Source organism: Micromonospora sp. NPDC048830 (genome assembly GCF_043198215.1).
GTDB lineage: Bacteria > Actinomycetota > Actinomycetes > Mycobacteriales > Micromonosporaceae > Micromonospora.
Map to the genome: position 1 here is coordinate 1 of NZ_JBICUP010000049.1, position 47368 is coordinate 47368.

35 protein-coding genes, 1 tRNA gene and 5 pseudogenes are annotated in these 47368 nt (G+C 74.5%); 21 read left to right on the top strand and 20 right to left on the bottom strand.

All coding sequences use genetic code 11. The features are described 5' to 3' along the window. Positions 1–407: 407 nt before the first annotated feature. On the top strand, positions 408–1451 hold the full coding sequence (locus ACGFIZ_RS28930; protein ID WP_393424695.1) for a DUF4236 domain-containing protein: 1044 nt from the start codon (positions 408–410) through the stop codon (positions 1449–1451). A gap of 280 nt (positions 1452–1731) precedes the next feature. Here the strand turns inward: ACGFIZ_RS28930 and ACGFIZ_RS28935 are convergent, their stop codons facing one another. The 3 genes from ACGFIZ_RS28935 to ACGFIZ_RS28945 form a co-directional block, all read right to left on the bottom strand. Continuing rightward, positions 1732–2790, bottom strand: coding sequence for a tyrosine-type recombinase/integrase (locus ACGFIZ_RS28935; RefSeq protein WP_393424698.1), 1059 nt, complete (start codon positions 2788–2790; stop codon positions 1732–1734). Continuing rightward, positions 2765–3256, bottom strand: coding sequence for a hypothetical protein (locus ACGFIZ_RS28940; protein WP_393424701.1), 492 nt, complete (start codon positions 3254–3256; stop codon positions 2765–2767). Before ACGFIZ_RS28940 ends, ACGFIZ_RS28935 begins: the two co-directional genes overlap by 26 nt. Positions 3257–3372: 116 nt before the next feature. Next, positions 3373–3459: transfer RNA gene (locus ACGFIZ_RS28945), tRNA-Leu, on the bottom strand. A gap of 235 nt (positions 3460–3694) precedes the next feature. Between ACGFIZ_RS28945 and ACGFIZ_RS28950 the strand changes: the two are divergent. Further along, positions 3695–3877: pseudogene (locus ACGFIZ_RS28950) on the top strand (hypothetical protein); the annotation flags it as partial. Positions 3878–5025: 1148 nt separating this feature from the next. Here ACGFIZ_RS28950 and ACGFIZ_RS28955 read toward each other — a convergent pair. Together ACGFIZ_RS28955 and ACGFIZ_RS28960 are read right to left on the bottom strand one after the other, a co-directional pair. After that, positions 5026–5385, bottom strand: a complete 360-nt coding sequence (locus ACGFIZ_RS28955) for a hypothetical protein (RefSeq protein WP_393424788.1) — start codon at positions 5383–5385, stop codon at positions 5026–5028. Next, positions 5386–5619 (bottom strand): hypothetical protein, encoded by a 234-nt coding sequence (locus tag ACGFIZ_RS28960; RefSeq protein ID WP_393424790.1) that lies wholly within the window; start codon positions 5617–5619, stop codon positions 5386–5388. A 43-nt stretch (positions 5620–5662) separates the two neighbouring features. Between ACGFIZ_RS28960 and ACGFIZ_RS28965 the strand changes: the two genes are divergently transcribed. From ACGFIZ_RS28965 to ACGFIZ_RS28990, 6 genes are all read left to right on the top strand, one after another. Beyond that, entirely contained in the window at positions 5663–6601 is a 939-nt protein-coding gene (locus tag ACGFIZ_RS28965) for a fibronectin type III domain-containing protein (protein ID WP_393424793.1), read from the top strand. 255 nt (positions 6602–6856) lie between these two features. Beyond that, positions 6857–9496: a fibronectin type III domain-containing protein gene (locus ACGFIZ_RS28970; RefSeq protein ID WP_393424704.1), complete on the top strand. Its 2640-nt coding sequence runs from the start codon at positions 6857–6859 to the stop codon at positions 9494–9496. 30 nt (positions 9497–9526) lie between these two features. Beyond that, positions 9527–10519 (top strand): MoxR family ATPase, encoded by a 993-nt coding sequence (locus tag ACGFIZ_RS28975; protein ID WP_347667994.1) that lies wholly within the window; start codon positions 9527–9529, stop codon positions 10517–10519. Between the two features lie 18 nt (positions 10520–10537). Continuing rightward, positions 10538–11767, top strand: a complete 1230-nt coding sequence (locus ACGFIZ_RS28980; RefSeq protein ID WP_393424708.1) for a DUF58 domain-containing protein — start codon at positions 10538–10540, stop codon at positions 11765–11767. After that, positions 11761–14115 carry a DUF3488 and transglutaminase-like domain-containing protein gene (locus ACGFIZ_RS28985; protein WP_393424711.1) on the top strand — a complete coding sequence of 785 codons (2355 nt, stop codon included), beginning with the start codon at positions 11761–11763 and terminating at the stop codon, positions 14113–14115. Before ACGFIZ_RS28980 ends, ACGFIZ_RS28985 begins: the two co-directional genes overlap by 7 nt. Positions 14116–14521: 406 nt before the next feature. Then, entirely contained in the window at positions 14522–17344 is a 2823-nt protein-coding gene (locus ACGFIZ_RS28990; protein ID WP_393424714.1) for a M48 family metalloprotease, read from the top strand. A gap of 28 nt (positions 17345–17372) precedes the next feature. Here the strand turns inward: ACGFIZ_RS28990 and ACGFIZ_RS28995 are convergent. Next, positions 17373–17522 (bottom strand): annotated as a pseudogene (locus tag ACGFIZ_RS28995) (dehydrogenase); the annotation flags it as partial. 111 nt (positions 17523–17633) lie between these two features. Between ACGFIZ_RS28995 and ACGFIZ_RS29000 the strand changes: the two are divergent. The 3 genes from ACGFIZ_RS29000 (at position 17634) to ACGFIZ_RS29010 (ending at position 20883) form a co-directional block, all read left to right on the top strand. Then, on the top strand, positions 17634–17789 hold the full coding sequence (locus tag ACGFIZ_RS29000; protein WP_393424782.1) for a hypothetical protein: 156 nt from the start codon (positions 17634–17636) through the stop codon (positions 17787–17789). A gap of 105 nt (positions 17790–17894) precedes the next feature. Beyond that, on the top strand, positions 17895–18899 hold the full coding sequence (gene mtnA, locus ACGFIZ_RS29005) for an S-methyl-5-thioribose-1-phosphate isomerase (RefSeq protein WP_393424717.1): 1005 nt from the start codon (positions 17895–17897) through the stop codon (positions 18897–18899). A 25-nt stretch (positions 18900–18924) separates the two neighbouring features. Then, complete coding sequence (locus ACGFIZ_RS29010) at positions 18925–20883, top strand: bifunctional aldolase/short-chain dehydrogenase (protein WP_393424720.1); 1959 nt, start codon at positions 18925–18927, stop codon at positions 20881–20883. Between the two features lie 140 nt (positions 20884–21023). On the opposite strand, the gene ACGFIZ_RS29015 is transcribed toward ACGFIZ_RS29010, so the two are convergent. Together ACGFIZ_RS29015 and ACGFIZ_RS29020 are read right to left on the bottom strand one after the other, a co-directional pair. Beyond that, complete coding sequence (locus tag ACGFIZ_RS29015) at positions 21024–22670, bottom strand: hypothetical protein (protein WP_393424723.1); 1647 nt, start codon at positions 22668–22670, stop codon at positions 21024–21026. A gap of 215 nt (positions 22671–22885) precedes the next feature. Continuing rightward, positions 22886–23403: pseudogene (locus ACGFIZ_RS29020) on the bottom strand (maleylpyruvate isomerase N-terminal domain-containing protein); the annotation flags it as partial. Between the two features lie 109 nt (positions 23404–23512). On the opposite strand from ACGFIZ_RS29020, the gene ACGFIZ_RS29025 reads away from it, so the two are divergent. Continuing rightward, complete coding sequence (locus ACGFIZ_RS29025) at positions 23513–23968, top strand: YbhB/YbcL family Raf kinase inhibitor-like protein (protein ID WP_393424726.1); 456 nt, start codon at positions 23513–23515, stop codon at positions 23966–23968. Positions 23969–24070: 102 nt separating this feature from the next. Here ACGFIZ_RS29025 and ACGFIZ_RS29030 read toward each other — a convergent pair whose 3' ends face one another. Beyond that, positions 24071–24958 carry a phosphatase PAP2 family protein gene (locus ACGFIZ_RS29030; RefSeq protein WP_393424729.1) on the bottom strand — a complete coding sequence of 296 codons (888 nt, stop codon included), beginning with the start codon at positions 24956–24958 and terminating at the stop codon, positions 24071–24073. Between the two features lie 91 nt (positions 24959–25049). Here ACGFIZ_RS29030 and ACGFIZ_RS29035 point away from each other — a divergent pair, with 91 nt between their 5' ends. Continuing rightward, positions 25050–25814 (top strand): DUF3159 domain-containing protein, encoded by a 765-nt coding sequence (locus tag ACGFIZ_RS29035; protein ID WP_393424785.1) that lies wholly within the window; start codon positions 25050–25052, stop codon positions 25812–25814. Positions 25815–26041: 227 nt separating this feature from the next. Here ACGFIZ_RS29035 and ACGFIZ_RS29040 read toward each other — a convergent pair whose 3' ends face one another. The 3 genes from ACGFIZ_RS29040 to ACGFIZ_RS29050 form a co-directional block, all read right to left on the bottom strand. Continuing rightward, a complete protein-coding gene (locus ACGFIZ_RS29040; RefSeq protein ID WP_393424732.1) occupies positions 26042–26464 on the bottom strand; it encodes a roadblock/LC7 domain-containing protein in 423 nt (140 codons plus the stop codon). Next, a complete protein-coding gene (locus ACGFIZ_RS29045) occupies positions 26461–28971 on the bottom strand; it encodes a nitrate- and nitrite sensing domain-containing protein (RefSeq protein WP_393424734.1) in 2511 nt (836 codons plus the stop codon). The genes ACGFIZ_RS29040 and ACGFIZ_RS29045 overlap by 4 nt, the downstream gene beginning before the upstream one ends. An 82-nt stretch (positions 28972–29053) precedes the next feature. Beyond that, a complete protein-coding gene (locus ACGFIZ_RS29050) occupies positions 29054–30478 on the bottom strand; it encodes an FGGY family carbohydrate kinase (protein ID WP_393424737.1) in 1425 nt (474 codons plus the stop codon). A 280-nt stretch (positions 30479–30758) separates the two neighbouring features. Here ACGFIZ_RS29050 and ACGFIZ_RS29055 point away from each other — a divergent pair, with 280 nt between their 5' ends. Further along, on the top strand, positions 30759–32717 hold the full coding sequence (locus ACGFIZ_RS29055) for an anthranilate synthase family protein (protein ID WP_393424740.1): 1959 nt from the start codon (positions 30759–30761) through the stop codon (positions 32715–32717). A 59-nt stretch (positions 32718–32776) separates the two neighbouring features. Here ACGFIZ_RS29055 and wrbA read toward each other — a convergent pair whose 3' ends face one another. After that, positions 32777–33397, bottom strand: a complete 621-nt coding sequence (gene wrbA / locus ACGFIZ_RS29060) for an NAD(P)H:quinone oxidoreductase (protein ID WP_393424743.1) — start codon at positions 33395–33397, stop codon at positions 32777–32779. Between the two features lie 148 nt (positions 33398–33545). Here wrbA and ACGFIZ_RS29065 point away from each other — a divergent pair, with 148 nt between their 5' ends. Beyond that, positions 33546–34136 carry an HAD family hydrolase gene (locus tag ACGFIZ_RS29065; RefSeq protein ID WP_393424746.1) on the top strand — a complete coding sequence of 197 codons (591 nt, stop codon included), beginning with the start codon at positions 33546–33548 and terminating at the stop codon, positions 34134–34136. A 208-nt stretch (positions 34137–34344) separates the two neighbouring features. On the opposite strand, the gene ACGFIZ_RS29070 is transcribed toward ACGFIZ_RS29065, so the two are convergent. Beyond that, a complete protein-coding gene (locus tag ACGFIZ_RS29070) occupies positions 34345–34713 on the bottom strand; it encodes an HD domain-containing protein (protein ID WP_393424749.1) in 369 nt (122 codons plus the stop codon). A gap of 126 nt (positions 34714–34839) precedes the next feature. On the opposite strand from ACGFIZ_RS29070, the gene ACGFIZ_RS29075 reads away from it, so the two are divergent. After that, complete coding sequence (locus tag ACGFIZ_RS29075; protein WP_393424752.1) at positions 34840–35955, top strand: winged helix DNA-binding domain-containing protein; 1116 nt, start codon at positions 34840–34842, stop codon at positions 35953–35955. A gap of 97 nt (positions 35956–36052) precedes the next feature. Here ACGFIZ_RS29075 and ACGFIZ_RS29080 read toward each other — a convergent pair. Then, positions 36053–36193: pseudogene (locus ACGFIZ_RS29080) on the bottom strand (ABC transporter ATP-binding protein); the annotation flags it as partial. 10 nt (positions 36194–36203) lie between these two features. After that, a pseudogene (locus tag ACGFIZ_RS29085) lies at positions 36204–36593 on the bottom strand (carbohydrate ABC transporter permease); the annotation flags it as partial. A gap of 54 nt (positions 36594–36647) precedes the next feature. On the opposite strand from ACGFIZ_RS29085, the gene ACGFIZ_RS29090 reads away from it, so the two are divergent. Both ACGFIZ_RS29090 and ACGFIZ_RS29095 read left to right on the top strand, forming a co-directional pair. Beyond that, complete coding sequence (locus tag ACGFIZ_RS29090; RefSeq protein ID WP_393424755.1) at positions 36648–36974, top strand: VOC family protein; 327 nt, start codon at positions 36648–36650, stop codon at positions 36972–36974. A gap of 226 nt (positions 36975–37200) precedes the next feature. Then, entirely contained in the window at positions 37201–37476 is a 276-nt protein-coding gene (locus ACGFIZ_RS29095; protein WP_393424758.1) for a hypothetical protein, read from the top strand. A 383-nt stretch (positions 37477–37859) separates the two neighbouring features. Here ACGFIZ_RS29095 and ACGFIZ_RS29100 read toward each other — a convergent pair whose 3' ends face one another. Then, positions 37860–38570, bottom strand: coding sequence for an HAD family hydrolase (locus ACGFIZ_RS29100; RefSeq protein WP_393424761.1), 711 nt, complete (start codon positions 38568–38570; stop codon positions 37860–37862). Positions 38571–38716: 146 nt separating this feature from the next. Then, the gene (locus ACGFIZ_RS29105) at positions 38717–41443 is read right to left on the bottom strand and encodes a glucosidase (protein ID WP_393424764.1); all 2727 of its coding nucleotides are present in this window, start codon (positions 41441–41443) and stop codon (positions 38717–38719) included. Positions 41444–41485: 42 nt separating this feature from the next. On the opposite strand from ACGFIZ_RS29105, the gene ACGFIZ_RS29110 reads away from it, so the two are divergent. The 3 genes from ACGFIZ_RS29110 to ACGFIZ_RS29120 all read left to right on the top strand — a co-directional run bounded on the left by ACGFIZ_RS29110 (position 41486) and on the right by ACGFIZ_RS29120 (position 45850). Further along, entirely contained in the window at positions 41486–43429 is a 1944-nt protein-coding gene (locus ACGFIZ_RS29110; protein WP_393424767.1) for an amylo-alpha-1,6-glucosidase, read from the top strand. A gap of 130 nt (positions 43430–43559) precedes the next feature. Beyond that, the gene (locus ACGFIZ_RS29115) at positions 43560–44888 is read left to right on the top strand and encodes a glycosyltransferase family 4 protein (protein WP_393424770.1); all 1329 of its coding nucleotides are present in this window, start codon (positions 43560–43562) and stop codon (positions 44886–44888) included. 152 nt (positions 44889–45040) lie between these two features. Further along, positions 45041–45850: a metal-dependent hydrolase gene (locus ACGFIZ_RS29120; RefSeq protein ID WP_393424773.1), complete on the top strand. Its 810-nt coding sequence runs from the start codon at positions 45041–45043 to the stop codon at positions 45848–45850. A 33-nt stretch (positions 45851–45883) separates the two neighbouring features. Here ACGFIZ_RS29120 and ACGFIZ_RS29125 read toward each other — a convergent pair whose 3' ends face one another. Beyond that, positions 45884–46912, bottom strand: a complete 1029-nt coding sequence (locus ACGFIZ_RS29125; RefSeq protein ID WP_393424776.1) for a phosphotransferase — start codon at positions 46910–46912, stop codon at positions 45884–45886. A 202-nt stretch (positions 46913–47114) separates the two neighbouring features. Continuing rightward, positions 47115–47368 (bottom strand): hypothetical protein (locus ACGFIZ_RS29130; protein ID WP_393424779.1); only part of this gene is annotated, 254 nt, incomplete at its 5' end.

Here is a 47368-nt window from a genome sequence, read left to right on the forward strand (position 1 = left end):
ACACCAGCACCCGACCCGCCGGTCACGCCACCACGCCGACCATCCACAAAGACCCAGCCCAACCCCATGATCAAATTAGGCTACGTGGCATTGGGCAGAGCCTCACCCAAGCGAAGGAATAAGCCCAATAGGGCGGCAACGAATGAAGTGGGGACGACCGATACGTCGGCCGCGCCTCGCCGTGCGAGGCGCGGCCGACGGCAAGGCATGGAGATTGTGGCCGTCCAAGCCCCGTCCCTGGGCCCCGGGACAGCGACGGCCTCCGGCGCCGGGAACAACCGGCGTCGCGGTAACATCAATCGAGCATGCGCTGCCGGTTCGTTTCGTCATACCCCGTCGAGTGACCCGTGGACATCTACACGCCGCTCTGTTGCTGCGGCGTTCCACCATGACAGCACGAGGATGCGATGAGCTTCTACTTGCGGACCAGCTTGAAGGCGGGCCCCTTCCGATTCAATCTTTCACCCGCCGGAGTCGGCGTCTCTGTCGGTGTCCCCGGGTTCCGTGTCGGAGCCGGCCCCCGTGGCAACTACATCCGCGTTGCGGGTCTCGGTACGAGCTACTTCGGCAGCCAATTGCCAGTTCCTCCCGCACCCGGCCTCCGGGTCAGCCCGCCCGTACCGCCCAACGACCAGGTTTTCATGCGGGAGTTGGCCGGTGCCCCAGTCCAACACCTCATGGCCGCGCACCCGTCGGACCTGATCAATCAGATCCGGGTAGCGGCTCGACGGCGACCGCTGTGGCCGTGGATTGCCGGCGTCATCGTGGTCTTGGCGTTAATGACAGCTCCGTTCGGGCTGCTCCTGCTCGCGCCAGCCGCGCCCGCCGTATGGTGGCTGCGCCAGCGTGACCTCGCCCGCCGGTCCGTCGTCGTCTTCTACAGCGTCGAGGACGGTCCCGCAGTCAAATACACACACTTCACCACGAGCAACGGCTTCGTCAGCAAGGTTCAAAAGGTATGGCATGTCGAAGCCGAGGGGGCGCTGCATACGCCGTACCAGCGCAAGGTCAACGCGGGGGCAACGGCACTCATCCGTCGCAGCGCTGGCTCTGTGGATCTAGCCGGTCCCCCCGTACTCGTCACCAACATCGCCGTCCCGAGCCTGCACGGCAAAGAGCGGTCTATCTACTTCCTCCCGGACCGGGTCATCGTCCGTCACGGCAACCAGTACGCCGACCTGCCGTACTCGGCCGTCAACGCTCGCATGGACGCGCAGCGGTTCATTGAGTCCGAGACGCCGCCGGCGGACTCTCAATGCGTCGGAACGACATGGCAATACACCAACAAGGCGGGCGGACCGGACCGTCGGTTCAAGAACAACAGACAACTACCCGTCATGCTGTACGGCCGCCTCACCCTGACAACCTCGCAAGGACTGCTGATGGTCTGGGACTTCTCCCGACCCGATGTTGCCGCCTCGCTCGCCGACGCACTTAACCAGATGCGATAACCCTGTAGCTCCATTGATCGGGGGAGGCTCATCCTATGCCGACACAGGTTCTCCGCCGCGCCCGCCATGACCAGGTCCATCACGATGAAAAGGCTTCCCAGTCGATCGCCCTCGCTAGCGAAGATGGACCAGCTGATGGCTGCCACAGAACCCGGCTGAGTCACCGTGCTCGAACTGCCAGCGAGAGCGACTGTCAGCTGTCCTTGCTGGCCCCGCCGAATCACTTTGCCGCGCCGGTGCTCCCTGGCCGACTCGGCAACCCGGGTCTCCTGCACGGCAGCTATGACGAGCGTGACGGCCTCGCTTGTGGGTGTTCGTTGAGGGTGGCCAGTGGGTGTGGTTGGCCGGTCATGGCGGCCAGGGCGGTGGCGACGGCGTGTAGGTCGGCCTTGATGTAGGTGGTGGTGGCTGGGCCGGTGCTGTCCGTGTGGCCGGCGTAGGCCCGGGCTACCCCGTAGCCGAAGTGGCGTTCCACCCAGGTCAGGGTGGTGTGGCGCAGCCAGTGGGTGGAGATGCCCTGCGCGGCGACCCAGGGCAGGCGTCCGCCGATACGCTTCCAAAGGTGGTCGTAGCGGCGGCTGGTGAGCGCACCGCCATGGCGGAATCGCAGCAGGGCGTCGGTGGGTAGGACCGCACCCCGGCATCGGGCATGATCGTCAAGGCTCGCTGCCAGGTCCAAAGTGATGGGTTGCCAGCGAAGGGCGCCGCCCTTTTCTGTAAGCCGGACCAGGCCGCGTTCCCGGTCGAAATCCATGAGGCGTAGGGCGAGTGCGCCACCGCGCCGGCAGGCGGTCTCGGTGTGCAGGCGCAGCAGGATGGCATCGAGGACAACGTCATTGCCGCTGCGGCGGGCCGCCAGGTTGATCTCTTCCAACTCCTCGGGCGCCAACGCGCGTCGAGTACTGGGCAACCGTCGGGGCTTGCTCACCCGGTGAGCCGGGCTGTCGGACACCTCCAGCAGCCCATCGGCGATCGCCCGGTTGTAGATCGCCCGGAGCGCGGCAATGACATGCTCCCCGGCGTGCCTGCCGCCACGACCGTTACGCCGCCGTCGAGCGCCTTCGGCGGCCTCGCGTTGCAGCGCTTCGACGTCGGTCGCAGCGATGCTGTCCAACCGGCGATCCCCCCACCGCGCCGCGATACGGTCCCAGTAGCTGCCGTAGGTGCGGCGGGCGCCGGGACCGGCCGCAGCGATAACGCGGGGCAGGTATTCCGCGATGGTCGGCACCCGTGGCCGCTGCGCCTCCCGCAGGTCCGCTATGCTCACGCCGAGCCGGGCCAGCAACCGCTGCGCGTCCGCAATACGCTGCGCATCAACCATGACCGCCGCCTGCAGCAAGGCGGGTGTGATGTTCGGTCAGCAGCCGCGCCACCGTGTGGACCGGATGGACCACCAGAACCTGCTGGGACGGCGACGCCGCCAGCAACACCGGCACACCAGACAGCAGGCCGCACATCTGCCGGACCGCGGCGGGCAGGCACAGCTCGCCCCGGCCGTGCACAACATGCCGACCGGTGGACGCCGTGGCGGCCACCAGCACGCCCGCTACGACACCGATGTCGACCCGGCTCCCGGGCCGCCAACCCAAAACGCCGAGCAACTCACGGGCGGACAGCCGTCCGGACCGATCCAGGCGAGCCATCCCCAACATCAGACCGTCCGCGTCGGGATCGGCTGGCAGGCTCAGCTGCGGCAACACCGGCAACGGCACCGGAGCCCCGACAACCGGCCTCACAGTCTTGGGCGGCACCAAAGCACCGATGAGCTGTTCACCACCGGACCGCGACAGCCGAGCTGCACTCACGTCCACATCGTCGCGGCTCGCACCGAAGCGAACCCGACTTCCACGGAAAATCCGCCACGAACAAGCGGCGGCAGGTATGGTGACCCGTCACGTAAATGGTGAAGCTTCACCAAAACTGGTGTCCGAGGGGGGACTTGAACCCCCACGCCCTATACGGGCACTAGCACCTCAAGCTAGCGCGTCTGCCATTCCGCCACCCGGACTTACTCGTCCAGCCTACCCTGTCGGCCGACGGCGACCTCATCGCCCCTCGGCCGCCCTGGTGGGCCGCACGGGGCATTACTGTACACGGCCGGGGTGGATCATGCACATCGCCTTTCCCTCAACCCCCGTCTGCCCTGTTTGCCCAGCTCACCACCATTGGGCGCCGAGCCAGAGCAGCTGCGAACCGACCAAGATCGGGACGTGGGTAGCGTCGGGACGCCCTCTTTCGGCAGCATGGCTGGCGTGTCTCAGCCCTCTCCCCTGGCCGCTCTCCAACATCGCGCGCTCGCCATCCGCGCCGCGGGCGATCTCGCCGGCGCGTGTCGGTTCCTGACCGATGCGCTCGGTCCGCTCCGAGTGAGCTACGGCGAGGACCACCCGGAGGTGCTGGGCGGCGCTCACCTGCTGGCCCGGCTGTACCGGGAGGCCGGCGATCCGGTCTCCGCACGGCGGGTGCTGGAGGAGGCGCTCGCGGCCGGCGAACGCCGGTGGCACCCCGGCGACCCCCTGATGCTGACGCTCTCGTTCGATCTGGCTTCGGTTTCCGAGGAGCTGGGCAACCGGCACGAGGCCCGCCGCCACTTCGCTCGGGTCGCCAGTGCCGGGCCCGCCGTGTTCGGCGCGGACCACCCGATGGTACGGGCAGCCCGGCACTACCTGGGCGACGGAGCGCAGGGGTCGGCTGCCGCCGCGCCCGTCCCGCAACCTGTTCCATCCGCGCCGACAAATCCGACGATGCCCTTGGCGGCCGTGCCGGCGCCCCCGCCGCCACCGCACCCTGCGCCCGGCCCGCAGGCCACCGCGCCGCCTCCTCCGGCGCCGCACCTCCCACCGCCGCCCCGGGTCCCTGCACCGCCACAGCAGGCTCCGATGCCGGTGCCGCCGCAACAGGCTGTCGTCTCGCCGCCCCGACGGCCTGCCGCCCCGGCGCCGCAGCAGCAGCTGCCGCCCCCGCCCCGGATCCCGGCTCCGGCCATCCCGTCACCCGCGGTGCCTCCTGCCCCGGCGCCCGCCCAACGCCTGCCCGAACCGCCACCGGCGGCGCCGCACATCCCGCCGCCGCCGCGTATCCCCGCGCCCCCGCCGCAGGTCGCGCCGGCACCACACCGGGAGGCGCCGCCGGTGCAGCCGGTGGCACCCGCCCCGCAGCAGCAGCACGCCGGCCAGGGCAGCGTGCCCGCACACCCGGCAGTTCCGCCGGCGCCGCAGGTGCCGGCTCCGCCGTCCCCGGCCCCACGCCCGAACGATGGGCGGCAGCACCAGGCGTACGGGCGGCCTCCGGCCGTGCCGGCTCCCCGGACCGATCCAGTCACTCCGCCCCCGCCCCAGACCTCACCCGCGCCAGCGATGGTCCCTCCCGCGCCGACGCCACCCGCACCGGTCTCGCCGTGGGCGCCCCAGCCCACGGCGACGGCCAGCCCTCCGGCGCCCGCGCCGCCCCCGCCGGTCACCCCGCGGGCTGCGCCGACGCACGCTGTCCCGGCCCAGGGCAACGCACCCGCCGAGCCGGTCCCGCAGCCGGAGCCCGCGCCCGGGCGGGCGACCGGCTGGGACAAGCCAACGATTCAGGTACGGCAGATCGATCCTCTACTGCGGGAGGAGGCGGAGCGCACTGCCACGGCCGATCCGGCACCGGTCAGCGGCGCCCCGGCCACGCCACCGGTCGGACAGCCGGTGAGCGGCCCGCCCGTCAGCGCTCCGCCGGTCAGCAGCCCGCCCATCAGCGCTCCGCCGGTCAGCAGCCCGCCGGTCAGTGGTCCGCCGGTCAGTGGTCCGCCCATCAGCGGACCGCCCACCAGCGCTCCGCCGGTCAGCGGACCAGCGGCCAGCGCGGCCACGCCGGTCAGCGGGTCGCCCGCGAGTCCGCAGCCGCCAGCACCAGCACCAGCACCAGCACCAGCACCAGTGAGCGGACCACCGGTCACTCAGGCGCCCGTGGCCGTGCCGCCGCCCCGAGCCCCGTTCATCGCCTCGCCGCCCAGCACTCCACCGGTCAGTGGCCCGCCCGTCAGTAGTCCGCCCCTGACGGGAGCACCCGTCAGCGCAACGCCCGTCAGCGGAGCACCCGTCAGCGCAACGCCCGTCAGCGGAGCACCCGTCAGCGCAACGCCCATCAGCGCAACGCCCATCAGCGCGACGCCCATCAGCGCGACGCCCATCAGCGGATCGCCCGTCAGCGGATCGCCGGTGCCACCGTGGGGGATGACGGCGCCGCCGTGGAGCAGCCTCGGCCCGCCGCAGCCTCTGGCCGCCACGCCGAACGCGCCCCAAGGGAACGCGGACGACGAGGAGCGCACCGACGGGCCGGGCCCGGCCGGACCTGAGGCAGCGCCCCCGCCGGTCCTGGCCGGGCTGGATGACATCCCGGAGCCGCCACGCATCCCGCCGCCGGGCCCGCAGCACTGCCACCCGGACGGGGGCCACGCGGACGGGGGCCACGCGGACGGGGGCCACGCGGACGGGGGCCACGCGGCTCGGCAGCCGGACCAGGGCAACCAGCCGCCCCAGGCCCAGGCCGCGCACGGACACGCCGCGCAGGGACAGGCCGCGCACGGACAGGTCACGCAGGGGCAGACCGCGCAGGGACATCCGCAGCAGGGCTGGCCCGACCAGGGTGGCTGGCCGGCCGAGCAGGCACACGCGTCGGCGCGGGCCTGGCCGGCGTACCCGGAGGACGAGCGACCCGAGGCGGCGCGGCGCGGGCGGACGGTGCTCGTCGTCGCGGTGGCCGCCGTCCTGGTGGTCCTCGCCGTCGTTGCCGCGGTCCTGGTGTTCGGCGTGTTCGGCCGCGCCTCGGAGGTGCCCCCGGCCACGTCGGCGCCGCCTCTGGCGTCGGCCGCGCCGAAGGTGAGCGGTCCGCCTCCGGGTGACCTGCGGCTGCGCGACGAGAGCAGCACCATCACACTCACCTGGACCGACCCGTCCCGTGGGGCGGTGCCGTTCATGGTGGCCGGCGGTCGGGCGGGGCAGAAGCTGGGCGTGCTGGCCGACGTGGACCCGGGCGAGACGAGCTACACGGTCAACGGGCTGAACAGCCGGGTCGACTACTGTTTCACGGTGCTCGCGGTCTACTCGACCAACACGTTCGCCACCTCCGGCCAGGTCTGCACCGACCGGCAGCCGGGCTCCACGCCGAGCTGACCTGCCACCCGCGCACGCTGGACTCCACGCCGAGCTGACACGCCGCCCGCGCACGTCCGGGCTGCACGCCGAGCTGACACCCCGCCCGCCCGCGCACCCCGGGGCGCATGTCGGCAGCCGGCCTGGGCGGGCTGCGTCAGCGGGTGGCGCGGGTTTCCGTGGTCGGGGCCGGACCATATGATGGCAGCCGGCTCGGGGCGGGTCGCCGGTGCACGGCGCGTCACCTGGCACGACGACACGGGGAGGCAGCCGGTTGTGGCCACCATCGACGACGCCGTGAGTACGGGGGCGCAGCCTCCTCGCCGCCGTTCCCGCCGCCTGCGCGGCGGCCTGGTCACGATCGGCACGGTCGCCGCGCTGCTGGCCGCGATGGGGCTCACCGTCCTCGGGCTGGGCGCGGCGGACAACGCGGTGGCCAACTACGACGCCAGCAGTTGGCTGTGGAGCGCGGCCCGCAGCGAGATGTCCCGGGTCAACGGTGTGACGGCGCGGGTGGACACGCGGGTGGAGGTTCCGGGCGCCCGCCGGCATCCGATGCAGGTCGTCCAGACCGACCGGCTGCTGATCCTGCGTGACCTCAACACCGGGCAGGTCAGCTCGCTGGACCTGGCGACCCTCCAGATCACCGCGACCACCCGGACCACGCCGGGGTTGGGCGTGAACGTGGCGCTGCACGAGGACGCGGCGTTCGTGGTGGACGCCGTGCAGGGCATCGTCCGGCAGCTCGACCCGCGTTCGCTGGTGCCGGTCGGTGAGCCGGTGCGCTACCTGCCGGGCATCACCGGCGGGTCCTTCGACGGCGAGGGTCGGCTGTGGATCGCCGTGCCCGCCGAGGGCACGGTGTCGGCCGTGACGGCGGCGGAGCTGCCGGACGAGCCCGGGGCGGCGGCGCCGGCCGGCGGTGGGCTCAGCCCGAAGAAGATCGAGTCGTACGACGTCGCGGAGCCCAGCCACGAGCTGGTGGTGTCCACCCTGGACGACGGCGTCGCGGTGCTGGACCGCACGGCCGGCGAGCTGGTGCGGGTGCGGCGCGGCGAGGTCCTGCGCACGCCGCTGCGGATGACCGGGCCGGGGGCCCTGCCGGCGCGGACCAGCGGGCCGCGGGTGCCGGTGACGGTGCCCGGCGAGCGGAAGGTGCTGGTGATCGGCGACGGCGGTGAGGAGCGGCAGTTCACCGTCCCGGGCCGGGGTGACCGGCTCAGCCCGGCCGTGGCCTGGGCGGACCGCTTCTACGTCGCCGACGAGACCACGGGCACCGTCTACTCCTTCGACTCGGGTGGTCAGCTCGTCGACACGATCGGCGGGAAGGGCTGGACGGGGCCGCTGGAGCTGGAGGTGCGGGAGAACCACCTGTTCATCAACGCGCCGGACTCGGCGACCGCGCGGGTGGTCGACGACAAGCATCAGGTGCGCGACGTCGACAAGTACGCCAACGACGTGCTCGGCGGCGACCCGCCGCCGGCGCCCCCGCCGCCGCCTCCGCCGAAGAAGCCGAAGGTGGGCAAGCCGAGCGCGCCGCGCAGCGTCACCGCGTCGGCGGGTGACGCCCGGGCGCGGGTGAGCTGGCGGCCCGCGGCGGCGAACGGCGCCGAGATCATCCGGTACGTGGTGGAGGGCGCCGGCCAGCGCCTCGAGGTGGGCGCCAACCAGCGGTCGGTGGAGGTCAAGGGCCTGTCCAACGGCGAGACGTACCGGTTCTCGGTGCACGCGGTCAATGCCAAGGGCGACGGGCCGGCGCGTACCAGCAACCCGGTCACGCCGACGGCGGAGGTGCCGGACCCGCCGGCCGGCGTCACCGCCGAGGCCCGGCCCGACGGCACGGTCCTGGTAAAGTGGCCGGCCGCCGACGGGCAGGGCAACACGATCGCGAAGTACGCCGTGACCGCCACCTCGGCCGGCGCGAACGCCCCCGTGGGCGAGTCGACGAAGACGGAGCTGGTGGTCCCGGCAGGTGAGCTGGAGTACGGCAACCAGTACGCGTTCACGGTGGTGTCGGTCAGCGACCGGGGCGCCGGTTCGGCGGCCTCCCCGGTGAGCAACACGGTCGTGCCGTTCGCCCCGCCGGGCCAGCCGCTCGGCCTGCGGGCGACGACCGTGGCCGACCAGCCGGGCACCGTGGCGGTGCAGTGGTCCCCGGCGGCACCCAACGGCCGGCCGGTGACGAAGTACCTGGTCGAGGCGGGCGGCCGGACCAGCGAGGTGACCGACACCCGGGCCACCGTCGGCGGTCTCGGCGACGGGCAGAACGTCGCGGTCAAGGTCCGGGCGGTCAACGAGGCCGGGCCGGGCGCGGAGGCCACCGACACCGCGCGGACGGTCACGCCGCCGCGCATCACGGTCACCGGCTCGTCGGCGACGGCCACCTCGGTCACGGTCACCTTCACGGTGGACGCCGGCGGCGGGAAGCCCACGTGCACCGTCGGCGTGCCGGGCCGGGCGCCGATCGCCGCGTCCGACTGCGCCCGCGCCACCGTGGCGAACCTGACGCCGGGCACCGCGTACACGGTCACGGTGACGGCGCGCAACGCGGCCGGCCAGGACACGGCGACCCGGGCGCAGAGCACCGCCGCCCTGTACGGGATCGCCACCTGCAACAACGGGCCGTCCGGGGACCAGCGGATGTACTGCAACTCCGACGTCGCCGGCCGCAACGGCAACGAGATCTTCCGGGTGCCCCGGCAGGACAACGCCCAGCAGGTCGGCTGGGCCGAGCCCGGCACCCGGCTGAAGGCGTACTGCAAGAAGCGGGGCGACAACGTCGACTCCTGGATCTACAACAACCAGAAGCAGAGCACCTGGTGGGTGCAGGTCGAGTACAGCGGGCGGAACTACATCCCGTGGGCCTGGCTCAACCTCGAGGGCGGCGACGACATCAACGTCCTGCCCACCTGCTGACCGCGCGCCACCCACGCTAGGAGCACCACCGTGAACACCCGTGAACCGCTCACCCAGCCGGAGGTGCAGGGCTTCGCCGCCCTGGCCGCCCGGCTGGCCGAGAACGTCAACTCGGTGGTGCTCGGCAAGCCGCAGGTGGTCCGGCTGGCGCTGACGGCGCTGTTCGCCCAGGGGCACGTCCTGCTGGAGGACGTGCCCGGGGTCGGCAAGACCACCCTGGCGCGGGCGATCGCCGCCACGGTGAAGGGCCAGTGGCGGCGCATCCAGTTCACCCCGGACCTGCTCCCCTCGGACGTGTCCGGGGTGACGATCTTCAACCAGGCCACCCGGGCCTTCGAGTTCCACCCGGGGCCGGTGTTCGCCAACATCGTCATCGCCGACGAGATCAACCGGGCGTCGCCGAAGACCCAGTCGGCGCTGCTGGAGGTGATGGAGGAACGCACCGTCACCGTCGACGGGGTGCGCCACCCCGTGCCGCAGCCGTTCCTGGTGGTGGCGACGCAGAACCCGGTGGAGATGGACGGCACGTACCGGCTGCCGGAGGCGCAGCTGGACCGGTTCCTGGTCAAGCTGTCCGTCGGCTACCCGGACGAGGCGGTCGAGGTCGAGGTGCTGCGCGGGGCGACGGTCCGCTCCCCCGAGGCGCTGCCCGCCGTCACCGACACCGCCACGGTCGGGGAGATGGTGCAGATGGCCCGGCGGGTGCACATCGCCGAGCCGCTGTACGCGTACGCGGTGCGGCTGGCCGCGGCGACCCGCAACCACCCGCAGGTGCGGGTCGGGGTGAGCCCGCGCGGGGTGATCGCGCTGACCCGCGCGGCGTGCGCGTACGCGCTGATCGACGGGCGGGGCTGGATCATGCCGGAGGACCTCAAGGCCCTCGCCGAGCCGGTGTTCGCCCACCGGCTGCTGCTCAGCCCGGACGCGCAGGTGCGCGGGGTGACGCCTGCTGAGGTGCTGCGCCAGGCGCTGGCCTCGGTGCCGGTGCCGCTGCCGTCGGGCCAGCTCGCCCCGGCCCGCTGACGGCTGGCCGCAAAGGACGTGGGGATCACCGCCCGGGGCGCCGGGCTGCTCGTGGCCGCCGTGGTGCTGCTCGGCGCCGGTTTCCGGTTCGCGTACCCGGAGCTGACCCTGCTCGGGGTGGCGGCCGGCGGCGCGGTCGGATACGCCCTGCTGGTGGCGCTGTGGCGGCCCCGGCTGGAGGTGCGCCGGCACGCCGACCCGGACCGGGTGTCCCGGGGCGAGCCGGCCCGGATGGTGCTGACGGTGCGTAACACGGGGCGGCTGCGGGCGGCGAACCTGCTGGCCGAGGACCGCTGCGGCGACCGCTCGGTGCCGGTGCCGGTGCTGCGGCTGCGCCCCGGCCGGGACGTCGCGGTCGCCTACGACGTGCCGACCGATCGGCGGGGTGTGGTGCGGGTGGGGCCGCTGCGGGTGACGCGGCGGGACCCGCTGGGGCTGGTGGCGCTGGCCCGCGCGTACCCGGGGACGGTGCCGGTGTGGGTGCATCCGCGGGTGCATCCGCTGACGGCGGTGCCGACGGGCGCGGGGCGCAGCCTCGACGGCCGGGTGGACGGGGTGCCGCACGGGTCGATCACGTTCGACTCGCTGCGCGAGTACGTGGTCGGTGACGAGTTGCGCCGGGTGCACTGGCGCACCAGCGCCCGGGTCGGCGAGCTGATGGTGCGGGAGAACGTGGACACCAGCCTGCCGCGGGTCGTGGTGCTGCTGGACAACCGGGCTGCCGCCCACCGCGACCCGCAGTCGTTCGAGTCCGCCTGTGAGGCGGCGGCGTCGGTGGTCGTGGCGGCGCTGCGCGCCGACCTGCCGGTGGTGCTGCTGCTGGTCGCGCCGGAGCGGCCCACCGGCGGCGACGGGCCGGCGCCGGCCGGGCCGCCACGCCGGCGGCGGTGGGTCCCGGCACGGCGGGCGGCGGTGCCCCCGGCGGGGGCGGTCGAGGACGCGGCCGGGCCGCTGGACCGGCTCGCCGCCGTACGCCTCGGCGGCGGCGACGCGGTGGAGGCGCTGCGCGTCGCGACGGGCCGGCTGCGGCGGGAGCGGCTCGGCGACACCCTGGTCTTCCTCACCGGGCCGGACGGCCGGGGCGACCTGGGGCACGTCGGCGCGCTGCGCGGGGCGTACCCGTCGCTGCTGGTGGGGGTGTTCGGGGCGGCGGATCCGACGCCGGCCGCCGCGTCCGGGATGGTGGTCGTCGACGCGGCCGACGGCGCCGCGTTCGCGGCCGAGTGGGACGGGGTCCGCCGGTGGTGAGGGTGCTCGGGGCGGTGCGGGCGGCGGTGGCGCCGCTGGCGCTCGCGACGCTGGTCGCGCTCGCCGGGGTGGTGCTCGGCCGGGTGTACGCGGGCGGGCTGCTGGCCTGGCTGGTGGTCGGCGCCGGGGTCGGCGCGGTGCTGGTCAGCGTCGCGGCCCGGCGGTTGCCGTCGTGGCTGGTCGCCCCGCTGTCGGTGGCCGCCCTGGCCGGTTGGACGGCGTGGTCGCTGCGGGTGTCCGCGGACGCGGCCGGGCTGACGGCCCCGCTGGTCGAGGTGGCGGCGGACGCGGCCCGCAACGGCATCCCCCGGCTGCTGACCGCGATGATCCCCGTCGAGCCGGCCCCGGACACGGTGCTGGTGCCGCTGGTCGCCGCGTGGCTGGCCGGCCTGGCCGGCGCGGAGGTCGGGCTGCGGGCCGGCCGGTTGCTGCTGGGCTACCTGCCGCCCGCGCTGCTGTACGCCGGGGCGCTGTACGTGGTCGGGCCGAACGCGGACCCGGCGATCTGGCCGACGGTGGCGTTCGCGGCGGTCGCCGCCGTGGGGCTGGCCGTCCCCGGCGGGCGGGCGGCGCGGTCGGGCCCGGACCCGACCGCCGGGCTCGCGCCGGGGGTGCGGGCGGCGGTGCGGGTACGGCTGGCCGCCACGACGGCGGCCGGGGTGGCCGTGGTCGTCGGGCTGGCCGCCCTGCTCGGCCCGGCGGTGGCCGGCCGGGTGGAGGGCCGGCCGGTGGATCCGCGCCGGTACGTGGAGCCGCCGCAGGTGGAGTCGCTGGACGAGAACCCGCTGATCCGGATCTCCGGTTGGGCGCTGAACCCGCAGCAGAGGCTGCTGGAGGTGAGCACGCGACGCGACGGCGCCGCCCCGGCTCCCGGCCCGTCGGCCGGCCCGGACGGCGACGGCCCGGAAGGCGACCCGGCGGCCGGCGGGGGCGACCCGGGCCGGTCGCCGCGGATCAGGCTCGCCGTGCTCAGCGACTACGACGGGGTGACCTGGCGGGTCGGGGCGACGTACCGCAACGCGGGCCGCATCCTCCCGGAGACCCCGACCGCGCCCGGGGCGACGGTCGAGACGGTCCGGCAGGAGATCACCGTGGCCGACCTGACCGGGCGGCTGCTGCCCGCCGTCGCCACCCCACGCGAGGTCAGCGGCGCCCGGGTGGCGTACGACCCGCGGACCGGGACGCTGATCCGGCCGGAGGGGCTGACGCCGGGGCTGCGGTACACGGTCACCTCGGCGGCGGAGCGGCCCGACAACAATCTGCTGGCCGCGGCGGACGTACCGGCCGGGGACGCGGTGGCGCGGGTGCTGCGGGTGGCCGACGGGGTGCCGGAACCGCTGCGCCGCCTCGCCGCACAGCTCGCCGAGGACAACGGCGCCCCGTACGCCCGGGCGGCGGCGATCGAGCAGTTCCTCGCCGAGCACTACCGGGTGGTGGCGGACGCGCCCAGCGGCCACGCGTACCCGAACCTGGAGTTCTTCCTCTTCGGCCCGCGCAACGGCGGCGGCCAGCGCGGCACCTCCGAGCAGTTCGCGGCGGCGTTCGCGGTGCTCGGCCGGCTGACCGGGCTGCCCACCCGGGTGGTCGTCGGGTTCACCTCCCCCGGGGACGGGCCGGTGCGGGCGGCGGACGCGTACGCCTGGCCGGAGGTGCTGTTCTCCGGGGTCGGCTGGGTGCCGTTCGACCCGCTGCCCCGCCCGGACGAGCAGCCCCGCCCCGTCGAGGAGGACTTCCGGCCGCCCCAGGAGGAGCCGCCGCCGTCGGAGGCGCCCGAGCCCACCCCGGAGCCGACGGAGTCCGCGCCGCCGGTGGCCGCCCCGGCCCGACCGGCGGAGCCGGCCGGCGTGGCGACGCCCGTACTGGTGGGCGGCGGCGTGGCTGGCCTGCTGTTGCTGGCCGGGGCGGCGTTCGTGGCGCTGGCGTGGTTGCGGCGGTCCCGCTCCCGGGCCCGGCTGTTCGCCGGCGACCCGGGTTCGCGGGTGTCCGGGGCCTGGCGGGAGGTGACCGACGCGCTGCGGCTGGCCGGCCGCCCGGTGGGCGGGGACCTCGCCGCCACCGAGGTCGCCGCCCGGGCCCGCGCCGCCCTGGCCGAGGCCCGCGCCGAGGCATCGCCGCCCGGGAACCGGCGCGACCTGCTGGCCGGCCCCGGGGCGCCGGAACCGGACGTGGCCGAGCTGGCGGCGCTGCTGAACCAGCTCGCCTTCGCCCCCGGCACCACCACCGCCGACCAGGCGGAGCGGGCCGCCGCCGTGGCCGCCGGGTACACGGCCGCCCTGCGCGCGGCCCGCCCCTGGTGGCGCCGGCTGCTGTGGTCCGCGCACCCCGGCCCGCTGCGCTGGCCCCGCTGACCGTCCGCTGAGGGCGCGGGCGGCCATCCGGGCCCAATCAGGATGAGGCGGAAACACCCAGCCGTCCATGGACAGCCCGGCCCAAGCAGGGGTATGAAGTCCAATGTGGGCGGCCGCTCTCCTGCGGTGTCTCACACTCGCGGCCCGGCGTTCCCCTTGGGCGTGGTGGATGTCGTGGTGCGCAAGCAGCTCCGGGGGGACAGATGGGCGCAGAGACAGCCTCGTCGCAGGGGCGCAGGGGCCCCGGGCAGGCACGGGCGTGCAGAGTGCCGTGCGTCATGTGGTGGGCGCAGAGGGCCCTTCGGGTCAGCGCGACACCGGTGAGCCCGAAGGCGGCGGGGGCACGGACCAGAACCGGACGAGGGCCTGACAGGTGACGGGAGCCGGACGCCCCACTCCGCAGCAGTTGGACGAGCGTGTCCTGGTCTCCGGGACCACCTTGCGGTTCGTCGTACTCGCGGTGTTGATCATGGTGAGCAGCGCCACGATGATCATGTTGGCCCTTGGCGCAGGCCCCACCTCGTCCCCGACCATGGGCGGTTCCGCCGGATGTGAACTGGCCGCCGGGGGAGATCCCAGCCAGATCGGCCACCCCGTCCCGCGGCAGAACAGCGGCGCCTACCGCGCCTGCATCGACCGTTTCTCGTCATCGCCAAGGCTGCCCTGGTGGCCGTCGCGAGTCTGGCCGGCCCTCGTCGTGGTGGTGTCCGCCGCGCTGATGTGGGCGATACCTGCCTGGAAGGCGCGGCGGAGCCGGGTCGTCCCCCTGGAGGCGGTCGACGTCGATGGCGAGATCCGGAGGACGATGAGTGAACTGGCCGCGGTGGCCGGGCTCGACCGCCTGCCGCGCATCGTCATCGACCCGGCGGCGGCCTCGGGCGACGCGGTGGTGTTCGGCAGCAACCGTCGGCCGATCGTCTGCCTGCGTGGCGGGCTCCTCGCTGGCCGCGGCACCGACCCCGAGGGCTTCCGGGCGGTAGTGCTCCATGAGTACGCCCACATTCGCAACGGGGACGTCACCCTCACCTACCTCACCGTGGCGCTGTGGCGGGCCTTCCTCGGTACCGTGCTGCTCCCGTACGTCGTACTGCTCCTCACCCTGGCGGGGTGGCAGGCCTTGTTCGCCACAGGAGTGCGTGCGCCCCTGGAGCCCGAAACGATGGAGTCACTGGGCGGCTCACAAATCATTCTGGGGAAGCTGTTCGCCACAGCGGCGGTCCTCGTGGTCCTCGTCCACCTCGCGCGCGCGGACGTGCTGCGCAGCCGGGAGACGTACGCCGACCTCGCGGCGGTGCGCTGGGGAGCCGACCCCCGCAGTTGGTCGGGCATCCCCGTCGCTGCCGAGGGAGCCGGGGACGGGAGCGGACGGCTGCGCCGCCTGCTGAGGACCTTCCTGGAGCTGTGGGCCACGCACCCCAGAGGAGATCTGCGTCGGGCGACCCTGACCGATCCCGCGACGCTGTACGTGGCGAGGGCGCTGCCGATGTTCCTCACCGGTCTCGTCGCCCCGCTGATCCACTCCCAACTGGGTCTGTACGCTGCGGCTAACGACGTGGCGTGGCTGGTGGACGCCTCGTGGGTACTGACGGCGGTGCTGGTCGCCGGAGTGGCCGGAACCGCGCTGTGGCGTGCTTCGGTCCACGCCATCCTCACCAGGCGGCCGGTGCCCTCGGGACTACGGCCCGGGCTGTGGCTGGGGATAGGGATGGCCACCGGCGAACTGACCGGGTATCACGTCGGGCTCGACTCCCTGCTGCCGGCGCATCCTCCCGCTCTGCTGCTGCCCGTCTGCGCCGGAGCGTTCTTCGGCTGGTGGACCACGCGGTGCGCGGAGCTGTGGTCCAGGGCATGGCCGGGGTCCACGTTCCGTCCGGTGACCCTGCTGGGTGCCGGGGTCGGCGGTGTGCTGCTGTCGTCGTGGTTCGCCTGGTGGCAGGTGCATGGCGTGTCGTTCGTGAGGGGCTGGCCGTACTCCGTGGCCGAGATGCGGGCCGACATGACGCGCGGGGTGCCCGCCGTGGACGTGGCACAGCAGGACGGCATCGTGACCGGGTTGTCCACGGTGTGGCCGTCGCTGGTCCCGTTGACCGACTGGCCGCTCACCCTGGCGTCGGTCGCGCTCCTCTGGTTGGTGCCGCTCGCGGCCTGGGCGGTTCGTTCCCCGGAGCGCGAGGCACTGCCACCCCTGCGGCGGGTCCTGCTCCCGGGCCTGCTCGGCGGAGCGCTTGCCACGTGTGCCGTCGCCGGGGCGATGGCGTACATGCACACGTGGCCGCCTCCGACTACCGAGTCGAGGGTCCTCCTGATCTGGACCTACCTGGCCTGGGTGCTCATCGCCGTGGTCGCGGGCGCCGGCGCCGCCGCGACCACGACGGCGGCGCTGGTGGACCGCTACCGGCTGCTGTGCGCGCTGATCGGGGCCCAGACCGCGGTGCTGGTGGGCTTCGCCGGGGCGATCGCGGTGGCATCTCTGGACGGCTGTGTCCCGCAGTTGTCCACGCTGCGGCTGTCCTGCCATCCGTATCCCATCGCGTCGGCCTGGCTGGGCTTCCGCCTCATCAGCGGCCCGGCGCTCGTACTGGCTGTGCTCGTCACCGCCGTCGCCGCCGCGGCCGTCTCGGTGATTCGCCGACTTCGATCAGGCCGACAGGCGGCGCCTGCCCCACGCCTGCGGATGCCCTCCCGGTACGGACTCTCGCACAGGCGGTTGGCCGTGGGAGTGCTGGGCGTCGTGGTCGTGGTGATCACCGTGGCGGACCTGGTGTCGCCCGCCGTCGACCGCTCTCCGCCGACCGCCGAGTCGGGAGCCGAGCGGCGGCAGGGGGAACCGTCTCCCCGGACCAGAGCGCTGCAGGTGTACGCGTGGGAGAAGTACGGCGGCCTGGAACTCCAAACGCGGTTCGCCACCGCCGGGGGCGAACTGAGCGCCCTCATCGAGAAGCCGGAGATGGTCGACAACTCCCTGGCCATCAGGCATTGCAGGAAGTTCCAGGCAATCGCGAGGGATGCCGCCGCCTACTTCCCCGTCCCCGAGGCTCAGGCCCAGTCGTACTGGACGGCGTTCGCCACTGGCGCGGCACAAGGTGGTCGGGACTGCGAGCGAGCCCTCGAGGTATCGAGTGGCCGGATGCTCGCCATGGCCCTGAACGAGCTGACCGAAGCCACGAACGCACTCTCCTTGATGAACGAACGCAACGAGAGCCTGAAGCGAGCGGGAGGTCTCCCGTAGTGGGCTGGCAGCAGGGAGATGGAGGAGGTCAGGAGCGAAGGCGGCGGACGAGCTTGCGCATGCCGGCCTGCCAGCCGTCCGGGTCCTCCGCGCGGCGCCGGGCGTAGTTCGCCACCTCCGGGTGCGGCAGGATGAGGAACCGCTCCTCGGCCAGCCCGGCGATCACCGCGTCGGCCAGGCCCGCCACATCGGCCCGAGCGCCTGCTCGCGCTGGTGCCGGCGCTGGTGCGCGCGCCGGCGCTGCTGTCGTCCGTGGCGGCCGCCGTGGTGCTCCTAGGTCGCCGGGCTGCTGGCCCGCGCCGGGCACCCCGTCGGCGCGGCCGGGCTGGACGACGCGCCGGCCTCCTGGGCCGGGGTGGAGAACCTGGAGGAACGCCTGGTGTCCGGGCGGATCGACCCGGTCGTCCTGGCGCACCTGCGGGGCACCGCCGGCGGGCGGAACTGACCGGGTCCCGGTTCGCCGGAACCACCTTCGCCCGGGGCGCCGCGACACGTTGATCCGGAGCGGGTCGCCCCCGTAGATTGTGGGCCCGGACAGTGAGGGGTGCTGATGCGAACTGTCGACTGGCGGGACGGTCTGATCATCGCGATCGACCAGACCCGGCTGCCGCACGAGGTCGAGTTCCTGGAGATCGGGACCGTCGAGGAGCTGATCGCCGCGATCCGGTCGCTGGCGATCCGGGGCGCGCCCGCGATCGGCGTCGCCGGGGCGCTCGGGGTGGCCCTCGCGGCCCGGCTGTACCCGGACGACCCGGCGGAGCTGCACCGGGCGCTCGACGCGATCCGGGCCGCCCGACCGACCGCGGTGAACCTCGCCTGGGGCGTCGACCGGGTGCGCGCCCGGCTCGAGGCCGACGGCGCGGAGGCGGCCCTGGCCGAGGCCCTGACGGTGCTGGAGGAGGACGTCCGCTGCTGCCGGGAGCTCAGCGAGCGGGGCGCCCGATGGCTGGTCGAGACGGTGGGGCCGCAGGTGGCGGTGCAGACCCACTGCAACGCCGGGGCACTGGCCACCGTCGAGTGGGGCACCGCGCTGGGCGTGGTCCGGTCCCTGCAGGAGCACGGGGCGCTGACCCACGTGTACGCCTCGGAGACCCGGCCGCTGCTGCAGGGCGCGCGGCTGACCGTGTGGGAGCTGGCCCAGATCGGCGCCCCGCACACGCTGGTGGTGGACTCGGCCGCCGCGTCGGTGCTGGCCCAGGGCCTGGTCCACGCGGTCGTGGTCGGCGCGGACCGGATCACCGCCAACGGTGACGTGATCAACAAGGTGGGCACGTACCCGCTGGCGCTGGCGGCGGCGCGCGCCGGGGTGCCGATGGTGGTCGCCGCCCCGGAGTCGACCGTCGACCTGGCCACCCCGTCCGGCCGGGACGTCCACATCGAGGTACGCGCCCCCGAGGAGATCACCGCCCTCGGTGCGGCGGCGCTGGCGCCGAAGGGCACCGGTACGCTCAACTACGCCTTCGACGTGACCCCGGCGGACCTGGTCACCGCCATCGTCACCGAGCGTCGGGTGATCCTGCCGGCCGCCGGTGGCCGCCCCGACGACCCCGCCTGACCCGCCCCCCGAGGAGCCGCCCCCGATGCTCAACCGCTGGTCCGCCGCCGACGCCCCGGACGCCTCCGACCCGGTCGCGCAGCTCGTGTACGCGTCCCGGCTCCTCGGCGCCGACACCGACCTGGTGCTGCACGGCGGGGGGAACACCTCGGTCAAGACGACGGTCACCGACCTGACCGGGGAGCCGGTGGAGGTGCTGCACGTCAAGGGCAGCGGCTCCGACCTGGCGACCATGACCGCGTCCGGCTTCACCGCGCTGCGGCTGGACCGGTTGCGGGCGCTGCTGCGGCTGGAGCGGCTCGGCGACAGCGACATGATGAACGAGCTGCGCTGCGCCCGCCTCGACGCGACCGCGCCGGACCCGAGCGTCGAGACGCTGCTGCACGCGCTGCTGCCGCACCCGGCCGTGCTGCACAGCCACGCCGACGCGCTGCTCGCCCTGACCAACCAGCCCAAGGGTGAGCGGCTGGTCGAGGAGGTCTACGGCGACAGCGTCGTCGTGGTCCCGTACGTGATGCCCGGTTTCGACCTGGCCCGGCTCTGCGCGCAGCTGTACCCGGCGCGCGCCCACGCCGGCACGGTCGGCGTGGTGCTGCTCAACCACGGGCTGTTCACGTTCGGCGCGGACGCCGAGGAGGCGTACCGCCGGCACATCGAGCTGGTCGGCCTGGCCGAGGAACGGATGGCCCTGCCGCGGCCCCGGGTCGCGCCGGCCGCGCCCCGCCCGGTCGACCGGGTGCGGCTGGCCCGGCTGCGCCGCGAGGTGTCGACCGCGGCGGGCGCCCCGATGGTGCTCAGCCGGTACGAGGACCTGGCCGTGCGGGCGTTCCTCGACCGGCCCGACCTGGCGGCGGTCGCCACCCGCGGCCCGCTCACCCCGGACCACGTGCTGCGCACCAAGCGGGTCCCGCTGATCGGCACCGACGTGACCGGGTACGCCGACGACTACCGCCGCTACGTCGAGCAGCACCGCGCCCGGGCCCGCACGGCGCTGACCGTGCTCGACCCCGCGCCCCGGGTGATCCTCGATCCGGAGCTGGGGATGCTCACCGCCGGCCGCCGGGCGGCCGAGGCGCTGATGGCCCGGGACATCTACCGGCACACCGTCGACGTGATCTCCGCGGCCGAGGCGGCCGGCGGCTACCAGGCGCTGCCGGCCCACGACATCTTCGACCTCGAGTACTGGGAGCTGGAGCAGGCGAAGCTGCGCCGGGGCGGCCCGGCGCCGGAGTTCGCCGGCGAGGTGGCGGTGGTGACCGGGGCGGCCTCGGGCATCGGCCGGGCCTGCGCCGAGGCGCTGCTGGCCCGGGGGGCCTGCGTGGTGGCCCTGGACCGGGACCCGTCGGTCGGCGGGTCGGACGGGCCGGCCCGGCTCGGCCTGACCGTCGACGTCACCGACGCCGCGGCCGTCGACGCCGCCCTGGACGCGGCGGTGGACCGGTTCGGCGGCGTGGACGTCGTCGTCGCGGCCGCCGGGATCTTCCCGGCCAGCCGGGAGATCGCCGGGCTGGATCCGGCCGACTGGCAACGCACGATGGCGGTGAACGCCGAGTCGGTGGCGTACCTGTTCTCCCGGACTCATCCGCTGCTGGCGCTCGCGCCCCGGGGTGGCCGGGTGGTCGTGGTCGCCTCGCGCAACGCCCTGGCCCCGGGGCCCGGCGCGGTCGCCTACTCGGCCTCGAAGGCGGCGGTGACGCAGGTGGCCCGGGTGGCGGCCATGGAGTGGGCGGCCGACGGCATCCGGGTCAACGTGCTGCACCCCGACGCGGTCTTCGACACCGGGCTGTGGAGCACGGAGATCCTCGAGGCCCGGGCCCGGCACTACGGGCTGACCGTGGCGGAGTACAAGCGGCGGAACCTGCTCCGTACGGAGATCACCAGCGCCCGGGTCGGCGACCTGGCCGCCACGCTGTGCGGGGAGACCTTCGCGGCCACCACGGGCGCGCAGATCACCGTGGACGGGGGCAACGACCGGGTGATCTGAGCACGGCCCGGAGCGCGGTGGCGCGGGCGGCCACCGCAGGATGGTCCGTCCCCTGGCTCTCCACGGGCCACTGCGCGGCCGGCGGTGCCCGCCCGGTACGCGACCGGACGGGCACCGCCGTCGCCGCCGAGGCGCGCCGCTCAGGCGCCCGCGCCTCGGATCGTGACGTCGTGCCTGGTGTAGGCGTACGCGTAGGTGTCGTCGCCGTCGAAGCGGATGTGGTACGTGTACTGGCCGCCCACCGGGGGCGTGTCGGTGATGGTGAACGAGCCGTCAGCGGCGAGCGGCATCAGCGGCAGATCGGCCCCGACAGAACCATTCTCGTTGGTGTAGACCCGGTACACCACGATCGACCCGGACACCGGCGTGGGCACGTTGCCGGCGGTACTCATCTGACCGGTGAGCGTGAGCGGCTTCTTGGCGTTTCCCGTCGTCGGGCCGGTCACGATCAGCGAAGTGGGGTGCTGGGCCACGTCGACCGTGGTCGTGGTCTGCGACCAGCGGAAGGCGGGGTTGCCGTCCCAGATGGCGGTGTAGCTGACGCTCCCGCCGGCCGGCGGGGTGTCGGTGACGGTGAAGGTGCCGTCCCCGGCGGTGGTCACGCCGGGCAGGGTGGCGGCGGTGCCGTCGGGTAGCGTGCGGGTGATCTCGATCGGCTGTGCGCCCGGCGCCGAACCGTCGGGGAAGGCGAGCCGGCCGGTCATGGTGAACGGGTCCAGCGCGGTCGCCGCAGTGGTGGCCGACAGGCTCAGCGTGGACGCCCGCAGGAGGGCGCCCTCCACGCGCCACAGGTAGAACCGGTTGTACGGCCAGTCGTTGATCAGGGCGTAGACGTCGTCGCCCAGCACCGAGAGGCTGCCGGTGACGAGGTCGCCCTTGTGGCTCATCTGGGCCTGCAGGGTCCTCGTCCCCGTGGCGGCGTCGTACACCCTGGCGTAGGGGCCGTACATCGTGCCGTAGAAGGCGGTGGCGACGTGTGCGCCGTTCGCGCTGAGCGCGACCGCGCCCGGTGCGCCCGGGTAGTCGGCCTTCGAGCCGTAGCTGCGGACCTTGGTCAGGGTCGTGGTATCCCAGACGTCGAAGCCGGATGTGGCGAAGACCGAGATGGCCTGGGTGCCGTCGGGCGTGATGGTGAGGTCGGTCAGGTTGGACAGGCCGTTGTCGGCGCCGTCGATGACGCCCCGCAGCGTCGCCGGGGTGGTGCTGACGTCGTACACCCGGGGGGTGGCGGGGTTGATCCCCGCCTCGGCGGTGAAGACCGTGTTGCCCGCGCCGGCGACCAAGGGCGCGCCGTACATCCGGGTGGCGACCTGGACGGGCGTGGGCGCGGCGATGGACAGGTCGAGGCCGAGAACGCCGCCGACAAAGTTGTTCTTGATTCCGTAGCCCACCCAGAGCTGGTCGCCGTCGAGGGACAGGTTCACCGGGGACGGGTACCCGGCCAGGTTGATCCGTCGGACGACGGCGAGGCTGGCCGCGTCGATCTCGGCGATCTCGTTCGAGCCGGACAGCGCCGCGTAGACCCGGCTGCCGTCGGGCGTGACGGCCAGGCCAGTCGGGTTTGCCAGGCCGGTGACGCTACCGGTGAGTGTGCCGTGGGCGTCGGCGACCAGGATGCGGTCGTTCGCGGAGACGAAGACCCGGCCGCCGGCTGCGGCCGTGTCGACGACGCCGGTTACGCCCTGGATCTGGATCAGGGTGGCGGTGTCCCTGGCGGCGGCGGGTGCGGTGGCGGCGATGAGGCCGGCTGCTGCGGCCATCGTCGATGCCAGGACTGAGCCGATCACTGTGCGGAATCGCACGTGCGGTCCCCTTTCGGTGGTAACCCCGTGATGCCGCGGCGTCCGGCGGAGCCGGTGCCGGGCCTGCGACAAGATCGTCGCGTCATGAGACTAGGCGACCTACCAGTCGGCATCGTTACACAGTGGATGAATACGTTCGCCAATGAGCGGCACTCCCTGTCGAGGCTGTCCACCACGAATCGCAGGTTCGCGGGCACCTTCCGGCCGTGCGCCTTGTTGAAACGGCGGCCTGAGCGTTGGTTTCTCGCTGGAACTACAGGGGGACCGCCAGCAGGGCGCTCGCGCCCGAGGGCGGCGGCCAGGTCCAGGCCGTGCACGCCGACCTCCACCACCCGGGTGGCCAGGAACTCTCGGGGCCCTGCCGGGCAACCGCGGCGTCGGCCGTCCGCCAGGCCCGGTCGAACTCGGCCGCGACGGCCGCCGGGTCGGGCAGCTCGCGGGCCTCCCGGCGGGCGCTGTCGATGCGCGCCCGGTCGACCTGCGGGGTGAACTTCGCCGCGCCGAAGTACCCGGCGGCGTCCACCTCCGCCCGGGGCGGGGCCAGCGCGGCCAGCATGCCGGCGAGCCGGCCGGCGCCGGTGGACACGTGGGCGATCAACTCCCGTACGCGCCACGGCGGGCACCCGGTCGGCCCGTCCAGGTCGGCGGCGCCGAGCCCGCCCAGGACGGCGCCGAGCCGCGCGCACTCGTCCCGGAACGCCGCCCGCACCGTGTCCATCGCCCCTCCCCCGAGATCTCCTGCCGTAGCCTCGCACGCCGGCCGTCGTCGTTTCGTGCCGGCCGGGGCGGGTACGCGCCCGGAGCGACGACGGAGAGGAGGCCCGGAGATGGCCGGCATCATGATGCGCAGTGTCGCGTTCAACGACCACGACCGCCTGCCGGATCGTTTCGCCCGCGAGGGCGAAAACGTCTCGCCGCCACTGGAGTGGGCCGACGTCCCCGACGGGACGCGGGAGCTGGTGCTGTTCGTCGAGGACCGCGACGCCGGCCGGGAGCCGTTCCTGCACTGGCTGGTCACCGGGATCAGCCCGGACTCGGGCGGGGTCGCCGAGGGCCAGGTGCCCACGGGCGGGCGGGAGTGGCCGAACGGGTTCGGGGCGCCCGGCTGGGGCGGGCCGCACCCGCCGCGCGGCGACGACCCGCACCGCTACTTCTTCCGCCTGTACGCCCTCGAACGGCCGCTGGAGTTGCCGGACGCGCCCGACGCCGGCGACGTGCACCGCGCGCTGGTGGACCGGGAGATCGCCAGCGGCAACATGGTGGGCACCTACGTCCGCACCTGACCGGGCGGCGACCGGGGACCCCGGCGGCGCCAGGCCGGCGGGGTCGCGGCCGGCGCGACGCCGGGCCGGCCGGGCCGGCGGGGCCGGCGGGGTCGCGGCCGGTCAGCCCTTGTGGCGGGGCACCAGCCGGTGGACGACGCCGAGCACCAGCGCGGCCACCACGCCGACCGTTCCGGCGATGCCGGCGGCGCTGCCGGCGTACCCGACGAACAGGGGCCGCCGGCCCAGCTCGTGCGGGTCCACCCGGGGCAGGTCGACCAGCCACCAGAGGGCGAGCACCGACGCGGCCACGGCCAGCGCGCCGCCGACGCCGAGCACGACGGCGGCGATCCGGTGCGCGTCGGCAGCTTCCACCTGTGCCCGTTCCCGCTGGGTGACCAGCAGCAGCAGCCCGGCCAGCGCCGCCCAGACGCCGACGACCAGGAACGCCGCGACCGCGTCGCTGGGCCGGTGCCAGCCGGCGGAGAGGGTGGCCACCCCGGCGGTCGCCGCGTACCCGGCGCCGAGGAACGCGCCGACGGCGCGCACCTTGCGCGGGAGCACGAGGATCAGCGCCAGCGCCACCGACGCCGCCACGGCCGTGTGCCCGCTGGGCAGGCTGTTGCCCGCCGCGGCCCGCTCCGGGTCGATGCCGAAGTCCGGGCGGACCAGGACGTACTTGAGCAGTTGCGTGGTCACGTTCGCGCCACCGATCAGCAGGGTGGCCGTGAGGGCCAGCGCGACCCGGCGCCGCATCAGCGCGATGAAGCCGATCACGGCCGTCGCCGCCAGCAGCGACACCGCCGACATCGCGTTGAGGAGCCGGTCCACGGGCCCGTCGATGTGGTCCCGGCCGATCCGGTTGCCGGTCAGCGCGACCGTGTCGAGCCACTGGCCGAGTTCGGTGTGCAGGGCGAAGCGCCACAGCACCCCGAGTGCGGCTGTCTGGGCGAGGGCCAGCACGACCAACCAGACCGCCGTCCAACCCCTCGCCGTCTCCCGCACCCGCACACCGTAACGGCACGCCGGGGACGTCGCCCGCCGGCCCACCGGCGGCCGGCGATACGTTGGGACGGACCCTGGAGGAGATGCCGTGACCGCCATGCCCGAGCCCGATCAGACGACGGCGTCCCCGCAGCCAGCCGGCCGGCCGGAGTCCCTCGCGGACCTGCTGGGCGGGCGGCGCGGGGCGGTGGACGCGACCCTCCCGCCGGTGGCGTTCGCGCTGGGCTGGCTGCTCACCGACCGGTCGCTGCTCGGCGGGGTCGCCGCCGCCGTGGTGGCCGGCACCGCGGTGGCGGGCTGGCGGCTACGGCGTGGCGACCGGCCCCGGTCGGTGCTCATCGGACTGCTGGCGGTGTGCGTGGCCGCGCTGATCGCGTTGCGCACCGGACGGGCGAGCGACTTCTTCCTGATCCAGGTGCTGTCCAATGTCGCCAGCGCACTGGCCTGGGCCGTCAGCGTCGTCGTGCGGTGGCCGCTGCTCGGGGTGCTGGTGGGCATGGCGCTGGCTCAGCGGGGGCGGTGGCGGCGCGACCCCGCGCTGCTGCGGGCGTACGCGCGCGGCAGCTGGGTGTGGGCCGGCACGTACGTGCTGCGGGTGGCGGTGTTCGTGCCGCTGTACCTCGGCGGGCAGGTGCTGGCGCTGGTGGTGGCGCGGGTCGCGCTGACCTGGCCGCTGGTGGCGGCGGCGTTGGCGCTGAGCTGGCTGGTGATCCGCCGGTCGCTGCCGGCCGGGCATCCGGGGCTGCGGCACCCGGTCACCGCGTCCGGCCCGGCCGCCGACGAGGACGCCGGGGCGGCGGAGGCGAGCGGGGCGGGAGAAGAAAGGGAGAGGCCGCCACGGGGGGAGCGGCCTCTCCGGTGACGTACGTTACTCCGTCGAAGACCGTGGTGTGATCCCCCGGCGGTCACTTTTTTCACGGCTTTTTCGCGGCAAGTTCAGCTTCGGGCGGTGGATCGGGCCGGCCGGTCCGCCAGGTGGGCCGGCCGGCCGGTCCCGGCTCGACCATGGGGATCGGTCCCCCGCCGACCGGTTACCCCGGGGGCCGGCGCCGGGCGGGCACGGCGTCTCCGCGCCCGCCCGGGGCGGCCTCAGCGCGGCAGTGCCTGCTGCAGCTCCGCCCGCAGCGCGGGCGTGAGCATCTCGCCGGCCTGCTTGGCCAGCCGGGCCATCTCGTAGCCGACCACGCCGATGTCGGCGTCCCCCGCGGCCAGGGTGGCCAGGATCGAGCCGTCGCGGATCTGCATGACCAGGAAGTACCCCCGGCCCATCTCCACCACGGTCTGCTTGACGACGTCGTCGTCGAACATCTGCGCCGCCCCGGCGGTGATGCTCATCAGCCCCGCGGTCACGGCGGCCAGCTTGTCGGCCTGGTCGCGGGGCAGGTGGTCCGAGATGGCCACCAGCAGCCCGTCGGACGACACCACGATCGCGTGCGCCACCCCGGGCACCCGCTCGGCGAACCCGCTGACCAGCCAGCTGAGGTCCCGCGCCTCCTGGCTCAGGGCCATCATTGTTGTCCTCCTTCGCTGCGCCCGCCGCCCGGCGGCAGGACGATCTCGGTGGTCTCCTCGGCCTCGGCCCGTCGTACCCCGCTGTACAGCCGCGACAGCATGCCGCCCACGGCCTCCGGGTCCGGGTCGTGCCGCCGCTGCTGCGGGCGCGTCGATCCCGTCATCGCGGCCAGTTGAGCCATCGGCACCCGCACGGGCAGCCCGCGGGCGTTGGTCCCGCCGGTGATCGGCGCGGCCGGCGGCGCCGGGACGGGTTTCGCCGCCGGCGCCGGGCCCTTCCGCGTCCACCAGCCGCCGCCCGCGCGTGCCTCCGGGCACGCCGCCGGGGCGAGCACGTCCTCCGCCCGCACCGGCACCGGACGGGGCGGCCGGGGCGCGACCGGAGGGTCCGGACGGCGGCCCGCCACCGGAAGCTCCGCCGTGTCCGCCGACGCGGGGGTCCCGGCCGGCCCGGCCAGCGCGGCGGTCAGCATCCGCCGGGGCGGCGGCGAGTACAGCCCGGCGGGCGGGGCGGGGGTGAGCAGCGCATCCGGGATCACGACCCGCGCCACCAGGCCCTCCTGGCCGGGGTGCAGACGCACCCGCACGGCGTGCCGGGCGGCCAGGTGGCTGACCACGAACAGGCCCATCCGCTCCGACGCCGCGACGTCGGCGGCCGGCGGGGTGGCGAGCACCTCGTTCGCCTCGGTCAACGCCGCCGGGCTCATGCCCAGCCCCGCGTCGCTGATCTCCACCAGCGCGCCCGGGGTGTGCGGCCGGGCCGTCACCGTCACCACGGTGTCCGGCCGGGAGAACGCGGTGGCGTTCTCCAGCAGCTCGGCGAACAGGTGCACCAGGTCACCGACGACGTGCCCCACGACGTGCAGGTCCGCCGCCGGCTCGTGGCGTACCCGCTGGTACTGCTCGGTCTCGGCGGCGGCGGCCAGCAGTACCGCGCCGAGCGCCACCGGCCGGTTCCACCGCCGGGTCGACTCGGTGCCGGCGAGCACCAGCAGGCTCTCGTCGTTGCGCCGCATCCGCGCGGCCAGGTGGTCGAGCTTGAACAGGTTCTCCAGCTGCTCCGGGTCGTTCTCCTCGCGCTCCAGCTCGTCGAGCAGCTCCAACTGCCGCTCCACCAGCACCTGGCTGCGCCGGGCGAGGTTGACGAACATCGCGTTGACGTTGCGGCGCATGGTCGCCTGCTCCACCGCGACGCCGACGGCGCTGCGGTGCACCGCCACGAACGCCTCCGCCAGCTCGCCGATCTCGTCCAGCGAGCGGATCACCGCGGGCGGCACCTCGATGTCGGACACCCCGCCGCTGACCTGACGGAGCTGGTCCAACGCGTCCGGCAGCTCGATCTGCGCGATGCGCAGCGCCTGGCCGCGCAGCAGCTTCAGGGAACGGGCGATGGACCGCCCGATCAGCACCGAGATCAGCACGGCGACCAGCAGGACGGCCACCGCCCCGCCCGCCAACGCCAGGGTCGCCCGCAGCTGCCCCGTGCTGGCCGCGTCGGCCCGGGCCACCGCGGCGGTCACCACTGCCTGTTCGAGCTGACGGAGCAGTTCCTGCCGCTGCTCGCTGGCCGCCCACCACTGCGGCGCGGGCAGCACCGCCGGCTCCGCGCCGCCGCTGGGCAGGCTCTGCTCCTCCAGCTCCACGGCCCCCACGAACGCCGGGTCCGCCGCCGTGCTCTCGTACCGGCGGATCTGCTCGGCCGTGGCCGCGGCCCGGAACGCGCCGAGGGCGGTGAGCTGCTGGGCGCGCAGGTCGGTCAGCTCGACGTGGTCCTCCACCCCGTACCGGCCGGCGCGGGCGGCGGCGTACAGCTCGGCGCGTACCCGGGAGGACAGCTCCTTGACCCGGGCGAGGTGGACGTAGCGCAGCACCGCGTCGTTGAGCGCGCGCTGGCCCTCACCCGCCGACGGCTGGGCGAGCAGGGTCAGCAGCGCGTCGACCGTCCGGTGGTAGTTGCCGAGGATGGTGTCGCTGGACAGCACCGCCGGCGGCACCGTCGGCCGGATGTAGATGATCTGGTCGTACGCCTCCAGCGCCTCCGAGTACGCCACCCGCCACGCGGCGGAGGTGTCGGCCAGCGGCTCGGCCGCGCGCCGGAGCTCCTGCACGGCCTGGTCGCTGGCCAGCTGCAACGGCCGCAGCGCCGTGATCGCCGCGTCCCGGTCGGCGCGGCCGCCGGCCCGCCGCAGCTCGGCCAGCTCGCCGGCGGTACGGTCGCGCTCCTGCTGGAGCTGGTGCACCGCGGCGGCGATCTCCGGGCCGATGCCGACCTGCCGGGCGAACTGGCTCAACGCCGTGGTCTGCCCCACCAGGCCCTGGGTCTGCACCCCGGCCAGCACCAGGAACGCCGCCGTCGGGATGACCAGCACCGCGGTGAGCTTGGTCCCCATCCGCCAGTCCTGCAGCCGCAGTGGCGAGCGGCGGCGGTGCGGCACGACGCGTACGTCGAACCGGCGTCGGGCATGGTTCGACAGCCCGCCCCGCGCCGGGTCGGGACCTGCGCCCAAACCTGCCTCCTAGGTCCCCTCGCGTTCGCCGTAACCGGACAGCGGGTCCATCCAACCAGCCCGGCCGGCGGTGTCAACGTCCCTAACTGAGTGGATGCTCAGGAAGGGGACGCAGGACGCGCGGACCTGACGGGGTCGGTGAGGGTCCCTCATCCGTCCGTACGATGTGGACGAGCCGCACGGGGGCGTCCAGCCGCCCCAATGCGACCCGCGCCGCGCCCGCCGCGCCGATCTCCGGGTCGGGCTGGTAGCGCACCGGCCGCGGTGCCAGGCTAGCCGCGAAGGACTCCCGCCACCAGGCCGAGGCCGCCATCGCGCCCCCGCCGAGCACCACCTCCACCGGGCCGTCCACGATGGACTCCAGCTCGCCGAGGTCGGCGGCGATCAACCGGCAGACCCCGGCCATCAGGCCGGCCACGATCGCCACCGCGTCCGTGGCGAGGTCCAGACCGCGCAACGCCCCGGAGCCGGCCGGGGCCAGACCCGGCGCCCGGTCGCCGCCGAACCTCGGGTCGGCCGCCACGCCGCCGCCCGGCGGGATCCGCGCCAGCGCGGCGTCCAACTCCGCGCCCTGCGGCAGCCGCAGCTCGCGCCGCGCCCAGGCGAACAGGTTCCCCCCGGAGGAGTACGCCGTCCCGGTCAGCACGTGGTCGTGGTCGACCCGGTACCGCCACAGCCCCTCCGGCAGCGGCGGCAGCCCCTGCCCGGCCGGCGCCGGCTGCACCAGCCGGACGGCTGCCGACGTGCCCACCGTGACCGCCGCCCGGCCCGGGTCGACGCACCCCGACCCGACGTTCGACGCCGCGCCGTCGCCCACCGGGGCCGCCCACGCCGCGCCCGCCAGGTGCGGCCAACGCCGGGCGTGCTCCCGCCGCAGCCGGCCGCGCCAGCCGGCCGGGGCCAGCTCCGGCAGTTCCCCCGGTCGGGCGCCGGCCAGCGCGCACGCCTCGGCGTCCCAGCTCAGCGCGGACAGGTCGAGCAGGCCCGTGCCCGAGGCCTGGGACACCGACATCGGCGCCTCCTCCAGCAGCGTGCCGAGCACGTACTCCACCAGGCCGACGAACCGGGCCGGCGGGGTCGCCGTCCGCTCCCGCAGCCACGGCATCCGCACCGACCAGTAGGCCCGGTGCCACCAGGTGCCGGTGCGCTGGTGGTAGGCCGCCTCGTCGGCCGGGCCGGTCACGCCGGCCGGCGGCTCGGAGCGGGTGTCCAGCCAGGTGAGCACCGGCCCCATCGGCTCGCCGGCCCCGTCCAGCGCCAGCAACGAGTGCCACTGGCCGGACGTGGCGACCAGCCCCACGTCGCGCAGGTGCCCACCGGCGGCCAGCTCGTCCAGGCACTCCACGAGGTGGCCCAGGTAGGTGGGGCCGTCGACGGTGGCGGCGCGGCCGGCCACGTTCAGGCGCACCTTACGGCGGGCCAGGGCGCCGGGACGCGGCACCGCGTCCGCGTCCAGCACCAGGCCCCGCACCGAGGAGGTGCCCAGGTCCAGCGCGAGGATGTCCATCGTCGATCACCGTACCCGTCGGGCGCGGAACCGGCCCGGCGTCCGCCGCGGCGCGCGGGACGGCGGCACCGGTCCCGTACGGCGGGATCGGGTGCCCGGGGTGTGGTCCCGGCGCGTAGGCTGGCGACATGCCCGCGCACCTGTCCAGCTGGTGGCCCGCCGACCCGGCGGCCCACCCCCGCGCGTAGCTTCCCACGCGGCCGCCCGACGAGGCGGTCGCCGGTCCTCCCCGGTCCCCGGGCCGCCCCCGACGGGCGCCGCCCAGCCACCAGGAGACCCGATGACCAGCCCGCACGACCTGCTCGCCGCCGCCGGCGAAGGCGTCGACCCCGGCCCGTTCGCGCTCGTACGCCGCGAGGGCGCCGACCACCTCGACCTGTTCACCGGCACCGTACGCGCGGTCGACCGGCTCGCCGACGTCCCGCTGCCCGACGGGCCGCCCGGGCCGCGCACGCTGGCGCTGGTGCCCTACCGGCAGGTCACCGAACGCGGATTCGCCTGCATCGACGACGGCACCCCGCTGGAGTGCCTGGAGATCACCGGGCACGCCCGGATCCCGCTGACCGACGCCCTCGCGGCCCTGCCGACCACCCCGGTCGTCACCACCGGCGCGGGGTTCGACACCGGCGACGCCGAGTACGCCGACACCGTGGCCCGCGTGCTCGCCGAGGAGATCGGCCGGGGCGAGGGCGCCAACTTCGTCATCCACCGCACCATGCGCGCCACCGTGCAGGGCCGGCCGCTGGTCGCGGCCCTGTCCGCGCTGCGCCGCCTGCTGACCGGCGAACGCGGCGCGTACTGGACGTTCGTGGTGCACACCGGGCAGCGGACCCTCGTCGGGGCCAGCCCGGAGCGGCACGTCAGCGTCGACGACGGCCTCGCCATGATGAACCCGATCAGCGGCACCTTCCGCCACGGCGGCAACGCCGACCGCGACGCCCTGCTGCGCTTCCTCGCCGACCCCAAGGAGGTCGAGGAGCTGTACATGGTGCTCGACGAGGAGCTGAAGATGATGGCCACCGTCGCCGAGCACGGCGGGCAGGTCGTCGGCCCGTACCTCAAGGAGATGGCGCACCTGGCCCACACCGAGTACCTGCTGGCCGGGCGCGGCTCCCTCGACGTGCGGGACGTGCTCCGCGAGACCATGTTCGCCCCCACGGTCACCGGCAGCCCCATCGAGAACGCCTGCCGCGTCATCGCCCGGCACGAGGCGACCGGCCGGCGCTACTACGCCGGGGTGCTGGCCCTGCTCGGCCGCGACGACGCCGGCCGGCAGACGCTGGACGCGCCGATCCTGATCCGCACCGCCGAGCTCTCCCCCACCGGCGAGCTGCGCGTCTCCGTCGGCGCCACCCTGGTGCGCCACTCCACGCCCGAGGGCGAGGTGGCCGAGACCCACGCCAAGGCCGCCGCCGTGCTGGCCGCCCTCGGCCTGCACCCCGACGCCCCCGCCCCCGGCCCGGAGCCCGCCCCGCGGCTGGCCGACGACCCCGAGGTACGGGCCGCGCTGGCCGCCCGCAACGCGCCCCTGGCCCGGTTCTGGCTGGACCAGCGGACCCCGAGGACGGCCGTCCTGCCCGGGCTGGCCGGCCGCCGCGCGCTCGTCGTGGACGGGGAGGACACGTTCACGGGCATGCTCGCCCACCAACTGCGTGCCCTCGGGCTCACCGTCGAGGTGACCCCGTGGCACGCGCCCGCCCCCGACGCCGGACAGTACGACCTGACGGTGGCCGGCCCCGGCCCGGGCGACCCCCGGGCGGTGGACCAGCCGAAGATGGCCGCGCTGCGCGAACTGCTCGCCGAGCGGCTGGCCGGCGGCCGGCCCACGCTGGCCGTCTGCCTCGGCCACCAGCTGCTCTGCGGGCTCCTCGGCCTGCCGCTGCACCGCCGGGAGGCGCCGTACCAGGGGTTGCAGCGGGACGTCACCGTGTTCGGCGCGACCCGGCGGGTCGGCTTCTACTCCACCTTCACGGCCCTGGCCGACGCCGACCGGGTGCCCACCCCGTACGGGCCGGTGGAGCTGTCCCGCGACCCGGCGGACCGGGCGGTGCACGCGCTGCGCGGGCCCGGCTTCGCCGGGGTGCAGTTCCACCCGGAGTCGGTGCTCAGCCGCGACGGCCTGGCGGTCCTCGCCGACCTGCTCGGGCACCTGCTGTCGGTGCCGCCCCACGCCGCGCCCGGCGGCGGGCCGGGCCGGCTGCCGGCCGGGACGGCGCATGGAACGGCCGAGCGGGGGTAGGGATGCGACGACCGGCGGCCCGGGCGGGTCGAGAGCCCCCGCCCGGCCGCCGGTCCCCGTCACCCCCCGGCCAGTCCCTGCTTCAGCGCGGCGCCGATCTGCACCGCCCGCCTCGCCGTCAGCGCCGTCGCGGACAGCGCCACGTGGTCCGGCGCGATCTCGCCGTTGTTGCTGGTGTGCGAGGCGCCGTACGGGTTGCCGGCGACGAACTGGCTCGGGTCCGTGTAGCCGGGGGTCACCACGACGCCGCCCCAGTGGTAGAAGACGTTGAACAACGACAGCAGGGTCGACTCGTGCCCGCCGTGGGCGGTCGCGATGGAACAGAACGCCGAGTAGACCTTGTTCGCCAGCGCGCCCTGCGCCCACAGCGGCCCGGTGGTGTCGATGAACTGCTTGAGCTGGGCGGCGATCATCCCGTACCGGGTCGGCGAGCCGAAGATCACCACGTCGGCCCAGGCCAGGTCGTCCGGCTGCGCCTCCTCGACGTTCTGCGTCTCCAGGCGGTGCGCCTGCCACCCCGAGTTGGACCGGATCGCCTCGTCCGGCGCCAGCTCACGCACCTTGCGCAGGCGTACCTCCGCGCCGGACTCCCCGGCGGCCTCGCACGCCGCCTGCGCCATCTGGTACGTGATGCCGGTCGCGCTGTAGTAGATCACCGCGACCTTGATCGGGCCAGCCATCAGTCGTCCTCTCCTCGGCTCGGGTCAGCTCCGGCGCTACCCGTTACTTGCGGCGTCAAACGGCCGGAGTGCGCCCGCCGGCTCTGACCAGGGCGGCGACGGTCACACGACGAGGTGGCCGGCCGGGGGCGGGCGGTACCCTGCTGCGGTGATCCTGCCCCTGCCTCCCGGTGACTTCCAGGCCTACCTCTTCGACTGCGACGGCACCATCGCCGACTCCATGCCCCTGCACTACACCGCCTGGTGCCAGGCCCTCGGCGAGTGGGGCTGCGACTTCCCGGAGGATCTGTTCTACGCCTGGGGCGGTCGGCCGGTGGCCGACATCGTCGTCACCCTCAACGAACAGCAGGGCCTGGCCATGCCGGTGGACGTCGTCGCCCGGCGCCGGGAGGAGCTCTACCAGCAGCTCCTGCCGACCCTCACCGCCGTACCCGGGGTGCTACGGCACATCCAGGACGCCCACCGGCGCGTCCCGTTCGCCGTGGTCTCCGGCAGCACCCGCGAGTCCGTCACCGCCTCGCTGAAGGCGCTCGACCTGCTCGACAAGTTCGACGTGCTGGTCTGCGCCGGCGACTACGCCAGGGGCAAGCCCGACCCGGAGGCCTTCCTGCTCGCCGCCCGGCTGCTCGGCGTCCCGCCGCGGTCCTGCCTCGTCTTCGAGGACGCGGACCTGGGCATCCAGGCCGCCACCGCGGCGGGCATGGCCTCGGTGCGGGTCCCGGAACCCCGGAAACGCTAACGCCCGGCCCGCACACTGGCGTCGGCTCAAAATTTACGCAAGTTCCTGACACAACGGGCTCTGAACTGTCGGCGCACGGCATGCTGAACGGGCCGGCGCCAGCGGTCGGGACCGCCGCCCCGCGCCGGTCGGCCTGACACGGGGGATCGCGCTCCGCCGGCGACGGGGGCCGGCGAAGCGCGATCAGGGGAACCGGCACTGATGGCGGTCACCTCCCGGCGGCGACCCGCTTGCCCTTCCAGACCTTGTCGGCCAGGCTGACCAGCAGGTCGTCGACGCCGACACCGGCCAGGTGCCAGGAGGCGTGGGTACGCGCGAAACGGGCCAGCGACTCGTCGACACCGCGCCTGAGCAGCAGTTCGTGGCCGGCGTGCTCGTGGGCGGATCCGGGCCCGGACAGTTCCTCGGGGTGCAGCACCTTGCCGATGTCGTGGGTGGCGGCGCCGAAGAGCACCGCCGAGCGATCCATCCCGAGCTGCGGGAACCGGTCCGCCACCGCGTCCGTGAGCCGCACGGCCACGTCGTGGACCGCCCGCAGGTGCGCGGCCACGCTGCGCTTCGCGGACGGAAGCACCATCGACGTACCCGTGCACCCCCGACGACCATCGTCGGTTCACCCTCACCGAGGATCCGGGCCAGCTTTCCGCCGCGGGTGTCGGACCGGTCGCCTATGCTGGCCGCCGACCCACGGAGGGAGGCGGCCTTGTCCGTACGGCTCACCGGCGCCGAGGCGCTCGCGTTGCGGATGACCAGCCTGCTGCTGCGCCCGCACCCCACCGCGCGTCCCGAGGGCGTGGCCGGGGTCGTCGAGTGGTTCGGCGCGATGCAGGCGCAGGACGCCGCGAGCGGGCTGTGGTCGCTCGGCGCGCGGCTGCCCGGGTGGACGCAGGCCGACGTGCAGGAGGCGCTGGAGCGGCGGGAGGCGCTGCGCACCTGGCCGATGCGGGGCACGGTGCACCTGGTGCCGTCCCGGGACGCCCGCTGGATGCTGGAGGTCACCGGGGTGCGCGCGCTCGCCGGGGCGGAGCGGCGGCGGGCCGTGCTCGGCCTCACCGAGGCCGAGGCCGACCGGGCCGCCGACGTGCTCGGCGCGGCGCTGGCCGGCGGCGGGCGGCTGACCCGCGCGGAGTGCGTGGCCGCGCTCACCGCCGGCGGCGTCGACGCCGCCGGGCAGCGGGCCTACCACCTGCTCTGGTACGCCGCCCAGCGCGGCGTCACCTGCATCGCCCCGCACGTCGGCACCGAGCAGACCTTCGCCCTGCTCGACGAGTGGGTGCCGGACCCGCACCGCCCCGACCGCGACGAGGCGCTCGGCATCCTGGCGCTGCGCTACTTCCGCAGCCACGGCCCCACCACCCGGCAGGACTTCGCCGGCTGGACGGGCCTGACCGCCACCGACGCCAAGCGGGGCATCGCCGTGGCCGGCGACGCCCTGGCCACCGTCTCCGTGGACGGGGTGGAGGCGGTCATGGACGCCGCCCTGCTGGACGCGCCCCGCGCCCCGGTCGACGACGTGCTCGCCCTGCCCGGCTTCGACGAGTACCTGCTGGGCTACAAGGACCGCTCGCTGATGGTCGACCCCGCGCACAGGCAGGCCATCATCCCCGGCGGCAACGGGGTCTTCCAGCCGACGGTCGTCCGGGGCGGGCGGGTGGTGGGCACCTGGAAGCGGTCCGTCGGCAAGACCCGGGTGAAGCTGTCCGTGCGCCCGCTGGCCGCCCTCGACGCGTCCACCCGGGCCCGGGCGGAGGACGCCCTGGCGGGCTACGCCCGGTTCCTCGACCTGCCGCCCGTGGTCGACTGGGCCGCCGCCTCCTGAGCCGTGTCGGGGACGTGGCGGTATCCGGGTGCCACCGATGCCGCCACGTCCCCGACACGGGGTATCAGTCCGCCAGCGCGCCGGACGCCCGCCCCTCGTGCAGCGTCAGGTTGCGCCCGGTCGACGGGTCGAACAGGATGACGAACTCGCCGTCGGCGATCTCCAGGTCGACGTCCCGCACCGCCACGGTCCCGTCCGGGAACCGCTTGCCCACCTTGTCCAGCACGATGTCAGCCATTTGTTACCACCTATCCCTTGACCGCGCCGGAGGTCAGGCCGGAGACGATGCGGCGCTGGAAGAAGAGCACGAACAGGATGATCGGAACGGTGATCACCACGGCGGCGGCGCAGATCGCCCCGGTAAGGTCCTCGAACTGCGACTCGCCGGTGAAGAACGACAGCGCCACCGGCACCGTGCGGGCCCGCTCGGTGGAGGTCAGCGTGATCGCGAACAGGAAGTCGTTCCAGCAGAAGATGAAGACCAGGATCGCCGTGGTGAACACCCCCGGCGCGGCCAGCGGGGCGATCACCCGCCGGAACGCCTGCCCCTGCGTGGCGCCGTCCATCTTCGCCGCCTTCTCCAGATCCCACGGGATCTGCTTGAAGAACGCCGACAGCGTGTAGATCGCCAGCGGCAGTTCTGTGTCTTCCCCCCACGCGAGGGCGCCCGCCCCGGCCCGTTCGGACTGGTGGTGGACAGCGCCGACCCGGTCGCCCAGGCCACCTGGTGGGCGGGCGTGGTCGGCGGCCGGGTCGAGCCGACCGACGAGGGCGCGGCGGCCCTGGTCGGGGCCGGGGGCTTTCCGTGGGACCGCTGGGTGTTCGACCCGGTGCCGGAGCGCAAGCGGGTCAAGAACCGCATGCACTGGGACGTGGACCTGGCCGGGCCGGACCCGACCCGGCTGATCGCCGCCGGGGCTACGCTGCTGCGCGAGCCCGACGCCGACATCCGGTGGTGGGTGCTGGCCGACCCGGAGGGCAACGAGTTCTGCGCCTTCGCGCCGCGGCCGGCCGCCTGACGCGCCGCCGTCGACGTCGACACGCCTCCGGTCCACCCCAGCCTGCCCGAACGGCTGGTATCGGCGCGAACCGTCCGCCGCCGTTCGCCCGGTTCGGCAGGATCATCCGGGGCACCGCACCTCCGACGCGAGCACCCTGCCGGTACGGCGTGCGGGTGGCCGCCGTACCGGCCGTGGTTTGGCCGGCGCCCGCGGTGGGGTACCGCACGCCGAGGAAGGAGTGCCGATGTCGGAGCCACACGTCACGCTCGACCCGAGCGGGCTCGACCCTGTGCAGCGCAAGCTGCGCGGCCCGTTGGAGGATCAGCTGACCTCGGCGCTGCGGGCGGCCACCGACCGGGTCCGGGCCGACTACGCGGGCGAGCCTGTCGAGCAGGTCTGCCAGCGGCTGCTGGACGAGACGAGGGCCGGGTTGCACCCCGACATCGCCGCCGGCTTCGAGCCGGACATGGAGGAGTTCTGCCGGGTCGCGGTGGCCATCGTCCGGGGCGACCTGACCTGACCCGCGCCCCGGGTACGGGCACGGGTCAGGGCCGGGTCCGCAACTCCCCGGCCCTGACCCACCAGCCGTCCGGCGGGGCAGCGGAAAAACTCGCCGCCTCGGACGCGCGGGCGTGGCACGCCGCCCACGCCGGGCCCGACACGACGATCCGGCCCGCCTGCACTCAGCTCCACGGTGCTCCGCCGCCGGACCACGGTGCGTTTCGGCTCACCCCGAAGAGCCGCGAACGCCGGCCCAGGTTAGGCGCGTCCGCGCAGGTGGGACAAGGTCGTCCGGGCCCGGTGCGGGGTGATTCATGTCAATGCCGAAAAACGGCATGTCCCCGTAACACGGTCAGCCCCACAGGCGCTGTTACCCACCGGGGACGGGCGGGACCTCCGGCCTCAGAAGTGCCCGAGCAGGTCCGGGAAGGCCGCCAGCCGGAGCACGCCGGTGTCGGTGGGGTCCAGGTCGTCGTGCTCCAGCACCCAGGTGTTCTCGTTCGGGATGAACACCGCCCGCATCCCCGCCGCCCGGGCCGGCAGGATGTCCGACATCGGGGAGTTGCCGATCATCCACGCGACGCCCGGATCGAAGCCGTGCTCCCGGGCCAGCCACCGGTAGGTGTCGACGTCCTTCTCCCGTACGACGTGGGCGGCGTGGAAGTGGTGCAGCAGGCCGCAGGCGTCGAGCTTGCGCTGCTGCTCCTCCCGGTCGCCCTTGGTCAGCAGCAGCAGGCGGTACCGCCCGGCGAGGGCGTCGAGCGTCGCGGCGACCCCGGGCATCAGCTCGACCCGGTGCGCCACCAGCGCCTCGGCCAGCGCGTCGATCTCCCGGCGCTCCGCGTCGGTGGCCGGCCGCTCGCGCAGCCCCTCCAGGCACTCCCCCAGGCTGCGCAGGAAGACCTTGCTGCCGTACCCGTGGACGACGGCGTTGGCCCGCTCGACGTCGTCGAGGATCGCGCGGATCTCGGCGCGGTCCAGCGTCGGGTGGTCCAGCCAGTCCAGGAAGTCGTCGATCACCCGCTCGAAGAGGACGTTGTTCTCCCACAGCGTGTCGTCGGCGTCGAACACCAGCACCTCGGCGTCGCGGCGCCGCCCCGTGACCTGCTCCATCGGCTTCCTCCCCGGTAACCCGGGACACGGTACTGCCAACGGCGCCAGCGGCACGCCGGTTTCGGCCGGAGTCCGTGTCGCCGACATGGGGGCATCCGCGCGGCTCGGACACCGCCATGTCGCCGCCATGGACTCGGCGCCGGGACTCAGCGGCGCAGGGTGAGGATCAGGTCGGCGACCAGCGCCGTCCAGCCGGTCTGGTGCCACGCCCCCAGCCCCGCGCCGTTGTCGCCGTGGAAGTACTCCGGGAAGGCGATCAGGTCCCGCCAGTCGGGGTGGGTCTGGAACAGCTGGCAGGCGCCGTAGATGGGCCGCCGTCCCCAGCTGTCCCGGGTGAACAGCGCGATCAGCCGGGCGGACAGGTCGTCGGCGATCTCGTCGAGGCTGCGCTTCACCCCCGACCGGGTCGGGTACTCGACCTGGAGGTCGTCGCCGAAGAACGCGGCGTAGTCGCGCAGCGCGCCGATCAGCAGGAAGTTGGTGGGCATCCAGATCGGGCCGCGCCAGTTGGAGTTGCCGCCGAACAGGCCGCTGGTCGACTCGGCCGGCTCGTAGCCGACCCCGAACTCCTGCCCGCCGAGGGTCACCGTGAACGGCTTGTCCAGGTGGGCGCGGCTGAGCGTACGCAGGCCGTAGTCGGAGAGGAACTCGTCGGCGTCGAGCATCCGGGTCAGCAGCCTGACCACCTGCTCGGGGCCGACCATGGACAGCAGCCGCTGCTGGCGGCCGTCCGGGCCGATCCGGCGGGCGCCGATCACGTCGGCGTACTCGGGGCGGTTGGCGAGGAACCAGCGCACCCGCGCGCCCAGCTCGGGCAGCCGGTGCAGGGTGCGGGCGGTGAGCCGGGTGGTGGCCGCCAGCGGCAGCAGCCCGACGACCGAGCGCACCTTCAGCGGCACCATCGTGCCGTCGGTGAGCCGCAGCACGTCGTAGAAGAAGGCGTCCTCGTCGTCCCACAGCCCCTGCGAGTACGCGGCGGCGGCGATGTACGCGAAGTGCTCGAAGAACTTCGTGGCGGTGTCCGCCCAGGCGCTGTCCCGCTCGGCGAGCACGATCGCGATGTCGAGCAGGTTCAGCGCGTACATGGCCATCCAGCCGGTGCCGTCGGACTGCTCCAGGACCCCGGCCACCGGCAGGGCGGCCGACCGGTCGAACGGGCCGACGTTGTCCAGCCCCAGGAAGCCGCCCTCGAAGACGTTGTTGCCGCCAGTGTCCTTGCGGTTGACCCACCAGGTGAAGTTGAGCAGCAGCTTCTGCATCACCCGGGCCAGGAACTCGTGGTCGCGGGAGCCGTCGATCTCGAACACCCTCAGCGCCGCCCAGGCGTGCACCGGCGGGTTCACGTCCCCGAACGCCCACTCGTACGCCGGGATCTGCCCGTTGGGGTGCAGGTACCACTCGCGGAGCAGGAGCAGCAGCTGCGACTTGGCGAAGCCGGGATCGACCCGGGCGATGCTGACGCAGTGGAAGGCCAGGTCCCAGGCCGCGTACCAGGGGTACTCCCACGGGTCGGGCATGGAGATCACGTCGAAGCTGTTCATGTGCCACCAGGCGCTGTTGCGCCCCTGCCGGCGGCCGGCCGGCGGCGGCGCCGAGCCGGGGTCGCCCTCCAGCCACCGCTTGACGTCGAAGTGGTAGAACTGCTTGCCCCACATCAGCCCGGCGATGGCCTGTCGGGCGACGAGCGCCTCGTCGGCGGTGGCGGCGGCCGGGACGACCCCGTCGAAGAACCGGTTCGCCTCGGCCCGGCGCGCCCAGACCACCGCGTCGAAGCCGGCGCCCAGGTCGGCCGGCGGGGGCGTGGTCCCGCCGGGCGGCGGGGCGGTACGGGTCAGCCGCAGCCGGATCTGCCGCTGCCCGCCCGCCGGCACGTCGAGCACGTAGTGCAGGGCGCCCTTGGTGCCCTCCCGGTCCGGGTTGACCGTGGCGGCGCCGTTCACGACGTGGTCGTTGATCCCGTCCTTCGGGTACGGCGAGCGGCCCGGCAGCCCCCACAGCCGCTCGGCGTTGGTGTCGTTGTCGCACAGCAGCGGGACCGGGTCGCCGTCGCCCTCCAGCAGGATCTGGCCGAGCACCCAGTGTTCGCCGAGCAGCCGGGCCCCGGCGCCGGAGCCGGCGGGCGAGCCGACGATCCGGGGCACCCGGTCCCCGCCGGGCAGCCCCCACGCCCAGGTGTTGCGGAACCACAGCGTGGGCAGCACGTGCAGCCGCTCGGCGGTGTCCCCCCGGTTGGCCACCGTCACGACGACGCACATGTCCGTCGGGGACGCCTTGGCGTAGTCGACCGTCACCGCCCAGTACCGGTCGTCGTCGAAGACGCCGGTGTCGACCAGCTCGTACTCGGTGTCGTCCCGGCCGCGCAGCGCGTTGACGGCGACCAGCTCGTCGTACGGGAAGGCGGCCTGCGGGTAGTGGTAGCGCCAGCGCATCCAGGAGTGGGTGGGCGTGGAGTCCAGGTACCACCAGTACTCCTTGGCGTCCTCGCCGTGGTTGCCGCCGTCGCCGCCGAGGCCGAACATCCGCTCCTTGAGGATCGGGTCGCGCCCGTTCCACAGGGCGAGGGCGAGGCAGAACGTCTGCCGGTCGTCGCAGACGCCCGCCATGCCGTCCTCGTTCCACCGGTACGCTCGGGACCGCGCGTGGTCGTGGGGAAAATAGTCCCAGGCCGTACCGTGTTCGCTGTAGTCCTCCCGTACCGTCCCCCATGCCCGTTCCGAGAGGTAGGGACCCCATGCCCGCCAGTCCTGCTCGCCGGCGTCGGCCTGGGCCAGCCGGAGCCGCTCGGCGTCGGGCGCGGGCGCGGAAGGGGTCGGCACGTCCGTGATCACGTGCCCATCTTCGACGCCGCCGGGGTACTTCACCACACGGGCCATTCTCGTCGTGGCGTGTCACACCGCGCCGCCGCTGGAGGAAAGTTGATCGACATTCGGTTCGGGCCGCAGGTGTGCGGACAGCTGTCGGCCGGGGCGGCCAGGGAGTGGCTGGTCCCGGACGGCCGGGGCGGCTACGCCATGGGCACCGTCAGCGGGCTGCGCACCCGGCGGTACCACGGGCTGCTGGTGGTCGCCGGCGCGACGCCGGCGTCCCGGAAGGTGGGACTGGTCAGCCTGGACCCGGCGGTCGGCCTTCCCTCCGGGGCGCGGGTACGCCTCGGGGCGCACGAGTGGTCCTCCGGGGCGGTCGACCCGCGCGGCTTCGAGCTGCTCGAACGCTTCGACCTGACCGACGGGCTGCCCCGCTGGCGGTGGCGGATCGGCGACGTGGTGATCGAACGCGAGCTGGCCATGGCGTACGGCCGGTCCTGCGTGGCGGTGGTGCACCGGCTGGTGTCCGGCGGCCCGGTGACGCTGGACCTGTCGGCGGCCTGCACGTGGCGCGACGCCCACGGGGAGCGGCGCGCGGACGGCCCGGCGCCGCGGGTCGAGCCGGTGGCCGGCGGCGCGGTGGTCGACGGCGCGTTCCGCCTGGCCGGGCCCGGCTGGACGCCGGCGGGGCAGTGGTGGCTCGGGGTGCACCACCGCGAGGAGGCCGCCCGCGGGCTGCCCCCGGAGGAGGACCTCTGGCACGCCGGGCGGTTCTCCGGCGCCCTGGAGCGCCCCGGCGACACCGTGTCGGTCCTCGCCTGGGCCGACGACCTGACCGCCGAGCCGGCGCCGGCGACGGAGATCGTCGAGGCGGCCCGGCGGCGCAACCGCCGGGTGGTGGCCGCCGCCCGGCCGGCCGACGCGACCGAGGCGACCCTGACCCTGGCCGCCGACGCGTTCGTGGTGCGCACCGCCACCGGCCCGGACGTCGTCGCCGGCTACCCGTGGTTCGGCGCCTGGTCCCGGGACACCATGACCTCGTACGAGGGGCTGTTCCTCTGCACCGGCCGGGCCGACGAGGGCCGGGAGCTGCTGCGGGCGTACGCGGCGACGCTGTCGGAGGGGATGCTGGCGAACACCGCCGACACGGGGCGGGTGGAGTACAACACCGTCGACGCGACGCTGTGGTTCCTGCACGCGGTCGCCCGGCACGTCGCCGCCACCGGGGACGCCGACCTCGGCGACGAGCTGCTGCCGGAGCTGCGCGGGGTGGTCGACGCGCACCTCGCCGGCACCCGGTACGGCATCGTGGTCGACCCCGTCGACGGCCTGATCACCCAGGGCGGCACCCCGGGGACGGCGCTGACCTGGATGGACGCCCGGGTGTACGGGGTGCCGGTCACGCCGCGCACCGGCAAGCCGGTGGAGGTCAACGCCCTGTGGGTCAACGGGCTGGCGGGCCTCGCCGAGCTGGCCGAGCGGGTGGGCGGGGACGCCGCGGAGCTGCGGCGGCTGCACGCCCGGGCCGCCGCGTCGTTCCGCGACCGGTACCCGGCCCCGGCCGGCTGGCTGCACGACGTGGTGGACGCGCCCGCGCCGGCGTACCCGCTGGGCGGCGCCCCGGTCCACGACGACGACTCGCTGCGGCCGAACCAGCTGCTGGCCTGGTCGCTGCCGTACGCCCCGCTGGAGCCGGACGAGCCGACCCTGCGCCGGGTGGCCGCGGGCCTGCTCACCCCGCTCGGCCCGCGCAGCCTCTCCCCCGACTCGCCCGGCTACGTGGGGCGGCACCGGGGCGGGCCGGCCGAGCGCGACGGCGCGTACCACCAGGGCACCGTGTGGCCCTGGCTGCTCGGGCCGTGGGTGGACGCGGCGCGGCGGGCGAAGCTGCCGGTGGACGGGTTCCTCGTCGGGGTCGACGCCCACCTGAGCGAACACGGCCTGGGCTCGGTCAGCGAGACGGCGGAGGGGGAGCCTCCGCACGCCGCGACCGGCTGCCCCTTCCAGGCGTGGTCGGTCGCGGAGGTGCTGCGGGCGCGGCGCGGGCGCCGGTAACGCTTTACATGCCGGCAACGGTGGCGTCGCGGCTGGTTGACCGGCCGGCGGCAGAATCGACCCGGGCGCGGCGCCGGCATCCGGCCCGCGGGTGCGGCAACGCGCGCCCGAGCCGACCCGAGGAGGCCGCATGTCACCTGCCGCCGACGTGATCGACATCCAACCCGCCCGGCACCAGCGCGTCCTGATGCTGTCCTGGGAGTACCCGCCGGTGCTCGTTGGCGGCCTCGGCCGCCACGTCCACGCCCTCTCCGTCGCCCTCGCCGCCGCCGGCCACCACGTCACCGTCGTCACCCGCCACGCCCCCGGCGCACCCCTGGAGGAGTACGCCGACGGCGTCCGCATCCTGCGCGCCCCCGAAGACCCCGTCACCTTCCCCCTCGCCACCGGCAGCCTCCTGGCCTGGACCATGGCCTTCAACCACACCCTCACCCGCACCGCCCTGCGCGCCACCGAAGCCGGCACCTACGACGTCATCCACGCCCACGACTGGCTCGTCGCCCACACCGCCATCACCCTGCGCGACCACCTCGACCTCCCCCTCGTCACCACCGTCCACGCCACCGAAGCCGGCCGACACCAGGGCTGGCTCCCCGACGAGATGAACCGCACCATCCACGGCGTCGAGCACTGGCTCAGCACCGAGTCCAACCGCGTCATCGCCTGCTCCGGGTACATGCGCGACCAGGTGACCCAGCTGTTCGACCTGCCCGGCGACCGGGTGGACGTGGTGCCGAACGGGGTGGACGGCCGGGCCTGGCACGCCCACCCCCGGGCGGTCGCCGCCACCCGGGCCCGGTTCGCCGGCACCGGCCCCCTGGTCGGGTACGCCGGCCGGCTGGTCTACGAGAAGGGCGTGCAGCACCTGGTGGACGCCGTGCCGTACCTGCGCGAGCGGCACCCCGGGCTGCGGGTGGTGATCGCGGGCGACGGCCCGTACCGGAACGACCTGGTCGACCAGGCGCACCGGCTGCGGCTGGCCGACACCGTACGGTTCGCCGGTTTCCTGGACGCCACCCAGCTCCCGGCGGTGCTGGCGGCGACCGACGCCACCGTGATCCCCAGCCTGTACGAGCCGTTCGGCATGATCGCGCTGGAGGCCGCGGCGGCCGGCGCGCCCCTGGCCGTCGCCGCGACCGGCGGCCTCGCCGAGATCGTCGAGCCCGGCGTCACCGGCGTGACGTTCCCGCACGGCGACCCGGACGCGCTCGCCGGGGCGGTCGACCGCCTGCTCGGCGACGAGGTGCTCTCCCGGCGGATGGCGCGGCGGGCCCGGGCGATGGTCGACGAGCGGTACGGCTGGGCGACCATCGCCGCCCACACCGCGAGCCGCTACGCCGCCGCCCGCCGGGAGCACCGCACGGCGCGGGCACGTCGGGCCGGCCGACCGGCCGACGGGCGGCGCCCGCCGGCCATCCCCGAGGGGAACCTGCTGACGGCCGGCGCACCCGCCCGTTGATCCCCCTCCCGTACCGGCGCCCGCCCCGCCGGGCGGCCCCCTCCGGGACGTGACGCCATCCCCAGTGGACCGTCCGGGTGATTGCCCTCGGCGGGCCACTCTGCCAGAGTGGCGTAGTTTGTGGATCAAGACCCTGGGGAGGGCGAGGCGTCATGATGGGACCGTCCCATGCGCTGTCCGGCGCGGCGGTGTGGCTGGCCGGCTCCTGGGCGCTCGACCAGTTCGCCGACTACCATCAGACGCCGCTGGCGGTGGCGGTCGGCACGGCGGTCTGCGCCGGCGGGGCGCTCTTTCCCGACCTCGACCTGTCCGGCAAGGTGACCCGCAACCAGGGCGGCGCCACGGTGGCCCGCACCTTCGGCGTGTTCAGCCTGTTCCTCGCCGAGGTGATGGAGAAGATCTCGCTCGGCGTCTACTACGCGACCAAACTCAGCAAGGATCCGAAGCGCAACAACGGCCACCGCACCCTGACCCACACCATCCCGTTCACGGTGCTGGTGGGCTGGGGCACCACGGCGCTCTGCGCCGCGTACGGCAAGTGGGCGGTGGTCGGCATCCTGTTCTTCATGATCGGGCTGGCGCTGCGCGGGCTGTTCGACCGTTGGGCGGAACGGGCCGGCTGGGTGATCGTCACCCTGGCCTCGGCCGGCGCCGCGTGGTACACCTTCGCCAACCTCCCCGGCGACCGGGGCTATCCGATGATCGGGCTGGCCGTGGGCGTGGGCTGCTTCGTGCACATCCTCGGCGACATGATCACCCGGGCCGGGGTGCCGATCCTGTGGCCGATCCCGATCAAGCGCCGGATGTGGATGATGATCGGCCTGCCGAACAAGATCGCCCTGCGTACCGGGAGCAAGGCCGAGGTGGTGGTGCTGCGCGCCGCCATGACCGCGGTCGCCGTGCTGGCCGCCGTCGGCCTGGTCGCCCCCTCGGTCCTGCGCAAGTTCAACATCGACATCTGACGACCGCCGGCCGGCGTCCGCTGGCGCAGACGATCAGCCGAAGCAGGCGGCCGTCCAGCGGGCGAGCAGTTCCAGCACGGGCCGGCGGCCGGCGAACATCTCGGCCTCGCCGCGCGGGTCGTAGCTCTGCCGGGTGCCGCCGCGGATCCGGTCGAGCATCAGCGGGGCCAGCCAGAAGTACTTCGCCGCCCCGGTGAGCCGGACCGCACGGACGACGGTGTCCGGGTCGACGACCCCGCGCAGCCCGTCGACGTACCGGTCGACGACCGCGGTGGCCACGTCGTCGATCCCGGCGACGTCGACCAGGCCGTCGAGGAAGGTGTCCAGCACGAGGTTCGCGGCGTCCTCGCCGATCGGGCCGGGGCCGACGAAGGCCCAGTCCAGCAGCACCGGGCCGGCGTCGGCGAACATCAGGTTCATCGGCCAGCAGTCGTGGTGGCACAGGGTTTGCGGCAGCCGGTCGACGGCGGCGAGCAGTTGGTGCCGGCGCTCCCAGAGCGCGCGCAGCGCCCCGCGCAGCGGCGCCGGCCACGCGGCGGCCGCCACCGGATGGTCCCAGGGGGCGGGCGGGGTCACGGGCCGGGTCAGCGTGTAGTCGCGCAGCCAGTCGCGGGCCAGCCAGGCGTACCCGGGCGGACGCCCCAGCCAGGCGGCGTGCCCGACGCCCAGCCAGTACGCGACGTCGCCGAGGTCGGCCGCCGCGCCGGCGGTGCCCGGCCGCCCGGCCACATCCGCCAGCCACAGCGCGACCGAACCGTCCGGCCGCTCGTCGACCGCCAGGAGTTCGGGAGCGGCCAGCCCGGCGGCGGCGTACGCCCGGGCGGCCAGGCCGCTGCGGTACGCCTCGACCTCGCGCCGCCAGTAGTTCCAGTGCCCGGGCTCGGCGCCGCCGACCCAGTGCGCGGGGCCGTCCCGACCGGGCGGCGTGATCAGCTTGAGCACCGCCGGCCGGCCGCCCAGCCGCGCCCGCCAGATGCCGCCGGTGACGGTGTTGAACGGGTTGTGGGTCAGCGGCTCGGCGGTCTCCCCGGCGGGCACCATGTCGACGGGAGGGCGGGACACCACGCTGACCCTACCCGCGCCGTACCCCGGGGCGCCCCGGGCGCCCAGGTGCCTCCGGTTGCGGCCCGGGGTGACGACAGGTGCGGCCGGACCACGCGGCGGCGATCCCGCCGCCGATCCGAGGACCAGCGGTCCCGGGGACAGCGGCGGGATCGTCACGCGCCTCGTCGTCACAGCGACGGCCGAGGCGTCGCCGGCACGGCTAGGCGGTCAGCCGGATCTCGAGCAGCGTGGCGAGCCCCTTGGTCTCGTCCTCGCCGACGCCGACGCCGCGCCACGCGCCCTTGACCAGCTGCACGGTCTCGGACTCTCCGTCAACGGTGATCTTGGCGCTGCCGTTGTTCATGTCGCCCCGGATCGATTGACTTCCTCTGCCCCCTGAAGAGGGCAGATTCCTGGCGGCGCTCATGCGGCACGCCGGGTGGTTGACGCTTCGCAGCCCACAGGTGCCGGGCT

What these genes read in the sequence shown, in the direction of transcription:
- ACGFIZ_RS29095 (WP_393424758.1), top strand. Translation starts at nt 37,201, where the DNA reads ATGTCGGAGCCACACGTCACGCTCGACCCGAGCGGGCTCGACCCTGTG.
- ACGFIZ_RS29050 (WP_393424737.1), bottom strand. Translation starts at nt 30,478, where the DNA reads ATGGACATCCTCGCGCTGGACCTGGGCACCTCCTCGGTGCGGGGCCTG.
- ACGFIZ_RS29115 (WP_393424770.1), top strand. Translation starts at nt 43,560, where the DNA reads ATGTCACCTGCCGCCGACGTGATCGACATCCAACCCGCCCGGCACCAG.
- ACGFIZ_RS29010 (WP_393424720.1), top strand. Translation starts at nt 18,925, where the DNA reads ATGCTCAACCGCTGGTCCGCCGCCGACGCCCCGGACGCCTCCGACCCG.
- ACGFIZ_RS29070 (WP_393424749.1), bottom strand. Translation starts at nt 34,713, where the DNA reads ATGGTGCTTCCGTCCGCGAAGCGCAGCGTGGCCGCGCACCTGCGGGCG.
- ACGFIZ_RS28930 (WP_393424695.1), top strand. Translation starts at nt 408, where the DNA reads ATGAGCTTCTACTTGCGGACCAGCTTGAAGGCGGGCCCCTTCCGATTC.
- mtnA (WP_393424717.1), top strand. Translation starts at nt 17,895, where the DNA reads ATGCGAACTGTCGACTGGCGGGACGGTCTGATCATCGCGATCGACCAG.
- ACGFIZ_RS29035 (WP_393424785.1), top strand. Translation starts at nt 25,050, where the DNA reads ATGCCCGAGCCCGATCAGACGACGGCGTCCCCGCAGCCAGCCGGCCGG.
- wrbA (WP_393424743.1), bottom strand. Translation starts at nt 33,397, where the DNA reads ATGGCTGGCCCGATCAAGGTCGCGGTGATCTACTACAGCGCGACCGGC.
- ACGFIZ_RS29105 (WP_393424764.1), bottom strand. Translation starts at nt 41,443, where the DNA reads ATGGCCCGTGTGGTGAAGTACCCCGGCGGCGTCGAAGATGGGCACGTG.
- ACGFIZ_RS29100 (WP_393424761.1), bottom strand. Translation starts at nt 38,570, where the DNA reads ATGGAGCAGGTCACGGGGCGGCGCCGCGACGCCGAGGTGCTGGTGTTC.
- ACGFIZ_RS29120 (WP_393424773.1), top strand. Translation starts at nt 45,041, where the DNA reads ATGATGGGACCGTCCCATGCGCTGTCCGGCGCGGCGGTGTGGCTGGCC.
- ACGFIZ_RS29055 (WP_393424740.1), top strand. Translation starts at nt 30,759, where the DNA reads ATGACCAGCCCGCACGACCTGCTCGCCGCCGCCGGCGAAGGCGTCGAC.
- ACGFIZ_RS28965 (WP_393424793.1), top strand. Translation starts at nt 5,663, where the DNA reads ATGACGGCGCCGCCGTGGAGCAGCCTCGGCCCGCCGCAGCCTCTGGCC.
- ACGFIZ_RS28960 (WP_393424790.1), bottom strand. Translation starts at nt 5,619, where the DNA reads ATGGGCGTCGCGCTGATGGGCGTCGCGCTGATGGGCGTTGCGCTGATG.
- ACGFIZ_RS29025 (WP_393424726.1), top strand. Translation starts at nt 23,513, where the DNA reads ATGGCCGGCATCATGATGCGCAGTGTCGCGTTCAACGACCACGACCGC.
- ACGFIZ_RS29040 (WP_393424732.1), bottom strand. Translation starts at nt 26,464, where the DNA reads ATGATGGCCCTGAGCCAGGAGGCGCGGGACCTCAGCTGGCTGGTCAGC.